This window comes from Aeromonas sp. 75A (assembly GCF_051919425.1).
GTDB lineage: Bacteria > Pseudomonadota > Gammaproteobacteria > Enterobacterales > Aeromonadaceae > Aeromonas > Aeromonas veronii.
Map to the genome: position 1 here is coordinate 3,262,618 of NZ_JBQBES010000002.1, position 57,354 is coordinate 3,319,971.

Below are 57,354 nucleotides of genomic sequence, written 5' to 3' on the forward strand. Positions count from 1 at the left end.
AGTCAGCGCGTCCCTGCTGGAATGGTAATGATGTATCACGCTCAAGAGCGCCTGGTGAATATTCCAGGCTCCGAAATAACAGGACAACGTGGTGGGATTCATAACTCCGTTACTCGTGTCTGCCCTAAACCAACTCATATGATTGGCGGATATGCACATCAGGCTTATGGGTTCAACTATTATGGCACAGTGGGCTCTAACCGTGATGAGTTTGTTGTCGTCCGCCGCATGAATCAGGTTAAATGGCTTGATGACGAAAATAATGACTATACACAGGCTGACAATATGTACAGTAACAAGGCAGGGGAGAAGTAAAAATGAAAATTCGTGCGCAAATTGGAATGGTGCTAAACCTCGATAAATGCATCGGATGTCATACTTGCTCTGTTACTTGTAAGAACGTATGGACAAGTCGCGAGGGAATGGAATACGCCTGGTTTAATAACGTAGAAAGCAAGCCAGGCGTGGGCTATCCAAACGATTGGGAAAATCAGGATAAATGGAAGGGTGGCTGGGTTCGAAATATCAATGGAAAAATCGTTCCAAGAATGGGTAACCGGATTGGCGTTTTAGCCAAGATTTTTAACAACCCTGACATGCCGACTATTGATGACTATTATGAGCCTTTCACCTTTGACTATGAGCATTTACATAATGCTAAACAAGGTGCGCATCAGCCAATAGCACGTCCACGTTCACTGATTACTGGTCAACGTATGGACAAGATCAACAATGGCCCAAACTGGGAAGAAATCTTGGGCGGGGAATTCACTAAGCGTTCACAAGACTACAATTTCAACCACATCCAAAAGGAGATGTATGGACAGTTTGAAAATACGTTCATGATGTATCTCCCTCGGCTTTGTGAGCATTGCTTGAATCCTGCATGTGTGGCTACTTGCCCTAGTGGGGCAATATATAAACGTGAAGAAGATGGCATTGTCCTTATTGACCAAGACAAATGTCGTGGTTGGCGTATGTGTCTTACTGGTTGCCCCTACAAGAAGATTTACTTTAACTGGAAAAGTGGTAAATCTGAAAAATGTATCTTCTGCTACCCCAGAATTGAGTCTGGTCAACCAACCGTCTGCTCTGAAACATGTGTTGGACGAATTAGATATCTGGGAGTAATCCTTTATGATGCAGATCGTATTGAGCAAGCAGCATCAACTGAAAATGACAAGGATTTATACAACAAGCAGTTGGAGATTTTCTTAAATCCACATGATCCTGCTATCATTGAAGAAGCCTTAAAGCAAGGCATCACTCAAAATGTTCTAGATGCTGCTCAGAAGTCACCTGTGTACAAGATGGCGATGGAATGGAAGCTTGCACTCCCATTACACCCAGAGTATCGCACGTTACCGATGGTATGGTATGTACCACCTCTTTCCCCTATCCAATCAGCCAAAGATGCAGGCTATTTAGGTGATGATGGTGTTCTACCAGATATTTCTAGCTTGCGAATTCCTTTACAGTATTTGGCGAATCTGTTGACCGCTGGCGATATAGCACCTGTTAAGAGTGCACTGAATCGTATGTTGGCAATGCGTCATTATAAGCGAGCTGAAACTGTAGATAAAAAGGTGGATACCAGCGCATTAGAGCAGGTTGGTTTAACTGAACACCAAGCGCAGGAAATGTACCGTTATTTGGCTATAGCTAACTATGAAGACCGCTTTGTAGTTCCTTCCAGTCATCGCGAGCTAGCACGAGAAGCATTTCCTGAAGCTAAAGGGTGTGGCTTTAGCTTTGGTGATGGTTGTAAAGGTAGCGACACTAAGTACAACCTGTTTAATAGCCAGAGAATTAATGCCATTAATGTATCTACAAATCCAAGTGAGGATAAAAAATGAAATCTTTAAAGATCATATCAATCCTCCTGGACTACCCAGATATTGATCTGTGGGAAAACAAGGATGAAATCTTTGATTGCATAGCTGAATGTAATGAGCTGACATCGGCACAAAAATCATCAATATGTGATTTTGTAACATATGCGTTTGATCGTTCTCTACTTTCATTCCAAGAAATATATTGTGATATCTTCGACCGTGGCCGTTCCACCTCTCTGCTTCTTTTTGAGCATGTTCATGGTGAGTCGCGTGATCGCGGACAAGCAATGGTAGACCTGCTTAAGCAATATGAAGATGCAGGATTTTCTCTTAACAAAAGAGAATTACCGGATTTTCTTCCTGTTTACTTGGAATACCTTTCAACAAGAAATAACGCTGAAATTATAGAGGGGTTGTGTTTTATCACTCCGATCTTGGGGTTGCTTAAAGAGAGGCTACTCAAAAGAGAAAGCAAATATCATGTTCTATTTGGGGTTCTAATTGATCTATCCATGACAGAGTACGATAGCGCTCTTATAAGCACACAAGTTATGAAAGAGGCTGATGATGCAACACCCGCTGCGTTAGATGCTGTTTGGGAGGAAGAGCAGGTGAAGTTTTTAGGAGGAGAATCATGTCCCAGTTCAATTCAATCGATTCATAGCAACCGATTTAAGAATGCAGTCGTACCACAGTACCTTGAAATTGGTGAGGCAAACAAATGAACTATATTCATAGCTTCTTCTTTGATATATACCCATATATTGCAGTTACCATTTTTCTACTTGGTAGTTGGGTTCGTTACGATTATGGGCAGTACACTTGGCGAGCAGGATCAAGCCAGTTGCTTGATAACTCGAATATGAGGCTGGCATCTGGACTGTTCCACATTGGCATTCTTGGTATCATCTTTGGCCACTTTTTTGGCCTGTTGACACCTCACTGGGTATATGAGTCCTTCTTATCATTGCAAGCAAAGCAACTCATAGCTATGAGTGCTGGCGGTGTCTTTGGTGCAATGACGTTGTACGGTGGTTATCTGCTCTTAAAGCGGCGTCTGACAAACGCCAGGATCAGAGCAACATCATCGACTGCGGACATCTTGATTTTGGTGCTATTAGTATCCCAGGCGGCGCTTGGCCTTCTTACAATTCCATTCTCCGCCTTCCACCTTGACGGCAGCATCATGATGAAGCTCGTCAGTTGGGCACAAGATGTCGTGACATTCCAAACAGGGGCCTCTAATAATTTAGAAGGGGTATCTGTTATCTACAAAATTCATATGGTTTTAGGTATGACTTTGTTTGTTGTCTTTCCATTCTGTCGATTGGTACACGTTTGGAGTGTACCGCTTGAGTATCTAACTAGACGTATCCAGATCGTAAGGTCTCGTCGGTAACATGATTAGGGTAGTAGTCGCAGTGTAAACTGCGACTACTATTTATCAGGTGTAGTATGGTATATCACGTATCAAATAAGCAGTTTGTGACTAAGTTAGTCGAACCTTTCTTTGTTGCAATTTTCTGGCCAACTCTGCTGTTGTTGGCATCTGAAGTTACTGGTTTACCAATAACCGAAGAGTTATATCGCAATACAATTTTATTCTCATTGCTAATATTCATTATTACGGCGGCAATAGATATAAGATACATTTATATCGCAAGAAAAGTAAAATTAGAATTGAGTTTCAGTGGCATTGAGTTTCATTGCCATAAAAAACACCTTTTTTTCTCATGGCGCCAAATATCTTTAATTAAGTTAATTGAAAGCAAGCCTGGCTCTAGAGTGCTACATATACTTCCTGATAACGAAACTATTGACTTAATTCTTTTTGAAGACCACGAAAAAATATATTCACAAGTCATATTTTATTGTAAACAGTTCAATGTGAATTATGACTAGAGTATTCTGACCATTAAGTATGAGCAATTCACTTGCTCATACTTTTAGTAAATAAGGTTTTTATTGGTCAGCATCATAGTTTTCATTCAGTGCTGTAATACGTGCCACTTGGAAAGTATTTTGAAGCGATTGCAATTCTGTTTTATGCTGCTGTGCCAATTGCTGTAAATATTCTCTCCCTTTATCTGTTAGATGCACATCTACTTTGCGCTTGTCATTTTCATTTTTCCGCCGTTCAACGAGATCCAACTCCTCACATCGCGTAAGTAAAGCTACGGTAGCGTGATGACTCATTTGTAACCTTTCCGCTAGTTCACCCACGCTTGCCCAGTTGCGCCCTGGGTATCCTTGAATGTGCAGGAGGGATAAATACTGTAATGGTGTGAGCCCGAGCTCCTTGGCCGCAGTTTCACTGAAGTGAAGAAAACGCTTTAACTGATAGCGAAACTCAGAAAGTGCCTCAAATTGAGCTTTTGTTAACATAGCTTACTCGGTTGTTGACTTCTTAGGTGAAATACAATAAGTTCAATTATATCACATTGTGATATATAATTTGTAGTGTTTCTGTTACAAAGGAGATGGCAATGCATAAGCAAGTTCACCCAAAATCACTTTATTGGGGAAACACCGTAATTCTACTGAGTACCATCGATGATACTGATACAACTAACATTACACCAATATCATCGAGTTGGTCTCTTTCGAATAATATTGTCATCGGCCTCAGTCTAAATTCAAAGGCTATCGAAAACATTGAGAATTGTCCAGAAGTCGTATTGAATGTTGCATCAGACAACCTTTCGGATAGAATTGAATCTATTGCCAAATTGACCGGAAAGGATCCTGTCCCATCTGAAAAGATAGGTTTCAGTTATTGTGGTAATAAATTTGCTCTTGGTGGATTTACAGAGCTGGCGTCCTGTACCGTTAAACCATCTCGTATCCAAGAATGTTTAATTCAGGTCGAGTGTGTAGTTGAACATATAACAAAGCGCAATAATTTTGCTATCGTTGAATTGCGAGCCACTCATGTGCATGCAGATGCATCTTTACTTAAAAAAGATGACGTTATTGACGCGGATTTGTGGAGCCCTCTGATTTATAATTTCAGGAGTTACCACGGAATTACCAGCGCTATTGGTAGAAACTTTAAATTTGATAATTGATTTCGCAGATGCCCTATTTATTAAGGGCATCTTCATGGGACTATGATTTTTAAAGGATGTTTTATGAGTGAATGTTTACGTTCTTTACCATTGGTTTATTCATGCTCTGGTTGTTCAAGTGCAGCGCAGATGGCAAACTATATGGCTATTCAGCTAGATAAACGAGGTGATGCAGAAATGTCCTGCATTGCAGGTGTTGGTGGAAACGTAAAGCATTTAGTCCGTATAGCAAAGTCTGGTAGATCGATCATTGCTATCGATGGATGTCCTTTACAATGTGTCAAAAGTTGTTTGGCTATTCACAATCTCACTCCTACAAATCATGTCTTATTGAATGAGCATGGAGTCAAAAAACTTCAGAAAACAGATTTTGATTCTGATGAAGCGGATAGGCTTGTTTTTGAAATCGCACAGTTATTAACTCTTCTATAAGAGGTTGCTCCTCAAATTTATCGGTATGTATTATTCATACGTGGCTATAGATATGGGGTACCACCTATCCGATTACCCATGATCTTCCCGATATGGTATCAGATGGATTTCCTCTATCGTGTGGTTCAATTCAACCAGCATGCTCTTGATGCCAAAACGATGCTTAAATCGGAAGCATCATTCCGTCAGATGATTTGGTAGAGGCTTGGTTCCAAGCGTATGGCAACTGCTCCGCAGCGAGTTCTGCACATTCCCTATTATCGTGCTTACCCAGTTGAACGCAAGATGCTCCAGTAAATCCAGGTTGCCTCCAGTGACGACACTCAGGCACTCACAGTTGGCTTCCTTGACTGCCCTGAAACGGGATAACTCATCAGATATCACGGCACTCCCGTTAGCAAGATGTCGTTTAGCCCACTTGCCAATGGTCTTAGTTTTGAACCCATCAACCACCGTCATCCACATTTTGATTGGATTTCTTTCCTTCTTCAGGGACACTGCCGCCACAAAGGTGTCTTGCAAACGGTACCACAACCCCGCTTGCCACCACGGCGTTCACTGCCCCAGTAGACATCATCGAGTTGAATGATACCGCTGATGGGATGCTTGTCGTCAGACTCCTTCATCGCTTGCAGCAGCTTGTGCTTGAGCATCCAGGCGAGATCTCCGTCGCTCGTTGGTAGAGACGGCGATGTCCCGGTTCAAACAGCTGATGGTGGGAAGAATCAGTCAACGAAACTACAACGACCAAGTGGGGGAAGTGATGGCGTATGTGAGTGTGATAAACAAACTGACGACCTTGGCCTGCCGGTCAGAAAGCCCAAGTGTAACGGTCACTTGGGGCTGGGGAAGCTACGTTTTTACGACTGATTTGGGAAGCAACGCCGTTCGGAGTGACTGCTAATCATGGGTAATCAGGAATCGTTGTTAGAGTTATAATTTTAGAAAATGGCTCATACCCTTCATGACCGTTATATTTGCCTGCTCCATTGCAGCTAAAGCAGAAAGTGCCCCATCGTAATCGCCACTATGGAAACGAGCTACCGCATTTCTGGCATTGTCATGTACAGCTTGATGTGGTTTTTCCATCTCGCGATAACCTGATGATTTAGAGAAACTGGCTTTACCTTCACCAGCGTAATACCACTGGCCGAGTCGACACTCAGTGTAATCAGGAAGCTGCTCCGCAGTTAGGTTGGATAATCCCATTAATACTTTATACACTTCTAATTTAAGACTGAGTTCTTCCAGATTGGCTAATTCCGCATTGGAAAGCAGCGAAGCTCCTGTAATTGATTGCTCTAAATTTTGCGAAAGCTCCGTTAATTGCGACATGCCATTAGTTGCAGAAAGACTATCTGCACTGTAACGACGAGCATTGATGGCGCCTTGTTCCATAACGTTTTTGGCCTGTTGGGTATCGGACTGGATTTCGCTCACCAACCCAGCAATTTCTGTTGTCGCTTTGCTGGTCCGCTCCGCCAGACTTCTAACCTCATCAGCCACTACAGCAAATCCGCGCCCTTGTTCGCCAGCGCGGGCGGCTTCAATTGCTGCATTTAACGCTAATAAATTTGTTTGATCGGCAATACCTTTTATTAATTGAACAATACCATTGATTTGACTAGCGCGCTCATGTAGCGAGGCCACATTTTCTGAGGCTGCCGTAATTTGTTCAAACATCGTGTGCAGATTGTTAGCCATTTGCTGAAAAGCAAGACGATTTGTTTCTGATTCCCGAGAGGATGAAATAGCAGTTATTTTTTGTTGATTCAGCTGTACAGCTAGGCCCAAAAAAGAATCACCGAGCCCATGTAGTGATTGCCCAAAATTTGCAATATTGGTAAACATTCCAAGGAAAAATCGCTCTCTAGATTGTGTATTCCTTAGCCTTATCTGAATTTCTTGACTTTCTTCGCATGCTATCTTATAGCTGGATTGTAACTGCTCTATCTCTTCTTTTAGCATCTGATTTTCATCAGATAAGATCTGATATTGTTGTTTAAGCTTTAAGCCAAACATAAGTTACCTCGAATAAAATAATGCGCATTTAAAAACATTCACGTTGCCAATTAAACTATGGAACGTAGATAAAATGAAGTGATTTATGCGCGTTCTAAACAATAAAAATGGGTTCCAGCCTATCCAGAAGCCGCCCAGGTAGGGTGATTTTTAATACAGCACGGATTCAAATGTGATAAACATATTAGTTGATTAGATATATATTTTTGTTGACAATATAAGCAAGTGTGTTTATGAGCGATACTGATAGATAAAAAAGATGGATCGTAAACATTACCTACTTTATGAACAATAACTACCACAAGAGACCACAAGAGATTCTTGCTGCCAACCTTAATTCTCGTTTCCGATTAAACCTATTTTTAAGTTCGATATTATGGATGAACATGCATTGAACAAATGCTTTCTCTTATTTTCTCACAAAGTCAACATAACCAAAATACGCGACTACCAAATCCACGGGGATATGCAGATATCCCCGAGAATAATAGATGACTGGTCATTAATTGGTGGTGGCGTTTGCGAATAAAATATTATTTTCCAAATGAATATGTTGCATCAGGTCTTCTCGCAATTGTGTCAGGCCGGTATAGAGTGCACGCCATGTCACGCAAGCGTCTACCGGAGGCGTAATGTCATTGGTCAGGTGCATTATTTCGTCCAAACATTCACCATGCTGTTCATGTTCAATACGCATCATAGCAATTGGGCCTTGTACTGAGTTGTTAAGACCCTTTTTCAGCATAGGGAATAGGATCTGCTCTTCTTTCTGCATGTGACCTTCCAGCTCCCGCAGCATATCAACCAGATGAGCCCCCAGACCTAACGGACAGCCTATTTTATCCGCATGGACATGTTCCACTCGATTTGTAAGGCGGATCAGTTCTGGTAATTGAATTCGATGCTGAGCATGGAAGCGTTCCAGGATAAAATCAATTAGCGCAGAAGGTGTTGCAGTACGCCAATCAATTTCGTGGCTTGGTAACTGTTGTACTTGCTCTAATTCAGTAATAACCAGCGTGGCATCGAGGTTACGGTGAGCGATGGCATCTTTTAACGGTTGTTGACCACCGCAGCAAAAATCTAGTTTAAATTTGTGGAATACTCGTGTTGCACCAGGAATTTCACAAGCAATATTGGCAATAGTTTGTTCGAGTAAGACCATGAAAGCGCTCCTTGATAAATAATAGAGTAATTTTATCTCGATAAGTAAAAGCATAAATCATGCCATATCTAACACATTGAAATATATGGATTATATATTTTTGTGGTGTTTTTTACCATCTCCTGATAGGGTTAAAAAAACCATTTCTGGTAATAAATACCATGTTTGAAACATCATTGTTACTTGATCTCACTACTGAACTACCGCGTTCCGTTCGACAGGAGCGGCTGGTTTCCGCGATTCGAACTAATTTTGGTTGTAGTGCAGTTGGTTTATTGAAATTGGATGGTGATTGCCTTTGTCCTGTGGCAGTGGATGGCTTAGTGCATGAAACATTGGGGCGCCGTTTTGTCGTGGCACAGCACCCTCGTCTGGCCACTATTTTATCCAGTCGTTCAGCAGTGCGATTTGAACCGGAAAGTCTGTTACCTGATCCATATGATGGTTTACTGGACTCACAACGTGGGCTGCCATTACCCGTACATGATTGCATGGGGATCAGCCTCTATCTAGGAGGGCAATTGTGGGGCGCATTAACGCTAGATGCTTTTGAGGGTTTTGTTTTTGACGATGAAGCAGTTGATAAATTAACGCACAGTGCTTCTCTGACTGAAGTGGTGATACGTATGAGCCGTTTAGAAGAAGAGATTCTAGCGTTACGAGTTGGTAATCGAGCATCAGAAGCGTTATTGCTGGGTGAACAAAATACTAGTGATGGTGAAATCATTGGGCAAAGTGCGATTTTGCTGAAGTTATTGCATGAGCTGGATGTGGTAGCAGATTCCGAACTTCCCGTGTTGTTGCTGGGCGAGACTGGTGTAGGAAAAGAGCTATTTGCTCGCCGCTTACACAGTAAATCACCACGACATATTGCACCGCTGATCCATGTCAATTGTGCGGCATTACCAGAGTCACTCGCGGAAAGTGAACTGTTTGGTCATGTTAAAGGTGCATTTTCTGGTGCGATAAGCGATCGCCCCGGTCGATTTGAAGCAGCACATGGCGGTACGCTTTTTCTCGATGAGGTTGGTGAATTACCACTGACTGTGCAGGCTAAATTGCTACGCACGTTACAGAATGGCGAGATCCAACGACTCGGTACAGATCAGCAGCAGAAAGTCGATGTTCGGATCATTGCGGCAACCAATCGACAGTTGCATGAGCAGGTAAGAGAAGGGCAATTCCGGGCTGATTTGTACCATCGGTTGTCGGTTTATCCAGTGCCGATCCCTCCACTGCGGAAGCGTGATAACGATGTGTTATTACTGGCAGGGAATTTTCTAGAGCTAAACCGTGCCCGTCTTGGTTTTCGTAGCCTGCGATTATCACGCGAAGCAGAACAGGCTTTGTTTACTTATGACTGGCCGGGCAATGTACGCGAACTAGAGCATGTGATCAGTCGGGCTGCTTTGCGTGCACTCAGTCGGGGAGCTGTCAGAACAGAAATTGTCACATTGGAACCAGAGCATCTGGCATTGGATGCCAACGCGATTTGTTCGACAAAAACCGAACATATACTGTTGTCACAGGTTTCGCATGATGAACAGACTGTATCGCTAAAGATTGCCGTGGATGGTTATCAGCGTAAGGTTATAAGTCAGACTTTGGATGCCTGTCAGGGCAATTGGGCTAATGTGGCTCGTCGGTTAGTTCTTGACCCAAGTAATTTACATAAACTGGCTAAACGGTTAGGCTTAAAATAACGTTGATACCGTTAAATCTTTTCACGCGGCTTTCCCAGAAACCACTTGGTCAGAGACAGTTTGACATTCTCGAGAATCGTAGATATGACCGTGGCCATCAAGGGCGGGAGTCATCAGGATTCTTGCCATCTCTATCCTATCCACAAATGGTTCTATGTATAAAAACGCATCAGTTTATTCAGTTAAATCGGATTTAGAGATATGACCACTCCCCAGGCGAGCTCATTGGGCTTTAGAGGATGCATAGGAGCAGGCTGACCAACAGGGAAAGGTGTGCAAGGATAACCCCCTACAGCACGTTGAATAGGCTCTGGAATTGAAGCCAAGGTGGGTGCCTCAATGATGGTGGCATCGACCAAGGTGCCTTGAGTCATCATGACGCCTGCTTCGGCCAGCCAGCGATTGATGGTCTTGAACAATTGGCGGGCCAGTTGATGCTGCTCCAGCAGGTGGCGGAAATTCATGATGGTGGTGCGGTCCGGCAAGGCGCTATCCAGGGATAACCGGGCAAACAGACGCATGGAGGCGATTTCGTACAGAGCATCTTCCATCGCGCCATCGCTCAGGTTGTACCAATGCTGCATGCAGTGAATGCGTAGCATGGTTTCCAGCGGATAAGGTCGCCGGCCATTACCAGCCTTGGGATAAAACGGCTCGATGACTTCCACCATGTTTTGCCATGGCAGAATCTGCTCCATGCGGGACAAGAAAATCTCTTTTCTGGTCTGACGGCGCTTACTGCTGAATTCACTGTCGGCGAAGGTGAGCTGATGACTCATGATGAACCCTTTTTCATGGCTCCAGATGACAAACATGATCTCATATCAGGGACTTGTTCGCACCTTCCCTAACAATCGCCGTCTGTCAGCTGAATAGTGGGCAAGTTTTGACGCTATGCCCACAGTGCAGAATTTTTTAAATTGCCGTTAGTCAACGGCAGGATGCCAGTATAATAAAATACTATTATTTTAATATGCCTGCGTACATACAATCCGTTGTTCATCATTTTTTTAGTTTTTAGACAGACCTGTTATCGGTATTTACTATCCAAACTTACCGTTAGTTTTATTTTTTAACAATGATACAGTTTTTGCTCTGTAACCAGGAGGTAGTTTTTTTTCTAGGTCGGATTGTTTAAATCCAATAACCTCAGTTATCAGGTAGGTAATGGGTTTCAATCCCTGGAAAATATTCTTAGCTTCCTCAATGTTTAATTTTGTTTTTTTGTGAGATCTGATAATTTCATCACACAACGGACTTAGCATGTCGACCAGTGTCCCATCCTTACGTATAAGGTGGAAATTTAATGAATTACCATGTTCTGATGTCGAGGGGAGGTGGTTTATTTTTATCGGATCAGCAATAACACCTATGAACTCACCTATACGTCTATTTTGAATAAACCCAAATTCATCGCGATATTTTTCATCATCGGAAACTGATCTTTTTATAACGGGATAACCACCCCAAAACCCTCTGGCATGATTCGCGAGATAGGAATTTTTAACGTCATTTTGTTGCTGTTTAGCCCATTCGGTAAATTTTATCACTTCATCCTGTGTTAGACTTGAAATGAGTGAGTAATCAGAGTTTATATCAACAGTGCCAAGGTGCTCATGTTTGGATTTATATATTGACCTAATGGTTCCGTCCTTGAGTTCTAAATTTTCTTGAATGCTGATTGTTGTACTGAATGTGATTGTTTTTAAATTTGAATTCAATCTTGCTATTGCCATATAACTAACCTCATAATTTATTGTTTTTATTATTTTATCTTTAATAACTCAATGCCATTTGGGATGGTTCTTCCAGTCCAATCATCAATCCATTTGTTAGCGTTGTGAATTGACGTGACTAACTTCTCCTGATTGGATGATGTAATCACAACGATGTTTGGCGCCTGTGTCTCTGCATCCATAACGTACCCATCGGGTAGATTTGGTTCCAATCCGTGATTAACTGACTCAAAACCATTCTTGAATATACGTTTTAATGCAGCCGTTATCGCGGCTAAGAACTCCTCAATCACTGAATCGGAAGGTTTTTCTTTCCATTCACATGAAAAATTCAGTTGTAGCAGGCTATGAGCGTTAAATCGTTTATCCCTGTATATGTATGACTTAACCCTACCTATAATTTTCTTATATTGCTTTTGAGTACAGCGAACCAATGCTATGAAATTTTCTATATAAGTGTCACATTTAGATGTTAGTGATTTTTGGTTATGTTTTCTTTCATTTAAACTAACCTTTGATGCTATAGGGATGGTTTGTTTTAAATGTAAATTTGGCTCTGGTGAAATTTTATTGTATTTTTGAAGTTCAATTTTTATTTTTTGTTCCTCTAAATTGTGAGTACGTAACTCTAAAATTTTATCATCTCTAGTTGGTGAGTATGTAATACCCTGTTCTAGTAGCCTGCCCCAGGCCGCACGGCGGCGTTTAACATGCGTTCCTGAAATCCATATCAGTCCATCAACACTGTACATAATGCCTGTTGGGACACCATTTTTTCTACGCACGGCAACCATCACATTATAGCCCCGCAATTTTTTTACGAGTCCTGAGATGGTGCTCGGTCTACATTCAAACACTCTATCTAAAACAGATCTTATAAGATTTTTTGGATCTTGCTGGGCTGACAATGTTCCTCTACCAATGCCGGTTTTCATGTCTGTGATAGAATATTCAATTCCCCAGTTTTCATCGGGATTTTTTTGTTCAACGAGGCCAAGAATTTTTTCTATATCTCGCACCGCCTGTATGCAACGGTCATAATCGTTGTAGGTATTGACTAGAGTGCGATCTAGTTTTACGCGACATGCAACGATATGGATATGTTGGCAATGAGCGTCATTGTGTATTACAGAGGTCCATTTCGTGTCATTTCCATATCCCATCCGATCCATGAAAATTCGAGCTGACACGAACCAGTGATATGGGCTGAGGCTATCACCAGCAGGTAACGAAATTGAATAATGCGCACATTTCATTTCTCCAGAACCCAAATACAAATTCGCCTGCTGCTCTAGTTCTGTGAGCAGCCCACTGACATTATAATTTTTACCGCTTTCAGTGAGCGCCAACTCTGGGTAGCTGAATACATTTCCGCCAAGATAATTTATCTGTGCTGTGGCCTGTTTTTTATGATCTTTCTTTTTGTTGTTAGGATTTTTAAATGGAGAATTCCTGAATATATAATTTAGTCTCCCAGAAAAACCTGGCGTCAGATCAAAAACCTCACCGATCATGTTTGCCCTCCGCATGTGCTACGCCTGAAATATTTATCAGTAATTTATAGACGGATTGGATTTTCTGGAGGATCAAAACATTTTTGGAGTGATTATTTTTGACTTCATCAGAATGTAAATGGAGTCTACACTCCAAAATGAATTCGTTGATATCTGCCGTCAGCCTATTTAGCTGAGCTAACCAATGGATCAATTCTACATGACGGATAGCTGGTTCCGAGTCTATGTGTTTCTCGTTGAGTGCAATTGCGCGAACGAGTTCGCTAATTTTAGCTACCCCGGATGCATGGCATCGTGCCTGTAATTTCTGATATTCGTCCGCTGTAAACGAAACTCGAACTCGCAGGATGCGTTTGTCCGAGTCTATTTTTGGGGGTCTACCCCATTTTTGCCTTTTTATCATAAACACCTTCTTATAGTTGTTATTAGTGTTTTTGTGCCTATCTGTGATCAATAAGACCAGATAAGTAGCCACCTAAATATAGCTGGTAAGGAAAATTATCCAGAACATAATAATTTAAATGTAATCTGTCATAAATATTGATGTTAAGCCACAAGGAAAAGTCTAAATCAATAATCTTGTTTTAATTATTGCAAATTATAAAAATGATATCAACCCTCCCAATGAAATAATTATTGATTTCTAAAAAATTATTTATGAGTAAATTTCTAGGTTCGTAATTTTAGTTTTTATGATAGCTATATCAATGGCGTGATTGCTCATTTTTTGACCGCAATAAATGGTCGTATTTAAATTGATTTTACCGGTACGGATGGCGAAAACGGTTACAGAGAAATTTTGATCTGATAGCGGGTATTTCTACCACCCTCAGGCATTTTTTCAAGGCAGCCCGGGAATTCAGATAATAAGTGCGACACTCATGGTTAAGCGGTGAGAGGTAGTCAACTGCTGACGGTGGTACGCTTCAGCTCGCCAAAGTAGAAGCAGTATCACCATGAGTTATCAGCAGGTGACTGAAGGGCAACGATACCAGATATCGGCAAAGGATATCCGTTGCCGCCATGGCTCACTCCATTGGTGTTATCGTTCCACTGTCTATCGGGAACTGCGGCGTAACGCCTGCTAAGATAGCTATCAGCCTGGCTGCTGGCCGATCTTTGGCTCGGTGCTTTCTGGCAGATGGATTATCGGTAGCGTGAAATGGAACTCGGCTTGTCCAGCGATGGCGATTGTCAGCTGACAACGGAGTGATCAGTACATCAGTGCCCGCAGTCATCTGCATTATAAGTATCGTGAAATGGAAACCAAGCTGCTGGCTGGCAGCGATTGTCAGTTGACAACGAGGTGATCTGCGCCTCAGTAGTCGCTGGAAACCGCATTATCGGTATCGAGAAATGGAAACCAAGCTGCTGGCTGGCAGCGATTGTCAGCTGACAACGAGGTGATCTGCGCCTCAGTAGCCGCTGCAAACCGCATTATCGGTATCGAGAAATGGAAACCAAGCTGCTGGCTGGCAGCGATTGTCAGCTGACAACGAGGTGATCTGCGCCTCAGTAGCCGCTGGAAACCGCATTATCGGTATCGAGAAATGGAAACCAAGCTGCTGGCTGGCAGCGATTGTCAGCTGACAACGAGGTGATCTGCGCCTCAGTAGCCGCTGGAAACCGCATTATCGGTATCGAGAAATGGAAACCAAGCTGCTGGTTGGCAGCGATTGTCAGCTGACAACGAGGTGATCTGCGCCTCAGTAGCCGCTGGAAACCGCATTATCGGTATCGAGAAATGGAAACCAAGCTGCTGGCTGGCAGCGATTGTCAGCTGACAACGAGGTGATCTGCGCCTCAGTAGCCGCTGGAAACCGCATTATCGGTATCGAGAAATGGAAACCAAGCTGCTGGCTGGCAGCGATTGTCAGTTGACAACGAGGTGATCTGCGCCTCAGTAGCCGCTGGAAACCGCATTATCGGTATCGAGAAATGGAAACCAAGCTGCTGGCTGGCAGCGATTGTCAGCTGACAACGAGGTGATCTGCGCCTCAGTAGCCGCTGGAAACCGCATTATCGGTATCGAGAAATGGAAACCAAGCTGCTGGCTGGAAGCGATTGTCAGCTGACAACGAGGTGATCTGCACCTCAGTAGTCGCTGGAAACCGCATTATCGGTATCGAGAAATGGAAACCAAGCTGCTGGTTGGCAGCGATTGTCAGCTGACAACGAGGTGATCTGCACCTCAGTAGTCGCTGGCGACCCCATTATCGGTATCGTGAAATGAAATCCTGGCTGCTGGCCGATCTTCGGCTCGGTGCTTTCTGGCAGATGGATTATCGGTAGTGTGAGATGGAACTCGTCCTGTCCAGCGATGGCGATTGTCAGCTGACAACGGAGTGATCAGTACATCAATGCCCGCAGGCATTTGCATTATAAGTATCGTGAAATGCTTACAGTACATCAATCTCGGTATCAGCGATTTTTTCAGAATATCTCCCAGGCACAGGGTTGTTGTTTTCAACGGTTTTGTTGTAGTCACAACGAGAGGATTGAGATACCTGCTGGCTTCCTAATCGGCTGTCTGGGCGATGCGTTTGTGAGTTGTGACACCGACGATTTCCTAAATAAGGTCTCCTTTTCCTACAGGCCTCATGAGAGGACTGCCTAGTATCATCGCTACTCTGTGAGGGTCGACGGAGCACCGGATGTAGCGTTTGTGGGCAAACTTCTGGCCGAATGTGACGCATCTCCCTGATGCGTCTGATGACAACGAGTGTGGTTTCGTATGGATCCGCCTGGAGCTGAAACTGTACCAAACCAGCTCAGGGCGGTTTGTATGCAGTGATAAGGTGAGGTGTTTGACGTGTTCGAGTTTATTGCAAATCCAGGGCGGGCCATTGGGTAAGAGCAACAGCCATGCTATGGCTATGGCAGCAATGACGCAGGCGAGACCCCAAGGGCCTTTGCGATCAAATAAACTTTTTCAAGGGTTACCCTAGTCTCCCCACGTTCGATTTTTCCCATATGACCACGGTCTATACCAGCAATTAGCGCTAGTTTTTCCTGTTGCATACCTCGTGCAGACCGCAGTTCTCGTACATTTTTACCGAATGCAGTTGCGAGCATCGCCAGCTCAAACTCGTCAGAATCCATTTTATCTCCTCACTAGAGGATCTATGGTCTACGTTATACGGCGCACTGTACACGGCTGTGATTACACGCATATAATGACACTGCATATAAGCATCATTTCGAGGTGGAAAATGTCTAATCAGCAGATCGTTCTGAGCCAGAATCAAAAAAGTGGCACAGTGACACTAACCTTTCAAGATGCGGATTTCCTAGCCGCAGTAGGAGATTCCTTGAGAGTGGAGTCATTCCTACATGTTACTATCAATCAATCCGTATATGATGAATTTGTTAAGAGCTTGATGGCTTCGTTTGTTGCCGAATTTATGGATTTTAAGGAAAATTGGCCGATACCTCAGGAGCTAAGAAGGTGAACAAGTCTCTGACATAAAATGCTGGTGCTCATATGGAGTCGTTTCTCGGGGCCATTATTAGTTATGCTTGGTATTCCAGCCAGTCTACAGCCCTTGGGTGAATCACATAGGTCGACAGTGGCACAAGTTAGATAGACGGCTCTTATGTTCCGCGAGCGTCACTAGCACGCCCGAGCTTTTTTGCCGAGTACGGTATCTGCCTCCCAATTGCCAAACTGCTTCCGGCTATCGACGATGGCGGGACGTTCATCAACCGAGCGCTCGTCCTAGATGAAGGTGCGCTTGCTGATGCGCCAGATAGGCAGGTAACCCTCCTGGTGGGCATTACGACGTCGCTCTCGATAAAGGGTGGAGCGATGAACGACAATGGCTTGCGCAGTGGCGGACACTGGCACGCCTGCGCAAAGTACGCGGATATCTGGTATCGTTACCCCTCGGCCAACTGCTGATAACTCATGGTGATACTGCTTTTGCTTTGGCGAGTTGAAGAGTACCACAGCGTCAGCTGTTGGTTACTTCCCACCGTTTAACCATGAGTGTCGCACTTTTTATCCGACTTCCCGGTGCTCGGTACTAGCACCCATTGAAAAGCTATTTTTGCTTGTTAGCTGCATAGCTAATGATACTATATTGAACGTTTTTTGGTTTCCGTAGCTGAGTTTCTGTTCAGCTAATTAAAATTGAAAAAAAATAATGTAAATATTATGTTGTTATATTTGATTGCTCTATTATAGTGGATTGAAAATGGAAACTATATCTCCCCAGAAAAGCCAATTTATTATGGAAAGGGGCGCAGGGTCGATAAACTTTGATTACGACCAATTTTTAGTTGAAGACCTTTTGGACGAAAATTCGTTAGCTGGATTTTACGGGCCCAGCGGTTCGAGAAAATCGTTCATTATAATAGATATTGCCTGTCGGATTGCATCAGGAAAGAAGTGGCAGGGTCGGGAGGTAAAACAGGGTGCTGTAATCTATATTGCTGCCGAGGGAAGCAATGGCATGAAAAAACGCATGCACGCCTGGATTAATAAATACAATAATGGGCAAGACCTGGACAATCTGTACCGTATATCACAACCAATATTTGTATCACAGCCACAGGTTGTTACCGATTTGATTTTGGCTACAGAGAATGTTAAAAATGAAACTAATATGCCTGTAAGATTGATCGTTATTGATACGCTTGCACGCAGTTTTATTGGTAATGAAAACTCTGCTGAGGATATGGGGAAATTCATCGCTGGTTGTGATGAAATAAAATACAAAACTGGTGCAACAATTCTCATTGTGCATCACACAGGGAAAGACCTAGGTCAGGGTGCAAGAGGTGCCTATTCATTCAAAGCTGCATTAGACAGTGAGTATTTTATAACTAAGATAGAAGGCAATGGTACTATAACTACTAAATTAGAATGCACTAAAAATAAGGAGGGGAGTGACGGATTAAAAATGGAAATAAATCTACAGATCGAGGCTATAGGGAAAACTACAAAAGGAAAAACCATTGATACCTTGGTTGTCATAGACCATGATAGTCGTTTGGTCGGAGCCCCAAGTACTATACAAGATAAGAACAACCAGCGACCCCGTAAAGATAAAAAAACTAAAGAAATAGTTGATGAAAATTTCTAAAAATAATGGCCACAATATAAAGAATTTCGCTCTGGCTGCTCCTTTTTTAGGGCGAGTACCTAGGTTGTTCATGCCTATGCCAAGTGGTAAGCGTCCAATAAATATTATACTAGATGCTGAAAGTGGTCATGAAAAACTGCGTGTTGAATTGGCGGAAGGGCTTGATAGTTCAGACCAAAGCGTGCTTCTCGTATTAATCGCCCTAGCAGGAATTGATAGTAAAATAATTTCGTCAGCCAATACAGGGCCGAAGTCGAGTCTGTTGTGGAATGATTTGAATGTAAGTTTTGATGCTGAAACTGAACAATGCGCTTTAGTAACTACTACACAGACCGACATTTTAAACATTCTAGGGTGGAATAGATCGGGTCATGAATACAATAGGTTGAAGAAATGCTTAAATAGATTGAAGAATGTAAGTTTACTTATATCTAAGGGGGAGAGACAGTGGCGATCTGGGCTGCTGAGTTATCTAATTAACAACACGTCGGCAATTGGTGGGGAAGATATCGTCTATGTTGTTTTGAACTCCAAAATTGCAAGGGCGCTCGATGGGGGACAGTACGCTAGGATATGTTTGGAGGAGCGTCGTTCGCTTAGCTCAAATATAGCCAAGTTGCTTCATACATGGCTTTCATTCAATATCAATCATGGCTACCACTTATCTCCTTATATAGATACCCTAGTACAGCGGATTTGGGGAGAGCCATGCAAGCCTCACCAATCTAAATCAAAAACAGAGTATGAAAAAAAAGAGATAAGGCGTAAACGTGCTGAGATTGTTACTGCATTGAAGCAGCTCAGCGAGTTGGACGGCTGGAGAGTTCGGTTTAATGACAAGGTTGGCTCTAATAGGCAGGTTGAGGTGAAGCGTTTAAGAGTCATCAATGGGGCTGTAGAAAAGAGTAACCCATGACGTTAAAGCGATGTACGCCGTCAGCGTTAAAGCATGGTACGTGGCTACGTTAATTCATGGTACGAAAATTGATTGTGAAATCTCTTGCAGCCCTTGCCCTACAAGGGCTTCAGCCATTTCGTGTTTCAGCTGTTTAAGAATAACTTAAAGGATAGCCAATCTTATTAAGAAACCATACTTAGTTTCTTTATTGCTCAGTGTTTCACACAGAGCATCATGGATGGCCAGTTCCTTTTTCTGTTGGTTGTAAACTTATAGATGCTAATCTATGCGTTTTAAATTTAGTGGCCATGCACAGAATAAACACCGACCATGAAAATGGTATTATCACCCTTAGCCCCTCATCTTGAGATAAGTGGGTTCACATCATGATGTTCATAAAAAGACCACATCTTCATGGGAATGTCGTGTGCCTTCCAATTTGGGCTGGTGAACAATTAACGATTTCCATAAGTAAAAATTGTAATGCCATCTGTCCATAAAAAAGTCCCAGACCACATCCAAGAATTAATGCGGGTATCAATTTTTTGATAAAATTAAAATGAGGGCGAAGCCCAAAAATTTTAAAGCGAAGCGTCTAATAATACAAATCGAATAACAACGAAGTGGCAAGAGCGTGTGCGAAGCTAACACGCGGGTGTTTAAATTTTAATTTTTCTCAGATATCACTCACTAGCTATGGTAGTGATAGTGTTTTTATTCAATGTTAGAAATCTATCTATTTCCCTTTTTTATTTCTATCCAATTCAGCAGTCCGAATTCGTCTCATAGTTGCATGAGAGTAGTGCTGTTCGATCATTTTTACGCTGTTGCCGACCTGCGCAGCAATGTGTGCAAGCGGCTCTCCCCTAAGTATCTCATTAGTTATATAGGTATGCCTGAACCAATACAATGTTCCTTCAACCTCCATCTCATCAGCGAAAGATCGCCAAATCTCGGCAGGGCGTTTTAGTTCGAATAGGTACTGGGTTGGAGCCTTAGCTTTGGCTTCAGATATTTTTTCAAATCCCTGTATTTTAGCAAGCGGAGACATCACTTCAATTATAACCTGGCTCTCCTGCCCACTCCTTGAAATAATCATCTCACGGCCCTCTTTTATAGTACCCTCCAATTTCCCCTTATGTACTTTTAAGTAATAATCTTTTTCTGTTTTTAGATCATCCCATCTAACACCAAGTGCCTCATTCCCTGTTCTGATACCGGTTAAATAAAGAAACTTGCAATACAAGTTAAAAATCACTCTATCGGTGTTTGTTGGGGATAATGATTGCCATTTAGTTAGTTTATCAAAAATGGTTTTTACTTGATTAGGTTCCCAATAATCTCCTTTTATAATATTTTTAGTTTCTACTTTATTGCTCATGTCAGGGATCGAGCTTATGAGGGCTTGTTCTTTTGCTTCAAGCAAGATCCTTCTCAATACAATATGGATTGAATTGGCAAGTGATTTCCCTGGAGCATCATGAGTCTCACAGTATTTATTCCAAAACAGTCTAACTGATCTATCGTTGATGCTAGCAATCTCCTGCTCACCAAAATATGGAAGGAGGTGATTCTTGATCAAGCTTATGTAATATGTATCTATAGGTTTAGCGCGCTTCAAGTAGTATTGAACGATTTCATTCGCTATTGTTTTAAACGTAATCCCCTTTTTAAGCGCTACACCACTAGATAATTTAATTTTTAACATCAGTGCTATTTGATGTGCTTCGGACGTTGCATCTCGTAAGTCGAGTTTCCGTGTGCTCTGACGATAGTCATGAATGCCATCTGCTGGTTGGTGGACTCTACAGTGCCACCTGGCGCTGCCTTTTTGCTTGAATAGTGTTATGCCCCCGCCTAAGTCATGACGATTTTTGAACGTGCTCTGACTATCAGCCTCGATCCTCTCTGCCAGCATTCTAGCCAAGTCATGTACAGAAAATTTACTCAACACATCGATCAAATCGCTCATGAGAAGCCCCTAATACTCAACGCAGTCTCATACTAGCATTGTGTATAGTTCCATGGATATCAATTTTGAAATTGTTGTAAGTGGCTGAATTTATAGTGGTATGTTGTATTGCGTTCTGATTGCAAATCAGGACGATGCCACCTGATGGCATCGTAGTGGTTGAGTTGCGGTGCAAGAAGCTCTCAGAGAAGAGGCTCAATGCAGCACGACCCGATGACGGCATATCCGGGCCTATCTACAGAAGATGCGCCGGATATTCGGGGTGCGAGATTGTACTCGCCCCTACGTCATCATGCAATTTGGCAGGAAATTGTTGGCTGCGCGAGCCGATAGGATGCCGAAATGAAACCGCAGCTCAGGCCCAACGGGAGAGGGGGGAGGGCATGGCGTAGGCGTAACCTTGTTGATAGTCACAGCCGAGCTGGTCGGCAATCTCGATATGGGGCTGGTTTTCCACCCCTTCGCACACCACCTTCATGCCGAGTCGCTGCAGGTACTCCACCAGTCCGGTCAGCATGCGCAAGGCATGGCTACTCCTGGTTGCTTGCAGCAGCAGGGAGCGATCCAGCTTGATGATCTCGTAGGGGAGCGCCATCACTCGCTGAAAATTGCACTCCTGGGTGCCAAAGTCATCGCAGGCGATATGGGCACCGTGGCTGCGCAGTACCTCGATCAGGGACAGCTCCTTGCGCTCTAGCGGGGCGTACTCCACCACCTCGAACCAGATTGCGATATCCAGCTTGCGGGCCTGCAAGAGGGTGAGTAACAGCAGGTTCTTATATGTTGTGCTCTCAAAAGCGGGGTTGAGGTTTATCGAGAGGGAGCAAGGAGCATGGCGTGCCAGCGCGGTCAGATCACGCCAAATGGCTCTGAGCATAACGATATCCACATGCAGGGACTCCTCATCGCTGAGAGAGGGAAAGTCTATTCCCTGATAGCGCTGCTGGTGGGGTTCCCAGCGTCTGGCCAGCGCCTCAAAGCCGATGATCTGGCGATTCCGGTCAACGATTGGCTGATAAAAGGGCACGGCAATGTCCGCTGTCGTCAGGGATGCCACGTCACCGACCGGAAACTCTTCTTTAAACGCAAACATGTCACTTCCCTGCTGACTGAGATGATTTCGGATAATAGGGGAGGATGTTGAAAGCTGGCTGTAGGAATTGTCTGATTGTTTGCAGAAAAAATACTTTGGCAGTATCAGATTATTCCGATTAAGTCCGCTGTGTGGATTATCTAGACTGGCCTCAATGACGAATCGCCGAGCCAAATATGATCATCTGGCGATCTGCATATATGGAATTCGTATATTTTTCGGAGCCTTCAATGAATGAAGGCACCACTCTCTATCGTTTTTACAGTGTGATAATTATTCATGGATAAGATTTTTACTGTATTGCTGCTTATATTCAGCAGCAATGCCTTGGCATCGCCGGATATTAGCGTTGGCACCTTATATGACTATATGTCGGCAGAAAAAACTACGCTGCTCAAGCGGGTTAGAAATCTTGGTGATGAGACGGCATTTGTCAAAATAACGCTGGCCGAAATTATATATGGTGCTGATGGCGTGCCGAAGGAGCGGGAGTTACCGGAGGAGGGCGTTCGTCAGCTGGTGACAAGTCCATCACGGTTGATTATTCCGGCAGGTGGTATGCAGGCTACCCGTTTTATCTATATGGGAGTGCGGGAGCGAGAACGTTATTTTCGGGTGCGTTTTGTGCCGGTCAAACCACAGGACGATGAAATAACCGAATTACCACCACAGCAACAAATTAGCGCCGGGGTCAGCATCATGACCGGTTTTGGCACCATTCTCTTTGTGGCCCCCAAAGAGACCCGTTATGACACCCGTATTGACCGTAAAAACGGTGTTCTCTATGTGGAGAACCGGGGCAATGCCACCGTTATTCTCGATTATCTGGAACTGTGTGACCAAAAAGAGAGCTCATGCAGTCAACCGGAGAAGATGCATCTGCTGCCCGGCGTTAAAAAGCGGGTCAGTCAAGAGGCAACCCGGACGGTTCGTTTTGAACTGATCGAAGGGAAAAAATCGGTATTCAGGGAGTTCAAGCTCTGATCCCGATATATCACAAGAACGACAATCACACCTGAAGGAGTGGCTATGAAGATGTTATCGCTTTTTCCCGCCCTGTTGCTGGCGAGCGGATCGCTGATGGCGGCCGAGCGCATCGAGCATACGGTGACGGTAACGGCGCAGATCCCGACCGAACACTTTTATGTGCAACCTGTGGGTGACTGGATGAGTACCCCACAGAAACTGACCTTCAACCCCTTTAGCCAAAAGCTGGATCCCTTGGCCAAGCAGCTGGAGATGAAGAGCACCATTGGTCCCATCAAGGGTTATCTGGTTTATCCCGCCACCATGGCCAGCGGCAAGGAGAGTATCGGCTTGACGGTCAAGGTGGCAGGCGTTGCGCTGACCACTACATCCGCCGACTTGCTGAACCAGGCGGATGCCAATACTGGCAAACAGGTAGGGCTGGAGATTATTCCGGCCGCGGCGCCAACCGGTGGCTACAAACCCGGCAACTATCAGGGGATTGTCAGCATGATGTTTGAATCGGAGGCACCGCCTGCTCAAGGCAGCTGACATGAGTATGTGGGGGTCATCAGGCCCCCTTTAATTGATATTCCAGGCATTCAGGTTGCACTTCATGGTTCGTTCTCTTCTTCTCTTGCTCGGGTCGTTGCTCTTTGCCTCACTGGCGGCGGCAGACCCGGCACTGTTGCTGCAACAGGCGCGGCAGTTGCCAGAAGGGTTTGAAGCGCACTTTTTTGGTGTTCCCCTGATGGTGCGGGTGACCGTCGACGGTCGCCTGCTGGGGGATGGGGAAGTGCTGCTTGGGCGGGATAACTCGGTACAGCTGCTTTCACTGGTGGATGTGCAGGAGAGCGAGTTTGACGAGGGGGCGCGTGAACGCTGGCTGACCAGGTTGGGATCGCACCTGCCGCTCGGCGAGTGCAGCCGTGCCTGTCCCGAAGGCATAGTGGGATTGCAATACAGCCTGGAGGAGTCCCAGCTCTCGGTGCTGACTGGTCAGGTGGAACAAGACACTCGTGATCAGCGTTTTTTTGCGTTACCCCAGGAGAGCAAGGGGTTGTTGATCCAGAACCAGCTGAACCTGGTGCAGAGCGGCCAGCGCAACGGCCACTACAACCTGCAGCTGGAGGGCAGCTGGGGGCAGTGGACCCCCTTTATGGAGGGGGATGCCACCTGGCAGGAGGGACAATCGAGTGAAGTCGGCCTGGCTCAGCTTTATGGCGAGCGGCTCCATGAAGCCAATTTTTATCGCTTTGGTTTCTTCTTTCCCTCGGCGCAGGGGTTGGTGCGTCAGCCGAACTACTACAGTGGTGCGACGCCCACCGTGCTTGGGATGATGTGGGGCAGTTCGGATCTGCTGCGCCGGGAGCGCGGGGTGCCCAGTCTGGTGCCGATCCAGGTGGCACCGGCCCGGCCGGGCATGGTGGAGATCTATCGTGATGGCAACCTGATCCAGTCCCAGCCGGTCGTATCCGGTTTGCAGGCACTCGATACCCGCTCGCTGCCCGGCGGTATCTACGAGGTAGAGCTGCGGTTGCTGGAGGATGGTCAGGAGACCCGCCGTTGGCGCGAGATGATCTACAAACCCTCCAACTGGCAGACGCCGGAGGAGCCGTGGCGTTTCAATCTGTTTGCCGGGCGTCAGACCCGCTGGCTGGTACGCCAAGGCGATAGCGATCTGGAGGGGGCCAGTGGCGGCATGGCGGTGAACCACCTGCTGCTTCCCTCGCTGGTGGTGGGGGCGGGTAGCCAGTATGTGGACAGACGCGCCCAGCACTCCCTCTCACTCGATTGGGAGGCGACCAGCCAGCTTCACGGTTTTGCCTCACTTAACCAGAGTGTCGGCATGGGGTGGGGCTACGATCTGCAGGGGATCTACTGGCATGGCAACAGCAGTCTGGTGGCCAGCCATTCGCGCAATCTGCGCAAGCAGGGGGAAGTAAGTGCGGTGTCCAGCCTGTCACTGCAGCAGTCGCTGGAAAAGTGGGGCTCCCTCGGTCTCTATGTTTCTCACCAGTCCGGCCGCGGCAATGGCGTGGATCTCGGATGGCACTACAGTGACAGGTTGTGGGGGCGCTGGGTGACCTGGGGCGTTACCCTGTTCGATCGTCCCGGCAGCGAGAGCACGGCGCAGCAGCGGGATCGCGGCAGCTCCCTCAGTCTGACCATCAACCTGGGCGGACAGGATCGCCAGCTTTCGTTGGGGCTGGGCAGCAATACTTCCCGCTCGGGCGGCGCTCAGCGCAGCGCCTATCTCAATTATCAGCAGGAGGTAGACTGGGGGCCACTGCGTCAGGTCAGCGTGGGCAGTACCCACGACAGCTATGGCACCGGTCTGTCAGGCTATGGCCGTTTTGCATCGCCCTGGCTGGGGGGGGATCTGTTTGCCCAGCACTCGTCCTATAACGAACAGGTGACCGGCGGCGTCAACCTGGAAAGTGTGCTGGCGCTGGGGCAGGAAGGGGAGCTGGCAGTGGGTTCCCGCGAGATGGGCGGTATGGGCAATGAGGCTGCGATGATCCTCGATATCGACACAGATGACGAGGCGGCGCGGATCCGGGTTAGCGACGATCTTGGCAGCGTACAGACCCTAGGACCCGGTCGCCATCTGGTCTCGTTGCCAGCCTTGCAAAGTGGCGCCTTGCAACTGGAGATGGCCGACCACGAGGGGACGCCGCTCACCATCAAGCCCACCGTGCTCCCCTACCACCTTAATCGCGGCGGAGTGGGTTATGGCCAGGTGAACGCCATAAGTACCGTCACTGTGATTGGTCGCCTGCTCGACGAGCAAAATAGGCCGCTGCGTGGTGCCATGGTCAGCAACCCCATAGGGCGGGCATTTACCGAAAACGATGGCTTCTTTGCGCTGGAGGCGAGTCGACGACAGCCACAATTTAGCGTGGAACATAATGGCATTCTCCGTTGCAACAACTCGTCAGGAGTGCAGAGTCGCACGGAGGCATCGGAGATTATTATGTTGGGAGAGTTAATATGTTCACCTGGTGTTACTGTAAAAAATGAAAAGCATTAAAATATTAGTTCTACTGATTATCAGTCACTCTTCTTTGGCTGATGTGATTGATATTACGGCAGACTATAAACCGGAGAGTTATGAAGTGAGTGGTGGGCGTTTTATCAACACCACTCCGTGCGATGTCGGCAATGAGATTTCTTATTGTGATCCCCTGAAGCCGCTAGAGTCATCGGTTATAGTAAAACTCCATGTGTCGATAGGAAAAACAATAAATTCGGCGAAGGGTAAACAGAACTACCTAAGTTACTATCGACTTTCTGGGCCTAAAAAGGTCACGTTGACAAATAGCAACAATGGAGAACGCCATGAATTGTCATTTATTCCAACCAATATAGGTGCCAAGGTAATAAAAATGGAGTATCCAATTGTCAATAATAATAGATGGCCCATGCATACTATTGGTGGTGATTGCTATCAAAGCTTTAGTACTTGGGGGTGGTTCGGGTCTGTAGTAACTGGGCAACTTTTTTTATATTCTATTAATGATTTAGCTCAAAATGGCGCGTCTGAGTGCTATCACAATAGCCAACTTGGTGATGGAACATCATACTCTGTCGATTGGCTGAATTATGGATTTCGTATCAAAGCACCTAATCCATTGACTATGTCAAACGGAAAGTATACTGGTAGTTTAAAAATAATGGTGGGGCGTAATAAGGATATTGACCTGGGTGATGCAACCTATTCTGGGGGAACAGAGCATGAACTTAAATTTACACTGACAGTCCGTCATCAATTGAAAGTTGATTTTCCCAAAGGAGATAGCGATGGCCATAGCCAAGTAACCTTATTGCCACCAGGTGGGTGGAGTAATTGGATTCATAGTGGAAAGCGAGAGCCAAGCATATTGCAGCAAGATCTTCCTTTTCGAATATGGTTTAGTGCCCCATTTACTGTCTCACTTCGTTGCCAATATCAATGGTCTACTAGTGGCGAGTGCGCATTAAAAGATAGCAAGGGGCGAACAGTGCCTTTAAAAACGCACTATGTTAACAGCATAAATGAAATGTTTCTGTTGACTAAAAATAAAACCAGATTTGTACTTCATGTACAGGGAAGTCCGGTTATCAATGCTGCCAGTACGATTCGATTTCAGATTGTGGGTGGGACGGTCGCCGAGATGATGAAATACCCTGGCGCCTCCTTTAAAGGTGATGTTACCCTGATATTTGATGCGGCTATTGATTAATAGAGTCCGCTGCTTTTGGCATAGTCAAAGAGGGCGCTATCGCTGCTAATACCCAGCCGTATCATGGCGCTCTTTTTCTGGGTGCTGATGGTTTTGACACTGCGATGAAGATAGTCGGCAACCTGAGTGACGGACATGCCGCTGGCAAGTAGGCGCACCACTTCGCTCTCCTTTGGTGTAAGCGTGTGGGGTTCGCCTTGAGCAGAGATTCCGGCATTGGCCAGCAGTATTTTTACCGCAGGACCAATATAGCGATGACCGAGCAATATCTGGCGAATGGCATCGGCCAGTTCATTGATAACCGATTTTTTCAGTATCAGACCGTTGACCCCAACCTGAATAAGGGATTGCAAGATGGCGCTGTTCTGGATCTGGGTCAGCACAATAATGGGCAGGTTTGGATAATCCCGACGCAACTGCTGGATCATCACCAGGCCATCACAGCGGATATCTCCCGGCATGCTGAAATCAGTGATCAACAGATCACAATGATGCTGTTGCAATAATTTCAGCAAGTCAGATACCTGATATGCCTCGGCGATCACTTCACAATGGGGTGTTATCTGGTCAATCAGGCTACGGATCCCGGTCAGAATCAAGGGGTGGTCATCGGCAAGAATAATCTTGAAGGACATGGATGAGCCTCTTATAAAACGGTGAATAATATTCAGGCTACCAAAGCTAACATTTCTATACTACCGTGCGCACCCCATTTTTTCAGGTGCATATATCTTTTTATAAATATATGTGAATCGTTATGTCTATATATTGTTCGCTTATGTCATTAATCAAACGATTCATAATTATTGTCGCTGTTTTTTCCTTGACGCCTTCCGTATTTTCGGCGGAGGTACATTCTGTACCAACGATTGAAGTGGGCATATTGGCTGGCGGATGGGGACCATTCCAGCAGTGGGACGGCAAGGTCGCCGCTGGATTCAGTGTTGAATTGATGGAGGAAATAGCCAAAAAGCTTGACTACCGGATTGCCTGGCAGGTCTACCCTGACTGGAAAACCATGTATGCCGATGCCTGCCGTGGCAAGCTGGATATCCTGCTCGATGCATTTAATTCTGAGGTGCGTCAGTGTGTCACCTATAGCCTACCTTACTACACTTCGCCGACCGTGGTGGTGGTTCGCCAGGACAGCCCCCTGTTTCGGGATGTGAGCCGGTTGCAGTCCGCCAGCATTGCTATTGAAAAAGGCTTTCTGACCGAGAAGTTGGTCAAGCTGCACTATCCCAATGTCACACCGCGACTCTTTGTCGATACGCACCGTGCATTGCTGGCGGTTGAGCAAGGTCGGGCAGATGCCTATATCGGCAACCTTCATGTGGCCAATCTGTTTATCGAGCGTCACCCGGCGTTGGCGGTGGTTGCCCAGTCTCCCTTGTTGATGGAAACCCTGCACCTTGGTATTGCCAGCCAGAAACACACTCTTGCTATCCGGCTTGATACGGCGATTCAGGCACTGACGGTCGAGGCGCGCAGTGAACTGGAGAAACGCTGGTTGGGGGAGAGCCTGGAGCCCAACTTTATGGGGCACAGTCATTTTTTACTGCGTCCTGATGAGCGTGGCTGGCTCTCGATGCTGCCACCGCTCAAGCTGGGGCTGATCCCCGGCTGGGTGCCCTTCTCCCATCTCGATGAGGAGGGCAATTCGGTCGGCTTGATAGCGGATTATCTGAAGGTGTTGCAAGAGAAGTTGGGGTTGGCTTACAGCCGAATATCGGTAAAGGATTGGCCTGACCTGCAACAGCAACTGCTGCATCACGAAGTCGACCTAGCAGTATTACCCGCTCGCATTATCGAGCGGCTGGTGGGTTGGCATGCCAGCGAACCCTTCGCATCATTCCCGATGGTGCTGGTGACGGCGCGCGGTAGTATTCCGATCGGGGATCTCTCTGATCTGGCTGGTAAAAAGCTGCTGCTGACCGACAGCATGCTGATCCCCCAGCTGAGGGCAATGGTGCCTGACCTTAAACTGATCACGACCAAGAGTGCCAACGAGGGGCTTGCTCGTGTCGCTGCGGGACAGGGAGATGCCTATATCGGCAATCTGGTGGTGGTCTCCCGTCTTGTCACCGAGCAGTTTGATGACCGACTTCATATTGCCGCGCCCACCCCCTTCAAGGATGAGTTAGCCGTTGCGGTACGTGAGCCTTACGTCCCCTTGCTACCCTTGGTCAACCGGGTGCTTGCCAGCATGAGCGACAAGGAGAAGCGCCAGATACGCAACAGCTGGCTGGCGCTCAATTACAGCGAAGGGATCCCCAGAGCGAAACTGGTGCGTACCCTGCTGCCCGCCGGGGTGGCGATCACGCTCTTTATTCTGGTGTTGTCGGTGGCTTACTGGCGGCTGCGTCAGGAGATAGTACGTCGTCATCAGGTTGAGGCAGCACTCGCCAGAGCCAAGGCCAAGGCGGAGTCTGCCGCCACCCAGAAAGGGGAGTTTCTGGCCACCATGAGCCACGAAATTCGCACGCCTATGAATGGCATTATCGGTATGGCGGAACAGCTCACTTTTACCGAGCTGACCCAGGATCAGCGCCAGATGGTGGAGGTTATCAACCGCGGTGCCCAGGGATTGCATGCGCTGATCGACAACGTGCTCGACTTCGCCAAGCTGGAGGCGGGCAAGATGCAACTCGAAGAGGCTCCATTTCTTGTCCGGGAGCTGCTCGACAACGTGCTGACCATGACGGTGAGCGAAGTACATCGCAAGGGGTTGCGCGTCTATCTCTGGGCCGATGCCGGTGTGGCGGCCCGGGTGAGCGGTGATGCGCTGCGTCTGCGCCAGATCCTCTTCAACTTTGTCAGCAATGCCATCAAATTTACCGAACGGGGCTTTATCGAGATCTCGGTGCAATTGCTGTCGCAGGAGGAGGGGCAACAGCAACTGTGCTTCGGCGTGCGCGACAGTGGCATCGGCATGAGCGCCGAAGCGCTTGGCCGGATCTTCAATGCCTTTGAACAGGCAGAGAGCTCCACCACCCGCAGTTATGGTGGTACCGGCTTGGGCCTGAGTATTTGCCAGACCCTGGCCACCTTGATGGGTGGCGAGATCCGGCTGGAGAGTGCCCCTGGGCTAGGCACTTTCATCACCCTGACGGTTACGTTGCCAGTGCTGGCACAGCGAGAGCCGGATCTCCGTCTCAATGGCGTGCAAGCCCATGTCGATCTCCATGACGATAAGCTGTGCCACACCCTGTTGTTGCATCTTGATGCCTTGGGGGTAACACGAACGTCGGAGTCTGGTGATGCTCAGTTGCGTTTCACAGACCATGAGTTGGCGGGCAACAGGGTCATCCGGGTGCTGCCGCTGGCAACTCCCCTCGGTTATCGTTGTGATGAGGAGGGTTACACCCTCAACAGCAATCCCATGACCTGGCATGCGGTGCGGGAAGTCTGCTATCGCCAGCTTGGCTTGAGCGATGGGATGGCAACGAAAGCGATGCGAAAGAGCGCACCTATGCAGCCCTGTCGGGTATTGTTGGTGGAGGATAATCCCCTCAACCAGTCGCTGGTAATACGCCAGCTCAGGCAACTTGGGATGAACTGCGATGTGGCAGAGCATGGCCAGCAGGCTCTCGAGATGGTCGCGCAGCATCCCTATGAGCTGGTGCTCTGTGACTGTCAGATGCCGGTGATGGATGGTTATGAGTTCACCCGCAGGATACGGGCTGCAGAGAAAGGCGAGCGGCAGCTGATCATCGCCATGACGGCCAATGTGTTGCCAGAGCAGGCTCAGCGCTGTTTTGCCGCGGGCATGGACGATCTGTTGGGCAAACCGGTGCTGCTGGATACTCTGCGCCAGATGTTGCTGAAGTGGCAGATCTTACCCGCGCCAACCTTGATTGATATTGCAGCTATGGAGGCATTTTTTGGTCATGGTGACAAGTTACGGCAGATGTTTCCGCTTTTTCGCCAGGAGCTTGAACAGTCGATGGCGCAGGCGCCACTTGATGACAATGCATTGGCCAATTGGGTGCATCGTCAGGCGGGGACCATCAGCATGATGATGGCACCGGAATTGGCGGAACAGGCATGGCGATTGGAAGAAAAAATCCGTCAGTTTGGATCGCCAGCTTGTACCGATGAGCTGACACGCTTTCGTGCCCAATTACAGCAAATTATCGATGAACTGACGTTATTGAGCGAGAAAGGACACTCAGTTATCGAGGGAGAGCTGGAGTAAGGGGAACTGTTCGCTCATAAAATTGCGGGGGCTGTGGCCATTGCCTGCGGTGGCCAGCCACTCCCAATCCAGTTTTGGCGAGCCCGCTTTGAAGCGCTGATAGGCAACGCCCTGATGAATGGTCAGAAAGAGGGTCGTGGGGAGTCCCAGCTTGTTGCTGTAGCGCACCATCAGATCACCCTGATAGTCGTTGCTGATTCTGACTTTGAGCGCCTGCAATGTCAGACCGGTGGCGTGACCATGCTCGTCCCAGACTTCAAACATGATGTGAACACTCTGATGTCGATGATGCCACGATGAGCAAGATGGGATGCAATTGCAACTGTCAGATCTGACAAGGTCGGAAAAATGTGATGAGAATGGCAGAAAGCGAAAACCCGGCGCGAGGCCGGGTTTTCTTGAATGATGGTGGAGGGAGAAGGATTCGAACCTTCGAAGGCAGAGCCGTCAGATTTACAGTCTGATCCCTTTGGCCGCTCGGGAACCCCTCCACAGGGGCAAAGCAAATTGTATTCAGCCATTGCAATCAGGGAAATGGTGGAGGGAGAAGGATTCGAACCTTCGAAGGCAGAGCCGTCAGATTTACAGTCTGATCCCTTTGGCCGCTCGGGAACCCCTCCACGGGGAATTTCCTGATTGTCACTACTTTGCACTTGAATGGTGGAGGGAGAAGGATTCGAACCTTCGAAGGCAGAGCCGTCAGATTTACAGTCTGATCCCTTTGGCCGCTCGGGAACCCCTCCCCAAGTGCGAGGCGCATACTATCAGATCCAGAGGCTTTGTGAACCCCTTGATGAGGCATCTGGCAGTAAAAAATGACTGTTCGTCGATTTTTTGATACATCCAGCTCAAAATTCAAGCTTATCAGCAAGTTGTGCGCTGCTTTTCTGCACAAAACAGCATCCGTGCAAGCTGGCGAGCGCGCTGAAGACAGGCAGATAGCAGAAGACCGCCAGTGTCGGCGGTCTTCCCGGGCATCACATCTAGCGCTGGAACGGGTAGACCGAACCCAGTTTCAGGATCTGGGTCAGCTCGTCCAGCGCGCTGTGGGACTCCTGCACCAGTGCCGGATCCCGCAGGTCATCGAGGGTCAGGCGGTCACGGTAGTGGCGATCTACCCAGCCATCGAGGCGGGCAAACTGGTTGTCGTTGATAAGGCAAGCCGGATTGACCGCGGCGAGTTCCTGATCGTTCATGGCAACCCGCAGTCGCAGGCAGGCGGGGCCGCCACCATTGCGCATGCTCTGTTTCACATCCATATAATGGACCGCCTTGATCGGGGTACCCTGCGTCAGCAGTTTGCCGAGATAGGCAGAGACCGCCGGATTGTCGCGGCACTCGGTGGGGGCGATGATGGCTATCTCGCCGCTCGGCAAGGTGATGATCTGGGTGTTGAACAGGTAGGATTTCACCGCATCCAGCACGGATACCTCGGCGGTTGGCACTTCGATAAAGTGCAGCTCCCCTTCGCCAAACTTGCCGCGGATTTCGGTCAGCACCGCTTCGGTGTTGAGGAACGCTTGTTGGTGGAAGAAGAGCACGTTCTGGTTGCCCACCGCGATCACGTCGTTATGGAACACCCCCTGATCGATCACCTCCGGGTTTTGCTGAATAAACACCACGCTCTCCTCGCCAAGGCCATGCAGGCGGGCGATGGCTTGGCTTGCCTCCAGAGTCTGGCGGGCCGGATAGCGCTTCGGCGCCGGGCGGGAGTAGTCAAAGGCACTGCGGCCATAGACGAACAGCTCGACACCCGCCTCGCCATAGGCGCGGCAGAGGCGGGTATGGTTAGCTGCCCCCTCGTCGCCGAAGTGGTCATTTTCCGGTAGATGGAGGTGGTGGCTGAAGTGGCGATCATGGTTGAACACGGCGCGCAGGATACGGCCTGTAACGTCCGGCTCCAGGGAGCGGTGAAACTTGTTGGTCAGGTTGGCGGGGGTGAAGTGAATGCGGCCATCCTGGGTATCGGCACTGGGAGAGACGGTGGCGGCGTTGGCGGTCCACATGCTGGAGGCCGAATAGCAGGCAGCCAGTATGGCGGGAGCCTGTTTGGCGGCCTGCTCCAGCACCCTGGCATCGTTGCCGGTGAAGCCGAGGCGGCGCAGGGTGGCGAGGTCGGGACGCTCTTGTGGCGCCAGTACCCCCTGGGTCATGCCAAGCTCGGTCAGCGCCTTCATCTTGCGCAGCCCCTGTTTGGCGGCCTCTTTCGGATTGGAAGCCTCCTGGGCATTGCTCTGGGAGGCAACGTTGCCGTAGGAGAGGCCAGCATAGTTATGAGTCGGGCCGACCAGACCGTCGAAATTGACCTCGAAGTGCTTCATTGAGTACATCCTTTCGATTTTTATGATGGGTAGCGGTTCCTTCCGCGCACAATGCGTCGGGGTTGGGCCATTATAAAGAGATTTTATGTTTTTGTAACAAGCCGGTAACCAGCAGACGTTTTTATGTCGTTTCAGATATAAAAAGAGGGGCGGTATGGCAGAAAATTGAAAAAGCGGTTGCGTCCGGCCTGTTGCCTTCGCATTAATAAATAAAGAAGCAATAAAAGAAGCCGTGTGGTTCGGGCTGGTCAGGCAAATTTGCTCACAAGATTGCTTTTTCGCGCCAAATCTCTTATACAGCCCCACAAAACCGCACACCAACCCCGTCGGGTGCAATGAGGATAATAGTTACAGCATGGGCAAATCACTGGTCATAGTGGAGTCTCCGGCCAAGGCCAAGACGATCAACAAATATCTGGGCAAGGACTACGTGGTGAAATCCAGCGTGGGTCATGTTCGCGATCTGCCCACCAGCGGCAGCGCCAGCACCGAGCCCAAGAAACCTGTCATTCGCGGCATCAAGTTGAGCGAATCCGAGAAGGCTGCCAAGGATCGCAAGGCCCTGTTTGCCCGGATGGGTATCAATCCGACCGCTGGCTGGCAGGCCAACTACCAGATTTTGCCCGGCAAGGAGAAGGTGGTCAGCGAGTTGCAAAGTCTGGCCGAGAAAGCCGACACCATCTATCTCGCAACCGACTTGGATAGAGAAGGAGAAGCGATCGCCTGGCACCTGCGCGAGATCATCGGTGGCGATGACAGCCGCTACAAGCGCGTGGTGTTCAACGAGATCACCAAGAGCGCCATCAAGGAGGCGTTCGCCCAGCCGTCCGAACTCAATATTGACCGCGTTAATGCCCAGCAGGCTCGTCGTTTCCTCGACCGAGTGGTGGGTTACATGGTCTCCCCGCTGCTGTGGAAAAAGCTGGCCCGCGGTCTCTCCGCCGGTCGGGTGCAGTCTGTTGCGGTGCGTCTCATCGTCGATAAAGAGCGCGAAATCAAGGCGTTCGTTCCGGTCGAGTTCTGGGATCTCAATGCCGACCTGCTGACCGCCGACAAGAGCGATCTGCGGATGGAAGTGGTCAGCCGCAACGGGGCCGACTTCAAGCCGGTGACCCAGGCCGAGACCTTTGCCGCTGTCGCAGCCCTGGAAGGGGTCGACTACAAGGTGGTGAACCGGGAAGACAAGCCGACCGGCTCCAAGCCATCCGCGCCGTTTATCACCTCCACCCTGCAGCAGGCGGCCTCTACCCGTCTGAGCTTCGGGGTCAAGAAGACCATGATGATGGCCCAGCGTCTCTATGAAGCGGGTTACATCACCTATATGCGTACCGACTCCACCAACCTCAGCAAAGAGGCGGTTGAAGCGGTGCGTGAATATATCGGCGAGCAGTATGGCGCGGCCTATCTGCCAGCCGAGCCGAATCTGTATGGCGCCAAGGCCAATGCTCAGGAAGCGCACGAGGCGATCCGTCCCTCCAACGTACAGGTGACAGCCGAGATGCTGGAAGGGATGGAGCCGGATGCCATGCGTCTTTACGATCTCATCTGGCGTCAGTTTGTTGCTTGCCAGATGACCCCGGCTCAGTACGACTCCTCCACCCTGACTGTCAAGGCGGGCGAGTTCGAGCTCAAGGCCCGTGGTCGTACCCTGCGCTTCGCCGGTTGGACCAAGGCCCTGCCGCCGATGGGTCGCAAGGGCGAAGATAGTCAGCTGCCGGCGGTGACCGTGGGCGAGGTGCTGAAGCTGATCAAGCTGGATCCGCGCCAGCACTTCACCAAGCCGCCTGCCCGTTTCACTGAAGCTGCGCTGGTGCGCGAGCTGGAAAAACGCGGCATCGGCCGTCCGTCTACCTACGCCTCCATCATCTCCACTATCGTCGATCGCGGCTATGTGCGGGTCGAGAGCCGCCGTTTCTTCGCCGAGAAGATGGGCGAGATCGTCACCGATCGTTTGGTGGAGAACTTCGTTGAGCTGATGAACTACGAGTTCACCGCCAAGATGGAAGACAAGCTCGATGGCATCGCCGAAGGGAGCCTGGAGTGGAAGAAGGTGCTGGACGCCTTCTACGCCGAGTTTACCCAGGAGCTGGAGAAGGCTGACAAGGCGCCCGAAGAGGGCGGCATGCGTGCCAACCAGATGGTGATGACCGACATCGACTGCCCGGATTGCGGCCGCAAGATGGGTATTCGTACCGCCACCACCGGCGTGTTCCTTGGTTGCTCCGGCTATGCTTTGCCGCCGAAAGAGCGCTGCAAGAAGACCATCAACCTGGTCTCTGCCGACGAGTTTGTCTCCGCCACTGACGGTGAAGAGGCGGAAACCGAAGCGCTGCGCGCCAAGCACCGCTGCGGTGTCTGTGGCACTGCGATGGATGCCTACATCATCGATGACAGCCGCAAGCTGCACGTCTGTGGTCGCAACCCGGACTGCGATGGCTACGAGATCGAGAAGGGCCAGTTCAAGCTCAAGGGCTACGAAGGGCCGAGCATCGAGTGCGACCGTTGCGGAGCCGAGATGCAGCTCAAGAACGGCCGTTTCGGCAAGTACATGGGCTGCACCAACGAGACCTGCAAGAACACCCGCAAGATCCTGAAAAACGGCGACATCGCGCCGCCGAAGGAGGATCCGGTGCCGCTGCCGGAGCTCAAGTGCACCCAGTCCGATGCCCACTTTGTACTGCGTGACGGTGCTGCCGGTCTGTTCCTGGCGGCCAGCAACTTCCCCAAATCCCGCGAGACCCGCGCGCCGCTGGTGGAAGAGCTCAAGCGCTTCAAGGATCGCATCTCCGCCAAGCACAAGTATCTGGCCGGTGCCCCGCTCACCGATCCGGACGGCAACCCCGCCATCGTGCGCTTCAGTCGCAAGACCAAGGAGCAGTACGTGATGAGCGAGGTCAACGGCAAGGCGACCGGTTGGACCGCTCACTACGACAACGGTACCTGGCAAGAGAGTTTGCCAAAGGCTAAAAAAGCCTGATGAAAAGAGGCTCCGACAAGGGGCCTCTTTGCTTATGGATAGCGGTATACTGAGACAGCTGCAAGGAGTGCAGCTGTCGTCAATCGCGAAGTAGACAAGGAGGTTGAGATGGAGATTAACGAGATCCGGCCAGGCATGAGCTGCATGACCCGGGAAGGGGCGGCCTATGTGCTGGAGGTTGACCGGCAGAGCCTGCTGGTGCTGCTGCAGCGAGCGGATGAGACCATACCGGTGCAGGTGCGCAGCGACGAGATCCTGGCGCCGCTGGAGTGATCCGGCTGTGCTCTCCTCAAAACGGCAGTAGAAAAAGCAGCTCGGCCAGATCGGGCTGCCATTGCCACTCCTTCATTCTGACCCGCCCCCCGATCACCACGACCCCCTCCTGCTGCAGGCGTCCCGTCTGTTCGGCAAAGCCTGGCGATCCTTTCGGTAACGAGATAGTGCCCGCAGCGCCCAGCACCCGATGCCACGGCAGTACCTTGTCGGTTTCCCGCAGCACCTTGCCCACCAGTCTTGCCCGTCCGGGCAGCCCCGCCAGATCGGCCACCTGACCGTAACTGACCACCCGGCCTGCCGGGATCAGGGCGATGATCGCTTCGATACGGGCAGCTTTGTTCAATGGGGATGGACTTGATTCAATGCTCATAGACCCAATTCGTCAAAAACAACAGAAGCGCCATTGTGGCGCTTCTGTCATGGAGCTGGCAATGATTCAGCCGAAGGTCTGGCTAAGCCCCTTCAGTTGCTTGGCCCGTTCCAGCAGAGCCTGACTGGAGTGATCGACATCCAGCATCTTCTGACTGTTGGCGTGGGAGTACTCGGAGATCTGGTGGATGCTGCGGCTGATCTCCTCCACTACTGCTTGTTGCTGCTCAGCAGCGGTGGCGATCTGGGTGGAGTGTTCGGTGACCAGCTCTATCTCTGCCAGCACGGTATGGAGGCTGCTGGCGCCCTGGCGGGTCATCTCGGCACATGCGCGGGTCTGTTGCAGGTTCTCCTGCATCATCCCCTTCCAGCGTCCCAGAGTGTGCTGGATCTGCTTGATGCTGCCCTGGATCTGCTCGGTCGCCTTGTGGGTGCGGGTCGATAGAGTACGCACCTCGTCTGCGACTACCGCAAAACCACGGCCCTGCTCCCCGGCGCGAGCCGCTTCGATAGCGGCGTTGAGGGCCAGCAGGTTAGTCTGCTCGGCGATGCCCTGGATCTCGCCCATCACACTGCCAATCCGTTCGGATTCGTTGGCGAGCTCTACCGCCGAGTTGAACGCCAGCTCTGCCTGTTTGGCGAGCTGTTTGATCTGTTGCTCGGTCTGGTTCAACTGCTGGTTGGTTTGTTCACAACGATTGCGAGCTTCGTTGACCTGACCGTTGGAGTCCTGAATGTTGCGGGCGATCTCGTGAGCTGTGTTGGCCATCTGAGTCATAGCTGTAGCCATCTGCTGGGTCTGGGCATCTTGCTCGTTGATATCGAGACAGGCCTGATGAGAGGCCTGCTTCAGATTGATGGCCAGGGTTTGCAGAGGTGCTGTGGCATCGTTGATCCGCCCCAACACGGTTCGGATGCGGGCCTGCAGCATCTTGATATGAAAATCGGCAATGGCGCCGGGGTTGTCACCGGAGTAGACCAGCCGGGTCAGACTGTCATATTCACGGCCCAGTCGCTGCAGATAGTGGGGCAGGGCAAAGAGCTCGCGCCAGTAGGCTCCGCCAATAAGCAACAGGGGCAGCAGCATCAGCAGGACGGTCATGGCCCCTTGGCTGGCGAAGGTCCAGCCCATCAGGCCGAGCAGCAGCAGAGTCATGGCTGAAGTGCGCACTCTGGCAAGAGAGGGAAGGTTGCTGCTGTTGCCGCGCTCGGCCTTGAGCAGGGCTTGGTAGGTCTGAGCGGCGATGCGCTTGAATTGGGGCTCGGGCTTGCAGCGTACCGACTGGTAGCCGCTGATCCTGTTGCCTTCGTAGATGGGGGTGACGTAGGCATCTACCCAGTAGTAACGACCATCCTTGCAGCGATTTTTGACGATGCCGCGCCAGGGTTTGCCCTCCTTGAGGCGGGCCCAGAGATCGGCGAAGGCGGCCTTGGGCATGTCGGGGTGGCGTACCAGATTGTGGTTGTGTCCCACCAGTTCATCGACCTGGTAGCCTGCGATGTCGCAGAAGGCCGGGTTGGCGTAGGTGATCACCCCGCGCAGGTCAGTGGTGGAGACCAGTTGTACGTCGGCAGGAAACTCCACTTCGCTATCCAGGGTATGGACATCTCTGCGGGCCATAGGAATACGCTCCGATGTTCTTGTTGATAATGTTGTCGTTGTTATTGTGGCAGATCTGGAGGTGGCCGCAGGCTCGCGCCAGCAGGAGGCAGACCAGCTTCATTGGGGGCTGGATTTTGCCAATAATGGCGGATGAATGGTAGGGGGAAGTTGATGTTTTGTTGGCTAATCGTAAAAAAGGCGGCCGATTGGCCGCCAAAGTAGAGACAACATTACCTCTGTGGCATCCGGTAGCGCACCTGCAACTGATCGAGGATCTGCAGCTGACCCGGCAGGCGGGCGGCGAAGTGATCCCAGCCCTTGTGGGCGGGATCGCTCCAGGCCACCTCGGCCGTGGCCAGCATACGCGGGAACAACATGTAGTCGAGACGATCACGGCTGGTGATCAATTCTGACCACAAGGGGCTCAGCACCCCGAGGATGTTATCGTTGGCATGGAAATCGGCTGGGGCAGGGTCACACGCGTAGATCTGCTCCAGATTGAGGGTCCCCGCCCAGTAGAGGCCGGGTTCATGAATATCGGCGCTCCAGGCGAGATCGAGATAGAGGAACTGGGCGGGCGCCATCACCACCGGATAACCGGCTGCGGCTGCGTCCAGCCCCGCCTGAAAGCTGGTCCAGGCACAGATGGCCGCTTTGCGGCTCACCTTGTCGCCATGCAGGATCTCCTCCCAGCCGATCATCTGTTTGCCTCTGGCGGCCAGATAGCGCTGACAGTGGCGCAGCAGATGGCCCTGCAGCTCGCGGCAGTCGGCGTAGCCCTGTTCGACCATCAGCTGCTGGCAAGCGGGACTGTCGGTCCAGACCCCGGTCGGCACCTCGTCACCCCCCATGTGGATCTGCGGGCCGGGAAAGAGCTCGCATACCTCGTCCAGCACCGCCTCCAGAAAGCGGTAGGTGCCGGGCAGGGCGGGGTTGAGCACGTTGTCATCGAAATGCTGGACCGAGCGGTAGCGGGAGTGATCCGCCGTTTCGATCAGCAACTCGGGCAGCGCCTTGATGGCGGCGTGGCAGTGGCCCGGAATGTCGATCTCGGGAATGACGGTGATGCCGAGCTCACTGGCATAGCTCACCAGCTCCTTCACCTCGCTCTGGGTGTAGTAGCCGCCATAGGGTTCGGCGCCGCCGCTGAGCTGGGGGCCGATCGCCAGATCGTGGCCACGCCAGGCACCCACGTCGGTCAGCTCCGGAAAGGCCTTGATCTCGAGTCGCCACCCCTCGTCATCGGTCAGGTGCCAGTGGAAGCGGTTGAACTTATAGAGGCTCATCAGCTTGAGCAGGCGCTTGATGGTGGCCGGTGTGTGGAAGTGGCGGGCGCAGTCGAGAAAAATGCCGCGAAAGCCAAAGCGCGGGGCATCCTCCAGCGTGACGCAGGGCAGGCTCTCTCCATGTTGCAGATACCACTGGGCTAGCGTCACCAGCCCATGGCGCCAGCCCGCTTCGTCGGCGGCGGCAATCACCACCTCCTGCGGCGTGATGGTGAGTTGATAGGCTTCGGGGGCCAGTTTGTCCTCGGTCAGCCGGATTTCAGCGTCGTGATCCTGCTCCAGTGCCAGTGACGTCAGCTCGTTGAAGTGGGCCAGCAGCTGCGGCACATCGCGGGGGGCGCTGACATGAGCCCGCTCGGCCAGCCGGAAGTTCCCCTCCAGCAGTACCAGATGGGCCGGTTGTGGCACTATGCCGGGCTGGGGCTCGACATCCGGCAGGTCGGAGCGGGTTACCGGCGGGTTCTCCAGCCCGAGATCTTGAGCGGCCAGCGTCACCGGTAGCAGCTGGGCACCCGTGGTCGCCTCCGGCAAGCTGAGGAAAAAGCCCTGCGGCATGTCGGAGAGCTTCTTGATGGGGGTCTGGCGGCAGCAAAAGCGCAGCTCGCAGCTGCCAGCGTTCGGGACAATCACCTTGTAGCTGCCGCTCTGGCGCTCCAGCTCGCCCCCTTGCAAGGAGTCGGGGTCGATATGGCGAGCCAGACAGAAGTGCAGCTTCCACTTGGTATCCGGCATGCGGGAGAGGGTGAAGGTGAACCAGACATCCTCGCCGTCACGTCGGGCTACCTGGGTGTGGATCAGGGGTGTAGACATGGAAAATCCTCTGATTGGGCAAACAGGATGGCGCCATCGAGCGCATCTGCCTGGGGGGGGATCAGGTTGAGCTGGCCGAGACGGGGAGCGAGGCGGGTGCCAATCCCCCCCAGCAGGGCGATCTGTCTGGCACCTAGCTGGGTCATCCCCTCCAGCAGGATCCGCAGCTGTTCGCAGGTTTCGTCCAGCAGCTGATTGGCGAGCTCGTCACCATCGCTGGCGGCGTCGAATACCCAGGGGGCAAAGTGGCCATAGTCCGCCGGAATGGCGCGGGTGGCCCAACGTACCACTTCGGCCTGATCCCGCTTGAAGCGGTCCATCAGGCGGATGGCGAGGGTGCTGGGGGGCAGAATGCCGTCGTGGCAGAGCAGGGATTGCTGGATGGCGCGCAGCCCCAGCCAGGCGCCGCTACCTATGTCTGAAATGGGGAAGCCGCGGCCGGAGCAGGTGCGGATCTGCCCATCCTGATAGACCAGCCCCACCGAGCCGGTACCGGCGATCAGAATGGCTCCCTCACGGCCGCCAAAGGCGCCGAGGCAGGCACCGAAGGCATCGGAGGTGAGCCTGACGCTGGCGAAGGGGAAGGGCATCTCGAGCAGGGCGTGATAGCAGTCGGCCAGCTCGGCGGAGGCGAGCGCCAGCCCGACCCCCATCTGCTGTTCACACTCGATAGCGATCCCGGCGGCAAGGCGGGCACTGGCGATGGCGGCCAGCACATTGGCGTGGGCATGGGGGATGCCCAGCTCCAGATTGGAGCCGGCCGCGCGCCCCTCTCCGAGCAGCTTGCCCGCCCGATCCCGAATGCGGGCGCGGGTGTGGGTGCCCCCGCCATCGACGCCGACCCAGAACTCAATCATGGCGACCTCCCTGCTCATTTCGAGCACTCAGGGCGCTCTGCCAGCTGATGGCAAGGGCAAACCAGGCTGCGTGGGGGATCCACTGCTCGCCCCAGCGCCAGTTCTGATCCAGCCGATCCTGATACTCCTCCGGAATAAAGGCCACGTCGTTTTCGTCATCAAACCCGGCGGTGATGCCGTTGCAGATCCCCCCCTGCGCATTGGGATACCCAGCGGTATAGGCGGGGTTGTTGATGCCGTGGCCCGCCAGCATGCAGGCGTTGAAGGGGTTTTGCCCGAGGATCCAGTCGAGCTGGCGCTGGCCATAAGTGAGCAGCGGCTGGCTCTGGCGGGGGAAGTGGCGGGCGCCAGCAAAGGCCATGGTCGCCAGAGACGCGAGGCGGGCGTTCTCCCCCTGCCACCAGTAACCGGATTCGTTGTTGTGGGGCATAAAGAAGCTGACGCGCGGCGCTTCATCCACCCCTTTGACATATTGGCGGGCGAGGGAGAAGGGGTTGCCCGCGCGGGCGCAGAGCGCCAGCTCGGCGGCCAGCGCCTGCTCCACTACGGTTTGTGCTTGGGCCTTGTGCTCCTGCTCCGGCTCTACGCCCAGATATTCCAGCAGCGCCAGCACCGGCAGACCCGCCTCAGCGGCGTGGTAGTAGGGGCGCGAGCCATCCTCGTTGGCCGACCAGTAGTGACCCAGCTCCGAATGAGGGCGCTGGCGGGCACAGAGCTTGCTGGCGCGGGCTCTCGCCTCATTCAGCCACTCGGCGCCGAAGGTGCGGGTCAGCTCCACCGCCGCCAGCAGGGCGCAGTAGTCGTCGATGATGTTCTCGACCCCGTCATCGAGGTAGGCAAGGTTGTGTTCGCACAGATGCAGGTAGCCGCGTTTGGCTGCCTCGGCGTAGCGGCTGGCATCGAAGTCGCCACTGACGCTCTCGCGGGCGGCGCGGGCCAGTGCGGCGATGGCCATGCCGCCCCCTTGGCGAAAACCCGCCTGCCAGTTGGCGGACTTGAGCCCCTGCTGGGTGGCATAGGCGCACAGCTCGCGCTGGGCAGGATCCTTGCTCCACTTGTCGAACAGGGTCATGAAGAAGAAGCCCGACTCATCCTGCATCCGGCAGAGGAAATCGGCGCCGTGCAGCGCCTCGTCATTGAGCCGCTTGCAGAGGTTCACCCCGTCGATATCGCGGCGCGGGGCCAGCAGTTCCCGGCACTTGAGCAGAGCCCACACCACCATGGGGGTCTGCTGGGGGTTGAGGTAGTTGGCGTAGGATAGGTGGCTCAGGTACTTGCTCATGTCGCCGCTGGCATCGAACCAGCCGCCGTGCACATCTTTGTGCTGGTCGGTGCCAAACAGGCGGGCGTTGCGGTCGGCCCGATCGAAGGTGCCGCTGGCGCGCTGGCCCTTGAAGTAGTGGATGACATCGGAGAGACAGCGGCTGGCCAGCAGATCCTGGCCGATGGCAAAACGGGTGGAGCGGACAATGCCTTGGGCAGTGATCGCCTCCAGCCGATAGTGGCCGGGCTCCTTGAAGGCGGAGAAGTCGGCACGCCAGTAAGCGCGGCCTTGCCAGCCAGAGACGCTGCCAGCCGGTTGCAGCGGGGTTTCAAACAGGATCTGGCCATCATCAAGGCGTTGCAGCCTGACATAGCCGCCTAGATCAGGGGCGGGGGAGGTTTGCAACAGGGCGACCTTGTGTCCGTCGCACTCGTAGCCCACCTGATTGATCAAGAGTTCCATCAAGGTATTACTCCTGTGGTTCACCGCCGGGCGGTGAGGCACATCACGGGGCTGTGGCCGCCCCGTATCGAGGCATGGCCGGACAGGGTTGTCCGGCCGGTCTAAGGCTCACCCTCACTCGTAGAGGTAGCAGCGCACGAAGTGGTTGTCGGCAAGCTTGGTGATGGGGGGCTGCGCCTCCTTGCAGCGGGGCATCGCCTGATTGCAGCGCCCGGCAAAGGGGCAACCGCAGGATTCCGGCGTCCAGAGCGGGATCTCCCCCTTGCGGCCTCCCTCCAACTCGGCGTGGATGCTCTTCTCAGGGTCGGGCACCGCCGAGATAAGCAGCTGGGTGTAGGGGTGCTGCGGGTGGTGCAGGATTTCGTCCACCTCGCCCCACTCCACCATGTGCCCCACATACATCACCGCCAGATCTTCCGCCACATAGCGAGCGGTGGCGATGTCGTGGGTGATGTAGAGCATGGAGACACCGAGCTCGTTCTTCATCTGTTCCATCAGGTTGAGGATGCCGATGCGAATGGAGACGTCGAGCATGGAAGTCGGTTCGTCCGCCAGTACCACTTCCGCCTCCACCGCCAGATTGCGGGCGATGTTGACCCGCTGGCGCTGGCCGCCGGAGAGCTGGTGCGGATACTTGGCCGCGGTCGCCTTGGCAGGAGTCAGGCCGACCTTCTCCAGCAGGGCGTAGACCATGTCGGGCAGCTCTTTCTTGTCGATCACCTTGCTGTGCAGCAGCAGGGGGCGGGCGATGTGGTGATAGATGGTGTGGGTCGGGTTGAGCGAACCGAACGGATCTTGCCACACCATCTGCACGCTCTGGCGATAGTCCAGCAGGGCGGTGCCCTTGTTGAACTCCTCCAGATCGTGGCCGCGATAGAGAATGCGCCCGGCACTGAGCTTGTACATCTTGGCGATGATCTTGGCGATGGTGCTCTTGCCGGAGCCCGACTCCCCGACCACCGCCAGGGCGCGGCCCCGGTGCAGGTTGAAGGTGATGTCGGAGAGCGCCCGCATCTTGCCACTCTTGATGGCATTGGAGTTGATGGGGAAGTCCTTGTAGAGGTGCTGGACTTCGATGATGGGTGCATCGGTTTTGGCGATTTGCATGACAGACATCCTTAACAGCCAGCGGCCTTGTCCAGATAGATCACGGAATCTTGTTGCAGTCCCTGCTCCTCATAGAGGTGGCAGGCGGTCTGTTGCCCGGGGCGGATCTCGGCCAATCTGGTGTACTCCTGACGGCAGCGATCGTGCACCTTGCCGCAGCGGGCCTGAAAGCGGCAGCCGACCGGCACCTCCAGCAGGTTGAGCGGGGTGCCCGGGATCCCCTCCAGCACCTTCTTCGGCCCGTGCAGGGGCGGGAAGGAGTTGCCGAGCCCTCTGGTATAGGGGTGCAGCGGCGAGGTCAGGATCGCCTTGGAGGGGGCGACCTCCACCAGTTCACCGGCATACATGATGCCGATGCGATCGCAGAACTCCACCATCAGGGAGAGGTCGTGGGTGATGAACAGAATGGAGAAGTTGAACTTCTCTTTCAGGGCATAGACCTTCTGCAGGATCTCCCGCTGCACCACCACATCGAGCGCCGTGGTCGGTTCATCCATGATCAGGAGCTCGGGGTTGAGCGCCATGGCGATGGCGATCACCAGCCGCTGGCGCATGCCGCCGGAAAACTGGTGCGGGTAGTCCTTGAGCCGGCTCGGGTGGATATCGACTATGGTGAGCAGCTCCTGGGCGCGCTTGATCGCCTCGTAACGGGTCATGCCGGGGTTGTGGGCCAGCAGCACGTCGCAGAACTGCTCCTCCATCCGCAGCACAGGGTTCAGGGCGTTCATGGCGGACTGGAACACCACCGACACCTGTTGCCAGCGATAGGAGCGCAGCCGCTCGTCGTTGTAATGGAGGATGTTCTCCCCCTTGAACAGGATCTCGCCACCGCTGATGTAGGCGGGCGGCTTGTGCAGCCGGGCCACCGAGAAGGCGACGGTGGATTTGCCGCAGCCCGACTCACCGGCGAGACCGAAGATCTCGCCCTGTCTGATATCGAAGCTCACCGAGTTGACGGCGCGCACGTCGCCATTTTCGGTGATGTAGTCGACGCAAAGATTGCGTACTGACAGCAGGGGATGCTTGTTCATGCTGTCTTCTCCTGTGCGGCAGAGAGTGGTGTTGCGACCGGGGTGGCAAGTTTCTTCCAGCGGTTGAGCCCTTTGTGGGAGCGCAGCTGCGGGTTGGCAATCTCGTCGATGGCGAAGTTGAGCAGAGCCAAACCGGCACCCAGGGTGGCGATGGCGAAGCAGGGGGCCAGGATCTCCCACCAGGCGCCGACCAGAATGGCACTGGAGGTCTGGGCGTTGTAGAGCATGATGCCCCAGCTCACCACGGTCGGGTCGCCAAGCCCCAGGAACTCCAGGGTCGCTTCGGTGACGATGGCGTAGATGATGGAGCCGATGAAGCTCACCCCGATGATGGAGATGAGGTTGGGCAGGATCTCCACCAGAATGATGCGCCAGGCTGGCTCGCCCAGCACTTCGGCGGCGATGACGAACTCCTTCTCGCGCAGGGCCAGGGTCTGGGCGCGGATGACCCGCGCGCCATAGGCCCACGAGGTCAACCCTATTATCACGGCAATCACCGCCGGTGACGCCTCCCCGATAAAGCTCGCCAGCACCAGTAGCAAGGGGAGGTTGGGGATCACCAGCACCACGTTCATCAGGAAGGTGAGGCACTCATCCACCAGACCCCCGAAGTAACCGGCGGTGATGCCGATGGCGACGGCCAGGGTGCAGACCAGCAGGCCTGCGCTGAAGCCCACCAGCAGCGAGATACGGGCACCGTTGGTGAACTGGGCCCAGATATCGTGGCCCATGCGGGTGGATCCCATCACGAACTCGGCACTGGGCGGCTGGTGCGGGCGAGCCACCCGTTTGGTCGGCTCGTTGCTGGCCAGAATGGGGGCAAAGATGGCCATCAGTACGAAGGCAACCACGATGGCGAGGCCACAGGCAGCCTTCTTGTTGCCCAGCAGGATTTTTAGAATGGTCGGCATACGCATCTTATTTGCCTCCTGTACGCAGACGGGGATCCAGGAAGACGTAGAGCACGTCGGCCAGGAAGTTGAAGCTGAGCATGGTGATGGTCATGATGAGCAGCTGCCCCTGAATGAGCGGGTAGTCGCGGGCCAGAATGCCCTGATAGAGGGTCAGGCCCAGGCCGGGATAGTTGAAGATAACCTCGGTGATGAGAGATCCACCGATAACGAAACCGAGCGCCATGGAGAGGGCGGTGACGCTGGGCAGAATGGCGTTGCGGGCGCCGTAGTTGAAGATCACCCGGTTGCTGGAGAGCCCCTTGGCCTTGGCCATGGTGATGTAATCCTCGCCCAGCAGGTTGATCATGTTGTTGCGCATGGTGATAAGAAAGCCCCCCACCTGTACCACGGCCAGGGTCAGCACCGGCATGATGGCGTGGGTCATGATGCTCTTGATGTGCTCCCAGCCCCAGTCAGCCTTGATCTCCGGGCTGTAGGCGTAGCCGATTGGCAGCCACTCGAGGCTGACCCCGAACAGGAACAGGGCGAGCAGGGAGACCACCACCGGCGGAATAGCCTGCATCACCAGGGTGAGCGGGGAGAGAATGCTGTCCATCCGGCCGCCGCGATACCAGGCGGCGAAGATGCCGACGATGGAACCGAGGGAGAAGCTCAGGATGGTGGAGGTGCCGACCAGAAACAGGGTCCAGCCGATGGCACGGCCCAGCACGTCAGAGACCTGCTGCGGGTAGAAGCGCACCGAGGTGCCGAGATCCCAGGTGAAGACACTCTTCACATAGGTGAGAAACTGGGTGCCGATGGGGCCGTCGACGAAGCCGAAGGTGGCTTTGAGGGCTTCCAGGGCGGCGGGTTCCATCATGGCGCCAGCGCGGGCAAACATCACGGAGACAGGATCCCCTGGCATGGCACGGGGTAACAGGAAGTTGATGGTGGCGGCTACCAGAAAGGCAACCAGATAGAAGGAAAAGCGTCTCAGTATGAATCCCATGATGGTACCTTTTACTGCAAGTCTGCCCCGCGTCGGGTATAGCTACCCCAACCCCCGGCAAAGTCGGGCAAGAAGGGGATTAACGGGGAAGATGGCCCCCCGCAGGGGGCCGGGATTGTTTAGCTGTTTGGCTTGAGGGACAACACGTGCAGCAGACGCTCAGGGGTGTCCGGGTGGAGCTGAGGTTTGGCTACCGGGTTATCAGCACTGAACCAGCCGTTGAAGCGCTTGGTGCTGTACTCATACCAGGTCGGGTTGTTGAAGACCGGAATGATGGTCTGGTTGGCACCAACACGATCCTGGATGGCGAACATGATCTCCTTCTGCTTGGCCGCATCGGCGGTCTGGGTGAAGTCATCGATCAGCTTGTCGAGCTCGGGGTCCTTGTAACGGGGCGCGGCGAAGCGGTTGCCACGGTCGCCCATGTTGCGGGAGTGGAACGCAGTCTCGAAGTACTTGTGCGGGTTGGCACCGGCAAAGTAACCCTGCAGGGCGACATCAAAGTCACCGGTGATCAGGTTCTCGGTCCAGACGGTTGCTTCCGGGGTGGCGGTCTTGGCGTTCAGGCCCAGCGCCTGCAGCCCTTCTACACCAATCTGAACTGTGTTGACCCAGTCGGTCCAGCCATTCGGTACCAGTACCTTGAACTCGATCTTTTTGCAGCTCGGGGTGTCGAGGAACTTGTCGCCGTCACAATCCTTGTAGCCTGCCTCTTTCAGCAGGGCCTTGGCCCCTTCCAGATCGAACTTGTTGTACTTGCCGTACTTCTTGTCCACTTCCGGGTTGTTCCAGGAGTCAAAGGCTTTGCCCAGACCTGACGGGTACTCGTTGACGGTGGGGTAGCCGTAGCCCGCGATATCCACCATGGACTGGCGGTCCATCGCCATGGAGAAGGCGCGGCGGAAGTTGATGTCGTTGAAGGCTTCGTTATTGCCCGGGTTCTTGGTCTGGAAGTTGACGTTGAACGCCACGGTACCAGAGGCCGGGAACCAGTATTTGTTGTTCTTCGGATCGTTGCCGACGTAGAGGCGCTCGATATCCGGTACGAAGGAGCCGAACCAGTCGATGTCACCCTTCATGACAGCAGCCAGCACCTGGTCGTTGGTGGCCATCTGCGGCATACGCAGACAGTCGATGGCGAGGTTGGCGTTATCCCAGTAGTGCGGGTTGCGGCACTGGGTGTAGAGCTGGGCAGAGAAGTTGTCCACTTCGGTGAAGGGGCCAGTACCAACCGGCTTGTCGTTGGTGAAGGCAACCGGATCTTTCACCGATTTCCACTGATGCTCCGGCACTATGGGTACCAGCACCAGATCATTCACCACGTTGGTGTTGACCTCGGTCAGGTCGAATTTGACCTTGTTGGGGGCCAGCTTCTCGACGCTCTTGATCTGGGTCCAGATTGAGCGCTCATCCAGCGCCTTGTTGGCCTTGACCAGATTGAAGGAGAAGATGATGTCATCGGCATCAAAGGCTTCGCCGTCAGACCACTTCACGCCGTCACGCAGATCGAAGGTGACGGATTTCAGGTCATCGCTGAACGCATAGTTGGTGGCCAGACGATAGACGGGTTTGCCCCCTTGCATATCGTTGAAGATCACCAGCGGCTCATAGATGAAGTGACGGGTGGTGTGCAGCAAGCCCGCTTGCAGGAAGGGGTTGAAGTTCTTGACCCAGGCGGTTTCCTGCTGTGCGACCATGGTCAGCACGGTTTTGTTTTCTGCGGCCATGGCGTTACCGGCGGCACCGGCAAGCATCATGGTTCCCAGCATTACAGCGGTAGAGATTTTGGATACTTTGGCAAGCATATGTTTTCCTTTCTTATTTTTTGGCATTCCCGAGGGTTCGCCTTGTTTTGTGTGAGCACCGGTTTCGCATGCTGATGAAATCGGCCCTCTGTGTTGGTCAGGTGTCTAACCTTTGTCGTTCTGTTTTCCAACGCCCTAAGCAAACCAGAATTAACAGGAAAACAACAACTATTGATTTCGTTGTTTTCGTAAAAATTGACGGTGTTACGTCAATCTCGTCAAAATGCTTTTTTATCTGTTTAAAATCATTGATTTGCGTTATTTGCTCTCGCGTAAAAAGTGGCTGTGAAAATGGCGTATATGACAAATTTGTGAATTGGATCTGCTCTCGGTTTCGGGGTCGGGCGGGGCTTTGTTTTGCATAAAAAGAAACCAGATTGCCAATTGTGATCCGGCGCCCGTTTAGGGCGCCGTGTCACGGCTTGCGGTTGGCGAGTTGACGCAGGGTCTGGGCGCTGTGCTGCAACTGCTGGCGCTGGTGGTCATTGAGCGGGCAGTGGCCCAGCACATACTCGGTGGTGGCCACCACTGTCTTCCAGCGTGGCGACTTGGGCAGGGTGTCCAGACTCAGGTATTTGTCGAGGGTACGGGTCTGCGGGCTGGATCTGTCCATATAGACCCGCCACAGCTTGCTCTTCTCCGCCAGCACGATTTTGCCCTTGCCGGTCCCCTGCTGCCAGGCATCCAGGGTGAGCTGCATGGTCTCTACCAGCGCACGGCGCAGCGGCTCGTCATCCTGCTGGCGAATAAGGTCGTCGGCCAGCGAACGGAACTCGCCACCCAGGCGGCTCAGCTCGCCCAGCAGCTGTTCATCTTCGATGATGGCTTGCCGCGAGAGGTTCTTGAGGGCGTTCTCCAGCGCCATTACCCGGTTCTCATCCTGACGCAGCTCGGTACTCAGAGTGAGGGCGAAAGCGGCCTGTCCTCCGAGCGCGATGGGCAGGGCACGGGCGTTGAGCACATCTTTTTGCCCGGCCACCAGAAACTCCAGATTGTGTTCCCGCTCGCTGGCAAGGTCGGGCCACTGCTGTTGCAGCGGGGTGGCGAGCCACTCATTGAGGGGCTGCCCCTCCATGGCTTCCGGCTCCTGCCCCAGCAGGCGTGCCATCACCCGGGAGGCAAACAGCACTGTGCCCTGCTCGTCGATAAAGATCATGGGGTCGGCCCCTTCGCCGAGCAGGGCCAGCAGGCGCTGCTGATCCTGATGCAGTCGATCCTGCAGGGTGAGGCGATGTTCGATCTCCTGCTTCAATAGCCGGTTCTCTACCAGCGAGGCGCGTCCGGCTTTGGCTTCCAGCAGTGCCTTGACCCGGGCAAACAGCTCCTCCTTGCAGAAGGGTTTGACCAGATAGTCGTTGGCTCCGGCCCCGAAGCCCTCCTCGATATCCTTGGGCTGGTTGAGGGCGGTGAGCAGCAGCACCGGCAGCATATCTTTTGGGTGTTGCTGGCGCAGGCGGCGGCAGACGTCAAAACCGGAGAGGGTCGGCATCATCACATCGAGCAGGATGAGGTCCACCTGCTCCTCGGCCAGCTTGGCCAGCGCATCGTGGCCGTCACTGCTGGGCAGGATGCGGTAGCCGCAGGGCTGCAGCAGATGGCGCAGGATGTGCAGGTTGATGGGCTCGTCATCCACCACCAGAATGAGCGGAGCATCCTCGGGGGGAGGGGGCAGATCGTCGCTCTCCCAGTCCGGCAGGATCAGCGGTTGCTGGCGCACCAGCTGATGCTCGATCTGGCGGCTGTCGAGAGTCAGATTGGCCGCTTTGCCGGTGGCAAGGGGCAGGGTAAAGGCGAAGGTAGAGCCGACGCTCGGCTCGCTCTCGACAAACAGCTCGCCCCCCATCAGGTGCACCAGCTGGCGGGTGATGGAGAGGCCAAGGCCGGCCCCCTGCTTGCTTACCTCCGGGCTCATCTGCACAAGCGGCTCGAAGATATGCTCCAGATGATCGGGGGCGATGCCGATGCCGGTGTCGGTGACCTTGATGCGCAGGAAGTTGTTCTCGACGATGGCACTGAGCACCACCTTGCCCTGCGGCGTGTACTTGATGGCATTGCCCACCAGGTTGTAGAGCACCTGTTCGAGCCGCTGCTCGTCGGCCAGCACCGGCGGCAGTTCGGCCGGGCTGATATCCACCAGAGTGAGGGGTTTGGCCTGCACCAGATGCTGGCAGAGATCCAGTACCAGCCGGATCACCCCTTTTGATGAGACGGGTTGGGAGTGGATCTCCAGCTGGCCGTAGCGCATCTGATGGTAGTCCAGCAGATCATCTACCAGACGGGCCAGGCCATCGGCGCTCTTGATGATGAGGCCGAGCTGCTTTTGCTGCCCTTCGGTCAAATCCTGCTGGCTGGCGAGCATCGACTCGGCCATCCCCTTGATACCGTGAATAGGGGTGCGCAGCTCGTGGGAGGTGTTGGCCAGCAGTTCATCCTTGAGCTTGTCCGCCTGCTGCAGGCTGAGGTTCTGCTTGTGGGTCAGCTTGACCTGCTGTTGCAGCTCCTGGGTCTGCTGCTCGATCAGTTCGATCTTGTCCTTCACCGAACGCTGCATATGGCGAAACGCCTCGGCCAGCCGGTCGATATCATCGCCGGTGCGCTCGATGGCGATGGGGTGATCCAGCGCGCCGTCGGCCACCTGCTCGGCCGCTTCGGTCAGGGAGCGCAGCGGCGCCGTGATGGAGTGGGAGAGCCAGCGGGAGAAGAGGATCAGCAGCAGTACCGAACCCGCGCCCAGCACAATTACCAGAGTTTCCAGCTGGCGGATCGGGGCATAGGCTTCCCGGGTGGAGATCTCGGCGATAAAGGCCCACTCGGTATCGAACACCTTCACCTGGGTGTAGGCGGCCAGTACCTCGTCATCCTGATAGGAGTGGAACAGCCCGACGCCCTGCTCGCCGGAGAGCGTCTTGGTGATGAGGGGGGTTTGCAGCGGCCGGAAGTTGGGGCTGAAGCTGTTCTCGACGCTGAACTCCGGCGCCAGCCAGGCATCGGCGCGCATCCGCTTGTCAGGGCCGATCAGGATGGTCTCGCCGGTCTCGCCCAGCCCCTCCCGCTCCGCCATGATCTGGTTGAGCTTGTCCGGCAACAGCTCGAAAATCACCACCCCGCGCACATAGTCGTACTGCATCACGGGCGCCGCCATGTAGGCGACCACCTGCCCGGTCAGCTCGTTGCGGCCAAAATCGGTGAATTCGAAGATCTGCTGCGGCTTCTGGCCGCCATCAAGACGGCGTTTGATCTTGGCGAAGGTCTGGCCCAAGCCACTGCCCTGATAAGGTCCTGAGAGCAGATTGGTGGCAAAGTTAGGGTGCTTGGTGACCGAATAGACCACATCACCGTTGAGGTCCACCAGAAAGATGTCGCTGTAGTTGGACTTGCGCACCATGTCGGCATAGCCGCGATGAAAGCGCTGGTGCACCCGGCCATACATCTCGTCGGCGAGGATCAGCGCCGTGATGGAGGGTTCGATCTCCACCTGACTGTCCGGTTTGCGCAGTTGATCCCAGGAGCCGGGCAGATAGCGGGCTTGAGCGCGGCTGCGGGCCTCCTGCGGTGTGGTGCCCAATTTCTCGAAGGCGCCGGTAAAGCCATAGAAACGGCCGATACTGTTGCCGGCAAAATCCTGCTGGGAGAAGTTGATGATCTGCTCTTTGAGGTTGTTGAAGTAATCCTCGAGCTGACTCTTCTTGATATTACGAACGGAGACCAGATGGTTGGAGGTCTGGGTGGTGAGATCCTTGCCGTGGCTGTATAGGAAGAAGAGGGTGATGACCAAAAAGGGCACCATGCCCAACATGAAAAAAGCCAGCATTAACTGCGGCCTGAGCCCACGAAGCGTGAAGATCCATTTCATCTTGTGATTTTCAATTGAGAATCCGGTTATTAAGCCGCTCAAGTCTCGAACGAAAGCGTAATCATTTCAACGACTTTATCCCAAATTCGCTTGGTGGGTCACAGCTAGCTGGAGAAAAATGCAGCAAGGCGTTTAAACCCTGAGCAAACAGTCTGCATCAGGGCTTAAATTGCGAAAAAGGGGTTGTGCTGGCGCTCGTGGTACGTATAATGCGCCTCGTTGTCAGGCAACTGGCACGAAAGCAGTAACGCGGGAATAGCTCAGTTGGTAGAGCACGACCTTGCCAAGGTCGGGGTCGCGAGTTCGAGTCTCGTTTCCCGCTCCAATTTTCCATCGCACCAACGATGGAGCTCACTTTCAAGACAATCAGTCTTGTCAGCATGGCGCGTTAGCAAAGCGGTTATGCAGCGGATTGCAAATCCGTTTAGTCCGGTTCGACTCCGGAACGTGCCTCCATATTATCTCTCTTTTCCCTGATTTATCACTCTTCGAGCCGTGAAGCTTGGTCAGTATCCTTGCTGTACCAGTAACTGCTCGCAGCCAGCCTGTTTCCACTCGCGCTCGAGATAGTGGCTCACATCCGCCATGTTTTGCCCCCGATATTGAAACTGCACCTCGGCACTGTGCTGGTTGAGATCCGCAATCCGTTGCTTCAGTGTGCCGCATTGCCACAGGCTGACGGTGGGCACACCCCGTTCGGCCAGCACGATGGCATCTTCCCGATTCAGTTGCCACTCCTCCAGTTGTGCCCGTGTCAGGGCAACCATCAGCACCAGCAGTGCCACTTCCGGCAGTTTCATGCGTGTCTCCCTACTGCATGTTTTTCCCCTGATAACTGTGGCAAAGCGCACGATTTTCGCAAGTTTGTTAACTGTAGGTTAATGACGTAACCCGTTTTCAGTGTTTCCCGTTTTTCACCATTTTTTTATAAAAAAATGCGTTGGTGATGTAGTAATCCTACATGGAGTGGGGTAATCTTTGCTCAGTGGTCTTACCAGTAAGGAGTTACATCATGTTTCATCCCTTTTCCCTGACTCAGATTATTCTTCGTCGCATTTATGTATTGCTGGTGGGCATTCTGGCTTTCCCCGTGATGCTGTTTCGCAGCGATCGTGCTCGCTTCTACAGCTATCTGCACCGGATCTGGAACAAAACCAGCACCAAACCGGTGTGGCTCAAAATGAGCGAGCGTGGCGAGCGGATCTTCTACTAAACCCCATTCGCACCATGTGCAAAAAGAGACAGCCAAAGCTGTCTCTTTTTTTATCTGCTTGCCGCAACTCCTGGCCCCCATTTGTTTGTTTTTTGTTTCTTGCAAGTTGCATCCAGCCCTGCCTGTTGGCGGGGATTTTTTATGTCTGACGCATCTCTTTTGATGGAAGCAGTGAAGAAGATTAACGGGGTGAAAGCACCATATGGCACTTTTCTCGTTCATTAATGGGTGGTCGTCGAGAAATTCTCAACGATGAAATAGCTGTTTAAAATCAATTGATTGAGTGCTTTTCTTTGGGTTTTTTAACTCTTTTTGTGTTTTTTTTGCAAGGGAATATCCCATTTGCCGGTTCTATTGCAGGTACCCGGTTGCGACAAATCGGGGATATCAGCAACATCCAACGACATCAAAAGGAACATGAACATGAATGTTAAAAAAAGCACTGCTATCGCTTCCGCCATGACCGGTTTGCTGGCGCTGGGCGCCCAATTTATCGCGGCACCAGCAATGGCTGCCGATGAAAAGGAGAAGTGCTACGGCGTGGTCAAGGCCAGCAAAAATGACTGTGCGACCAAGAGCAGCTCCTGCGCCGGTACTTCCAAGGAAGATGCTCAGGGTGATGCCTTTGTGGTGATGCCCAAAGGGCTGTGCGAGAAGCTGGTCGGCGGTTCGCTGCAACCCAAGTAAGAGACATCGGGCAGGGGATAGCCAACGGGCCGCCCCCTGCATCTTCTCTGATTGGTGAAAGTGAGTCTTGCGATGAACCCTTTGATTGGTATCGGATTACGCTCTCCCCATTACGACGAGATCCGGCAAACCCTGCCGGCAGTCGGTTGGCTGGAGGTGCACAGTGAAAATTACTTCGAACGGCACAGTCACGGTTTTCAGGTGCTCGCCGAACTGGCGCAGCACTACCCCGTCAGTCTTCACGGCGTTGGCATGTCCCTCGGTTCTGCCGACTCGCTCGATCCGCACCATCTGCAGCAGTTGTCGACACTGGCCGCGGCGATCAAACCGATACGGATCTCCGAACATCTCAGCTGGGGCAGCATTGGCGGGCGTTATTTCAACGATCTGCTACCGGTGCCCTATACTCGCGCCTCTCTACGCAACATGAGCGACAAGATCCAGCAGGTACAACAGACTCTGGGTTGCCGCATGCTGATTGAAAATCCCTCCTCCTATCTGCAACTGCCTGGGGAGATGAGCGAGTGGGAATTTCTGGCCGAGCTGCAGCAGCGCAGCGAGTGCGGCATCCTGCTCGACCTCAACAATCTCTATGTCAGTGCCTTCAATCACGGTTTCTCTTGCGATGAGTATCTGGCGGCGATCGATCTCGCCACCGTCGGGGAGATCCATCTGGCCGGTTATACCGAGAAGCAGCTGCCGGAAGGCTCCCTCTATATCGATACCCACAGCGCCCCTGTGGTGGCGCCGGTCTGGGAACTCTATCGCCAGATCTGCCGCAAGCAGGCCATTCCCACCCTGATTGAGTGGGACCTCGAGATCCCGCTGCTGCCGGTCTTGCTGGCAGAGGCGGCGCAGGCCAGTGCCATTCTGGATGAGGCGCGTGCCATGAGTGCACCACGGGAGGTGGCCCATGGCTGAACTGACACAGCTGCAACAGCATTTTGCCGAGGGTCTGCTGGGGGCGCCTGACGCCATTTCCCCTCACATCAGCTCCCGGCTCTTTTCTGCCGAATCTGTGCTGCAGGTCTATCGCAACCACTTCATCCTGAGCCTTGGCGAGGTGCTGGCGAGCAGTTATCCCGCCGTCAAGGCTATGGTCGGGGATGACTTTTTTGCAGCGACGGCACGTGGTTTCGTATTGGCCGAGCCGCTCAGGGAAGGGAGCGTCATGCACTATGGCGCCGGATTTGGCCAATGGTTGGCCCGCTTGCCAACTACAACCGGACTGCCCTGGCTGGAGGAGCTGGCTCAGTTCGAATGGCAGCTTGAGCGTGCCAGTCTGCTGCCGCTGGAATCACGCAGCTGGCCAGCCGAGCGTCTGGCCGCATTATCGCCGCAACAATGGGAGCGGCTGCGACTCTTGCCAGCCACGGATCTGCTGCTGGTTGCCAGCGATTATCCGGTGCTGGCCCTGTGGCAGATGGCGCTGCACTGTGGTGAAGCGGTGGAGGTGCTTGATGCCCCCGTCTGGCTGGCATTGAAGAAACAGCCGGATTGCCGGGTTGCCCCCTTGCCCCTGACGGCGGGTGAGTGGGCGCTGCTACAGGGTTGTCTCGTTGGTACGGCGCTGGTCGATCTGCTGGCGGTCGACCCTGCGGCCAGTGAACATCTCA

46 protein-coding genes, 5 tRNA genes and 5 pseudogenes (2 of these 56 cut by a window edge) are annotated in these 57,354 nt (G+C 52.3%); 25 read left to right on the forward strand and 31 right to left on the reverse strand.

Annotated features, from left to right (window positions below):
• From ACTG2T_RS15290 to ACTG2T_RS15310, 5 genes are all read left to right on the forward strand, one after another.
• Positions 1 to 315 carry the end of a nitrate reductase subunit alpha gene (locus tag ACTG2T_RS15290; protein WP_042024866.1) on the forward strand. The gene continues 3,450 nt to the left of window position 1, outside the view, so 315 of the gene's 3,765 nt are visible here — the last part of the coding sequence; its start codon lies beyond the left edge, outside the window; the stop codon is at positions 313 to 315.
• A 2-nt stretch (positions 316 to 317) separates the two neighbouring features.
• Positions 318 to 1,856, forward strand: coding sequence for a nitrate reductase subunit beta (gene narH / locus ACTG2T_RS15295; RefSeq protein WP_042084597.1), 1,539 nt, complete (start codon positions 318 to 320; stop codon positions 1,854 to 1,856).
• A complete protein-coding gene (gene narJ, locus ACTG2T_RS15300) occupies positions 1,853 to 2,560 on the forward strand; it encodes a nitrate reductase molybdenum cofactor assembly chaperone (protein WP_042024867.1) in 708 nt (235 codons plus the stop codon). The genes narH and narJ overlap by 4 nt, the downstream gene beginning before the upstream one ends.
• Positions 2,557 to 3,234, forward strand: a complete 678-nt coding sequence (gene narI, locus ACTG2T_RS15305; protein WP_127006651.1) for a respiratory nitrate reductase subunit gamma — start codon at positions 2,557 to 2,559, stop codon at positions 3,232 to 3,234. Before narJ ends, narI begins: the two co-directional genes overlap by 4 nt.
• A gap of 86 nt (positions 3,235 to 3,320) precedes the next feature.
• The gene (locus ACTG2T_RS15310) at positions 3,321 to 3,737 is read left to right on the forward strand and encodes a hypothetical protein (protein ID WP_127908189.1); all 417 of its coding nucleotides are present in this window, start codon (positions 3,321 to 3,323) and stop codon (positions 3,735 to 3,737) included.
• A gap of 60 nt (positions 3,738 to 3,797) precedes the next feature.
• Here the strand turns inward: ACTG2T_RS15310 and ACTG2T_RS15315 are convergent, their stop codons facing one another.
• Positions 3,798 to 4,220, reverse strand: a complete 423-nt coding sequence (locus ACTG2T_RS15315) for a MarR family winged helix-turn-helix transcriptional regulator (protein ID WP_050555279.1) — start codon at positions 4,218 to 4,220, stop codon at positions 3,798 to 3,800.
• A gap of 101 nt (positions 4,221 to 4,321) precedes the next feature.
• On the opposite strand from ACTG2T_RS15315, the gene ACTG2T_RS15320 reads away from it, so the two are divergent.
• Together ACTG2T_RS15320 and ACTG2T_RS15325 are read left to right on the forward strand one after the other, a co-directional pair.
• Positions 4,322 to 4,903, forward strand: a complete 582-nt coding sequence (locus tag ACTG2T_RS15320; protein ID WP_160320685.1) for a flavin reductase family protein — start codon at positions 4,322 to 4,324, stop codon at positions 4,901 to 4,903.
• Between the two features lie 63 nt (positions 4,904 to 4,966).
• Positions 4,967 to 5,335 (forward strand): putative zinc-binding protein, encoded by a 369-nt coding sequence (locus ACTG2T_RS15325; RefSeq protein ID WP_050555278.1) that lies wholly within the window; start codon positions 4,967 to 4,969, stop codon positions 5,333 to 5,335.
• 72 nt (positions 5,336 to 5,407) lie between these two features.
• Here ACTG2T_RS15325 and ACTG2T_RS15330 read toward each other — a convergent pair.
• Positions 5,408 to 6,000 (reverse strand): annotated as a pseudogene (locus ACTG2T_RS15330) (IS1595 family transposase); the annotation flags it as partial.
• A 2-nt stretch (positions 6,001 to 6,002) separates the two neighbouring features.
• Between ACTG2T_RS15330 and ACTG2T_RS15335 the strand changes: the two are divergent.
• A pseudogene (locus ACTG2T_RS15335) lies at positions 6,003 to 6,205 on the forward strand (hypothetical protein); the annotation flags it as partial.
• 63 nt (positions 6,206 to 6,268) lie between these two features.
• On the opposite strand, the gene ACTG2T_RS15340 reads toward ACTG2T_RS15335, so the two are convergent.
• From ACTG2T_RS15340 to ytfE, 3 genes and pseudogenes are all read right to left on the reverse strand, one after another.
• Positions 6,269 to 6,670 (reverse strand): CZB domain-containing protein, encoded by a 402-nt coding sequence (locus tag ACTG2T_RS15340; protein ID WP_371317204.1) that lies wholly within the window; start codon positions 6,668 to 6,670, stop codon positions 6,269 to 6,271.
• Positions 6,671 to 7,357 (reverse strand): annotated as a pseudogene (locus ACTG2T_RS15345) (methyl-accepting chemotaxis protein); the annotation flags it as partial.
• Between the two features lie 502 nt (positions 7,358 to 7,859).
• Positions 7,860 to 8,522 (reverse strand): iron-sulfur cluster repair protein YtfE, encoded by a 663-nt coding sequence (ytfE, locus tag ACTG2T_RS15350; protein ID WP_017408664.1) that lies wholly within the window; start codon positions 8,520 to 8,522, stop codon positions 7,860 to 7,862.
• A 161-nt stretch (positions 8,523 to 8,683) separates the two neighbouring features.
• Between ytfE and norR the strand changes: the two genes are divergently transcribed.
• Positions 8,684 to 10,225: a nitric oxide reductase transcriptional regulator NorR gene (gene norR / locus ACTG2T_RS15355; RefSeq protein ID WP_042655827.1), complete on the forward strand. Its 1,542-nt coding sequence runs from the start codon at positions 8,684 to 8,686 to the stop codon at positions 10,223 to 10,225.
• 326 nt (positions 10,226 to 10,551) lie between these two features.
• Here the strand turns inward: norR and ACTG2T_RS15360 are convergent.
• The 5 genes and pseudogenes from ACTG2T_RS15360 to ACTG2T_RS15380 form a co-directional block, all read right to left on the reverse strand.
• Positions 10,552 to 11,004 (reverse strand): annotated as a pseudogene (locus tag ACTG2T_RS15360) (IS5-like element IS5B family transposase); the annotation flags it as partial.
• A gap of 264 nt (positions 11,005 to 11,268) precedes the next feature.
• Positions 11,269 to 11,961 (reverse strand): hypothetical protein, encoded by a 693-nt coding sequence (locus tag ACTG2T_RS15365; protein WP_152985410.1) that lies wholly within the window; start codon positions 11,959 to 11,961, stop codon positions 11,269 to 11,271.
• 29 nt (positions 11,962 to 11,990) lie between these two features.
• Positions 11,991 to 13,475: a relaxase/mobilization nuclease domain-containing protein gene (locus ACTG2T_RS15370; RefSeq protein ID WP_157666808.1), complete on the reverse strand. Its 1,485-nt coding sequence runs from the start codon at positions 13,473 to 13,475 to the stop codon at positions 11,991 to 11,993.
• Positions 13,465 to 13,878, reverse strand: coding sequence for a plasmid mobilization protein (locus ACTG2T_RS15375; RefSeq protein WP_376897455.1), 414 nt, complete (start codon positions 13,876 to 13,878; stop codon positions 13,465 to 13,467). The genes ACTG2T_RS15370 and ACTG2T_RS15375 overlap by 11 nt, the downstream gene beginning before the upstream one ends.
• 2,471 nt (positions 13,879 to 16,349) lie before the next feature.
• On the reverse strand, positions 16,350 to 16,577 hold the full coding sequence (locus ACTG2T_RS15380; protein WP_081043428.1) for a helix-turn-helix domain-containing protein: 228 nt from the start codon (positions 16,575 to 16,577) through the stop codon (positions 16,350 to 16,352).
• Positions 16,578 to 16,687: 110 nt separating this feature from the next.
• On the opposite strand from ACTG2T_RS15380, the gene ACTG2T_RS15385 reads away from it, so the two are divergent.
• Positions 16,688 to 16,927: a hypothetical protein gene (locus tag ACTG2T_RS15385; RefSeq protein ID WP_058055950.1), complete on the forward strand. Its 240-nt coding sequence runs from the start codon at positions 16,688 to 16,690 to the stop codon at positions 16,925 to 16,927.
• Positions 16,928 to 17,059: 132 nt separating this feature from the next.
• Here the strand turns inward: ACTG2T_RS15385 and ACTG2T_RS15390 are convergent.
• Positions 17,060 to 17,345, reverse strand: a pseudogene (locus tag ACTG2T_RS15390) (hypothetical protein); the annotation flags it as partial.
• Between the two features lie 326 nt (positions 17,346 to 17,671).
• Here ACTG2T_RS15390 and ACTG2T_RS15395 point away from each other — a divergent pair.
• Complete coding sequence (locus ACTG2T_RS15395; protein ID WP_005303807.1) at positions 17,672 to 18,562, forward strand: AAA family ATPase; 891 nt, start codon at positions 17,672 to 17,674, stop codon at positions 18,560 to 18,562.
• Positions 18,549 to 19,478: a replication protein C, IncQ-type gene (gene repC, locus ACTG2T_RS15400; protein WP_081043429.1), complete on the forward strand. Its 930-nt coding sequence runs from the start codon at positions 18,549 to 18,551 to the stop codon at positions 19,476 to 19,478. Before ACTG2T_RS15395 ends, repC begins: the two co-directional genes overlap by 14 nt.
• A gap of 718 nt (positions 19,479 to 20,196) precedes the next feature.
• Here repC and ACTG2T_RS15405 read toward each other — a convergent pair.
• Together ACTG2T_RS15405 and ACTG2T_RS15410 are read right to left on the reverse strand one after the other, a co-directional pair.
• Positions 20,197 to 21,432, reverse strand: a complete 1,236-nt coding sequence (locus tag ACTG2T_RS15405) for a site-specific integrase (RefSeq protein WP_236290577.1) — start codon at positions 21,430 to 21,432, stop codon at positions 20,197 to 20,199.
• A gap of 355 nt (positions 21,433 to 21,787) precedes the next feature.
• The gene (locus ACTG2T_RS15410) at positions 21,788 to 22,525 is read right to left on the reverse strand and encodes an EAL domain-containing protein (RefSeq protein ID WP_330125755.1); all 738 of its coding nucleotides are present in this window, start codon (positions 22,523 to 22,525) and stop codon (positions 21,788 to 21,790) included.
• A gap of 279 nt (positions 22,526 to 22,804) precedes the next feature.
• On the opposite strand from ACTG2T_RS15410, the gene ACTG2T_RS15415 reads away from it, so the two are divergent.
• The 4 genes from ACTG2T_RS15415 (at position 22,805) to ACTG2T_RS15430 (ending at position 27,717) form a co-directional block, all read left to right on the forward strand.
• On the forward strand, positions 22,805 to 23,509 hold the full coding sequence (locus ACTG2T_RS15415) for a hypothetical protein (protein ID WP_330125754.1): 705 nt from the start codon (positions 22,805 to 22,807) through the stop codon (positions 23,507 to 23,509).
• Between the two features lie 45 nt (positions 23,510 to 23,554).
• Positions 23,555 to 24,043, forward strand: a complete 489-nt coding sequence (locus tag ACTG2T_RS15420; protein ID WP_042082566.1) for a CS1 type fimbrial major subunit — start codon at positions 23,555 to 23,557, stop codon at positions 24,041 to 24,043.
• A gap of 64 nt (positions 24,044 to 24,107) precedes the next feature.
• A complete protein-coding gene (locus ACTG2T_RS15425) occupies positions 24,108 to 26,525 on the forward strand; it encodes a TcfC E-set like domain-containing protein (protein WP_330125753.1) in 2,418 nt (805 codons plus the stop codon).
• On the forward strand, positions 26,512 to 27,717 hold the full coding sequence (locus tag ACTG2T_RS15430; protein ID WP_330125752.1) for a hypothetical protein: 1,206 nt from the start codon (positions 26,512 to 26,514) through the stop codon (positions 27,715 to 27,717). The genes ACTG2T_RS15425 and ACTG2T_RS15430 overlap by 14 nt, the downstream gene beginning before the upstream one ends.
• On the opposite strand, the gene ACTG2T_RS15435 is transcribed toward ACTG2T_RS15430, so the two are convergent.
• Positions 27,714 to 28,352 carry a response regulator gene (locus ACTG2T_RS15435; protein WP_330125751.1) on the reverse strand — a complete coding sequence of 213 codons (639 nt, stop codon included), beginning with the start codon at positions 28,350 to 28,352 and terminating at the stop codon, positions 27,714 to 27,716. The two genes, ACTG2T_RS15430 and ACTG2T_RS15435, sit on opposite strands and share 4 nt — an antisense overlap.
• Positions 28,353 to 28,474: 122 nt before the next feature.
• On the opposite strand from ACTG2T_RS15435, the gene ACTG2T_RS15440 reads away from it, so the two are divergent.
• Positions 28,475 to 31,915: an ATP-binding protein gene (locus ACTG2T_RS15440; RefSeq protein ID WP_330125750.1), complete on the forward strand. Its 3,441-nt coding sequence runs from the start codon at positions 28,475 to 28,477 to the stop codon at positions 31,913 to 31,915.
• On the opposite strand, the gene ACTG2T_RS15445 is transcribed toward ACTG2T_RS15440, so the two are convergent.
• The 5 genes from ACTG2T_RS15445 to astB form a co-directional block, all read right to left on the reverse strand.
• Positions 31,889 to 32,179 carry a hypothetical protein gene (locus ACTG2T_RS15445; protein WP_042082561.1) on the reverse strand — a complete coding sequence of 97 codons (291 nt, stop codon included), beginning with the start codon at positions 32,177 to 32,179 and terminating at the stop codon, positions 31,889 to 31,891. The two genes, ACTG2T_RS15440 and ACTG2T_RS15445, sit on opposite strands and share 27 nt — an antisense overlap.
• A gap of 142 nt (positions 32,180 to 32,321) precedes the next feature.
• Positions 32,322 to 32,406 (reverse strand) — tRNA-Tyr (locus ACTG2T_RS15450).
• Positions 32,407 to 32,450: 44 nt separating this feature from the next.
• Positions 32,451 to 32,535: transfer RNA gene (locus ACTG2T_RS15455), tRNA-Tyr, on the reverse strand.
• A gap of 38 nt (positions 32,536 to 32,573) precedes the next feature.
• Positions 32,574 to 32,658: transfer RNA gene (locus ACTG2T_RS15460), tRNA-Tyr, on the reverse strand.
• A 240-nt stretch (positions 32,659 to 32,898) separates the two neighbouring features.
• Positions 32,899 to 34,236, reverse strand: a complete 1,338-nt coding sequence (gene astB / locus ACTG2T_RS15465; protein ID WP_330125744.1) for an N-succinylarginine dihydrolase — start codon at positions 34,234 to 34,236, stop codon at positions 32,899 to 32,901.
• Positions 34,237 to 34,591: 355 nt separating this feature from the next.
• Between astB and topA the strand changes: the two genes are divergently transcribed.
• Together topA and ACTG2T_RS15475 are read left to right on the forward strand one after the other, a co-directional pair.
• Complete coding sequence (gene topA, locus ACTG2T_RS15470) at positions 34,592 to 37,213, forward strand: type I DNA topoisomerase (protein ID WP_100653220.1); 2,622 nt, start codon at positions 34,592 to 34,594, stop codon at positions 37,211 to 37,213.
• Positions 37,214 to 37,321: 108 nt separating this feature from the next.
• Entirely contained in the window at positions 37,322 to 37,486 is a 165-nt protein-coding gene (locus tag ACTG2T_RS15475; RefSeq protein WP_005334891.1) for a hypothetical protein, read from the forward strand.
• Between the two features lie 16 nt (positions 37,487 to 37,502).
• Here the strand turns inward: ACTG2T_RS15475 and ACTG2T_RS15480 are convergent, their stop codons facing one another.
• The 11 genes from ACTG2T_RS15480 to ACTG2T_RS15530 all read right to left on the reverse strand — a co-directional run bounded on the left by ACTG2T_RS15480 (position 37,503) and on the right by ACTG2T_RS15530 (position 53,838).
• Positions 37,503 to 37,859, reverse strand: coding sequence for an MGMT family protein (locus ACTG2T_RS15480; RefSeq protein ID WP_005362155.1), 357 nt, complete (start codon positions 37,857 to 37,859; stop codon positions 37,503 to 37,505).
• Positions 37,860 to 37,925: 66 nt separating this feature from the next.
• On the reverse strand, positions 37,926 to 39,479 hold the full coding sequence (locus ACTG2T_RS15485) for a methyl-accepting chemotaxis protein (protein ID WP_330125745.1): 1,554 nt from the start codon (positions 39,477 to 39,479) through the stop codon (positions 37,926 to 37,928).
• A gap of 212 nt (positions 39,480 to 39,691) precedes the next feature.
• The gene (locus tag ACTG2T_RS15490) at positions 39,692 to 41,557 is read right to left on the reverse strand and encodes a beta-N-acetylhexosaminidase (RefSeq protein ID WP_330125747.1); all 1,866 of its coding nucleotides are present in this window, start codon (positions 41,555 to 41,557) and stop codon (positions 39,692 to 39,694) included.
• The gene (locus tag ACTG2T_RS15495) at positions 41,542 to 42,414 is read right to left on the reverse strand and encodes a BadF/BadG/BcrA/BcrD ATPase family protein (RefSeq protein WP_330125748.1); all 873 of its coding nucleotides are present in this window, start codon (positions 42,412 to 42,414) and stop codon (positions 41,542 to 41,544) included. The genes ACTG2T_RS15490 and ACTG2T_RS15495 overlap by 16 nt, the downstream gene beginning before the upstream one ends.
• Positions 42,407 to 44,140 carry a glycoside hydrolase family 9 protein gene (locus ACTG2T_RS15500; protein ID WP_330125749.1) on the reverse strand — a complete coding sequence of 578 codons (1,734 nt, stop codon included), beginning with the start codon at positions 44,138 to 44,140 and terminating at the stop codon, positions 42,407 to 42,409. Before ACTG2T_RS15500 ends, ACTG2T_RS15495 begins: the two co-directional genes overlap by 8 nt.
• Positions 44,141 to 44,254: 114 nt before the next feature.
• Entirely contained in the window at positions 44,255 to 45,247 is a 993-nt protein-coding gene (locus ACTG2T_RS15505; RefSeq protein WP_042054505.1) for an ABC transporter ATP-binding protein, read from the reverse strand.
• A gap of 11 nt (positions 45,248 to 45,258) precedes the next feature.
• Entirely contained in the window at positions 45,259 to 46,278 is a 1,020-nt protein-coding gene (locus ACTG2T_RS15510; protein ID WP_088868715.1) for an ABC transporter ATP-binding protein, read from the reverse strand.
• Positions 46,275 to 47,195, reverse strand: a complete 921-nt coding sequence (locus ACTG2T_RS15515) for an ABC transporter permease (protein WP_201994502.1) — start codon at positions 47,193 to 47,195, stop codon at positions 46,275 to 46,277. The genes ACTG2T_RS15510 and ACTG2T_RS15515 overlap by 4 nt, the downstream gene beginning before the upstream one ends.
• Before the next feature lies 1 nt (position 47,196).
• Positions 47,197 to 48,180 carry an ABC transporter permease gene (locus ACTG2T_RS15520; RefSeq protein ID WP_005334871.1) on the reverse strand — a complete coding sequence of 328 codons (984 nt, stop codon included), beginning with the start codon at positions 48,178 to 48,180 and terminating at the stop codon, positions 47,197 to 47,199.
• Between the two features lie 119 nt (positions 48,181 to 48,299).
• Complete coding sequence (locus tag ACTG2T_RS15525) at positions 48,300 to 49,985, reverse strand: ABC transporter substrate-binding protein (RefSeq protein WP_005362139.1); 1,686 nt, start codon at positions 49,983 to 49,985, stop codon at positions 48,300 to 48,302.
• 415 nt (positions 49,986 to 50,400) lie between these two features.
• A complete protein-coding gene (locus tag ACTG2T_RS15530; protein ID WP_183042136.1) occupies positions 50,401 to 53,838 on the reverse strand; it encodes an ATP-binding protein in 3,438 nt (1,145 codons plus the stop codon).
• Positions 53,839 to 54,087: 249 nt separating this feature from the next.
• On the opposite strand from ACTG2T_RS15530, the gene ACTG2T_RS15535 reads away from it, so the two are divergent.
• Together ACTG2T_RS15535 and ACTG2T_RS15540 are read left to right on the forward strand one after the other, a co-directional pair.
• Positions 54,088 to 54,163: transfer RNA gene (locus ACTG2T_RS15535), tRNA-Gly, on the forward strand.
• 57 nt (positions 54,164 to 54,220) lie between these two features.
• Positions 54,221 to 54,294 (forward strand) — tRNA-Cys (locus ACTG2T_RS15540).
• A 50-nt stretch (positions 54,295 to 54,344) separates the two neighbouring features.
• On the opposite strand, the gene ACTG2T_RS15545 is transcribed toward ACTG2T_RS15540, so the two are convergent.
• Positions 54,345 to 54,638, reverse strand: coding sequence for a hypothetical protein (locus ACTG2T_RS15545; RefSeq protein WP_005347702.1), 294 nt, complete (start codon positions 54,636 to 54,638; stop codon positions 54,345 to 54,347).
• Between the two features lie 212 nt (positions 54,639 to 54,850).
• On the opposite strand from ACTG2T_RS15545, the gene ACTG2T_RS15550 reads away from it, so the two are divergent.
• The 4 genes from ACTG2T_RS15550 to ACTG2T_RS15565 form a co-directional block, all read left to right on the forward strand.
• Entirely contained in the window at positions 54,851 to 55,051 is a 201-nt protein-coding gene (locus ACTG2T_RS15550) for a YbfA family protein (RefSeq protein ID WP_005334863.1), read from the forward strand.
• Positions 55,052 to 55,474: 423 nt separating this feature from the next.
• Complete coding sequence (locus ACTG2T_RS15555) at positions 55,475 to 55,738, forward strand: BufA1 family periplasmic bufferin-type metallophore (protein ID WP_330125027.1); 264 nt, start codon at positions 55,475 to 55,477, stop codon at positions 55,736 to 55,738.
• Positions 55,739 to 55,810: 72 nt separating this feature from the next.
• Entirely contained in the window at positions 55,811 to 56,659 is an 849-nt protein-coding gene (gene bufB / locus ACTG2T_RS15560) for an MNIO family bufferin maturase (protein ID WP_330125028.1), read from the forward strand.
• Positions 56,652 to 57,354, forward strand: the 5' portion of a protein-coding gene (locus ACTG2T_RS15565; RefSeq protein ID WP_330125029.1) for a DNA-binding domain-containing protein. The gene runs 50 nt beyond the window's last position; only the first 703 of its 753 coding nucleotides appear in the window; it begins with the start codon at positions 56,652 to 56,654; its stop codon lies off the right edge, out of view. Before bufB ends, ACTG2T_RS15565 begins: the two co-directional genes overlap by 8 nt.

Bases quoted from the DNA above. Each gene is read 5' to 3' on its own strand.
- ACTG2T_RS15555 (WP_330125027.1), top strand. From the start codon at position 55,475: ATGAATGTTAAAAAAAGCACTGCTATCGCTTCCGCCATGACCGGTTTG.
- bufB (WP_330125028.1), top strand. From the start codon at position 55,811: ATGAACCCTTTGATTGGTATCGGATTACGCTCTCCCCATTACGACGAG.
- ACTG2T_RS15435 (WP_330125751.1), bottom strand. From the start codon at position 28,352: ATGTCCTTCAAGATTATTCTTGCCGATGACCACCCCTTGATTCTGACC.
- ACTG2T_RS15485 (WP_330125745.1), bottom strand. From the start codon at position 39,479: ATGGCCCGCAGAGATGTCCATACCCTGGATAGCGAAGTGGAGTTTCCT.
- narJ (WP_042024867.1), top strand. From the start codon at position 1,853: ATGAAATCTTTAAAGATCATATCAATCCTCCTGGACTACCCAGATATT.
- ytfE (WP_017408664.1), bottom strand. From the start codon at position 8,522: ATGGTCTTACTCGAACAAACTATTGCCAATATTGCTTGTGAAATTCCT.
- ACTG2T_RS15375 (WP_376897455.1), bottom strand. From the start codon at position 13,878: ATGATAAAAAGGCAAAAATGGGGTAGACCCCCAAAAATAGACTCGGAC.
- ACTG2T_RS15515 (WP_201994502.1), bottom strand. From the start codon at position 47,195: ATGCGTATGCCGACCATTCTAAAAATCCTGCTGGGCAACAAGAAGGCT.
- repC (WP_081043429.1), top strand. From the start codon at position 18,549: ATGAAAATTTCTAAAAATAATGGCCACAATATAAAGAATTTCGCTCTG.
- narH (WP_042084597.1), top strand. From the start codon at position 318: ATGAAAATTCGTGCGCAAATTGGAATGGTGCTAAACCTCGATAAATGC.
- ACTG2T_RS15315 (WP_050555279.1), bottom strand. From the start codon at position 4,220: ATGTTAACAAAAGCTCAATTTGAGGCACTTTCTGAGTTTCGCTATCAG.
- ACTG2T_RS15495 (WP_330125748.1), bottom strand. From the start codon at position 42,414: ATGATTGAGTTCTGGGTCGGCGTCGATGGCGGGGGCACCCACACCCGC.
- ACTG2T_RS15365 (WP_152985410.1), bottom strand. From the start codon at position 11,961: ATGGCAATAGCAAGATTGAATTCAAATTTAAAAACAATCACATTCAGT.
- ACTG2T_RS15550 (WP_005334863.1), top strand. From the start codon at position 54,851: ATGTTTCATCCCTTTTCCCTGACTCAGATTATTCTTCGTCGCATTTAT.
- ACTG2T_RS15440 (WP_330125750.1), top strand. From the start codon at position 28,475: ATGTCTATATATTGTTCGCTTATGTCATTAATCAAACGATTCATAATT.
- ACTG2T_RS15505 (WP_042054505.1), bottom strand. From the start codon at position 45,247: ATGCAAATCGCCAAAACCGATGCACCCATCATCGAAGTCCAGCACCTC.
- astB (WP_330125744.1), bottom strand. From the start codon at position 34,236: ATGAAGCACTTCGAGGTCAATTTCGACGGTCTGGTCGGCCCGACTCAT.
- ACTG2T_RS15510 (WP_088868715.1), bottom strand. From the start codon at position 46,278: ATGAACAAGCATCCCCTGCTGTCAGTACGCAATCTTTGCGTCGACTAC.
- ACTG2T_RS15500 (WP_330125749.1), bottom strand. From the start codon at position 44,140: ATGGAACTCTTGATCAATCAGGTGGGCTACGAGTGCGACGGACACAAG.
- norR (WP_042655827.1), top strand. From the start codon at position 8,684: ATGTTTGAAACATCATTGTTACTTGATCTCACTACTGAACTACCGCGT.
- ACTG2T_RS15525 (WP_005362139.1), bottom strand. From the start codon at position 49,985: ATGCTTGCCAAAGTATCCAAAATCTCTACCGCTGTAATGCTGGGAACC.
- ACTG2T_RS15415 (WP_330125754.1), top strand. From the start codon at position 22,805: ATGGATAAGATTTTTACTGTATTGCTGCTTATATTCAGCAGCAATGCC.
- ACTG2T_RS15445 (WP_042082561.1), bottom strand. From the start codon at position 32,179: ATGTTTGAAGTCTGGGACGAGCATGGTCACGCCACCGGTCTGACATTG.
- ACTG2T_RS15425 (WP_330125753.1), top strand. From the start codon at position 24,108: ATGGTTCGTTCTCTTCTTCTCTTGCTCGGGTCGTTGCTCTTTGCCTCA.
- ACTG2T_RS15370 (WP_157666808.1), bottom strand. From the start codon at position 13,475: ATGATCGGTGAGGTTTTTGATCTGACGCCAGGTTTTTCTGGGAGACTA.
- narI (WP_127006651.1), top strand. From the start codon at position 2,557: ATGAACTATATTCATAGCTTCTTCTTTGATATATACCCATATATTGCA.
- ACTG2T_RS15380 (WP_081043428.1), bottom strand. From the start codon at position 16,577: ATGGATTCTGACGAGTTTGAGCTGGCGATGCTCGCAACTGCATTCGGT.
- ACTG2T_RS15420 (WP_042082566.1), top strand. From the start codon at position 23,555: ATGAAGATGTTATCGCTTTTTCCCGCCCTGTTGCTGGCGAGCGGATCG.
- ACTG2T_RS15490 (WP_330125747.1), bottom strand. From the start codon at position 41,557: ATGTCTACACCCCTGATCCACACCCAGGTAGCCCGACGTGACGGCGAG.
- ACTG2T_RS15320 (WP_160320685.1), top strand. From the start codon at position 4,322: ATGCATAAGCAAGTTCACCCAAAATCACTTTATTGGGGAAACACCGTA.
- ACTG2T_RS15530 (WP_183042136.1), bottom strand. From the start codon at position 53,838: ATGAAATGGATCTTCACGCTTCGTGGGCTCAGGCCGCAGTTAATGCTG.
- ACTG2T_RS15520 (WP_005334871.1), bottom strand. From the start codon at position 48,180: ATGGGATTCATACTGAGACGCTTTTCCTTCTATCTGGTTGCCTTTCTG.
- ACTG2T_RS15430 (WP_330125752.1), top strand. From the start codon at position 26,512: ATGAAAAGCATTAAAATATTAGTTCTACTGATTATCAGTCACTCTTCT.
- ACTG2T_RS15545 (WP_005347702.1), bottom strand. From the start codon at position 54,638: ATGAAACTGCCGGAAGTGGCACTGCTGGTGCTGATGGTTGCCCTGACA.
- ACTG2T_RS15385 (WP_058055950.1), top strand. From the start codon at position 16,688: ATGTCTAATCAGCAGATCGTTCTGAGCCAGAATCAAAAAAGTGGCACA.
- ACTG2T_RS15325 (WP_050555278.1), top strand. From the start codon at position 4,967: ATGAGTGAATGTTTACGTTCTTTACCATTGGTTTATTCATGCTCTGGT.
- ACTG2T_RS15340 (WP_371317204.1), bottom strand. From the start codon at position 6,670: ATGTCGCAATTAACGGAGCTTTCGCAAAATTTAGAGCAATCAATTACA.
- ACTG2T_RS15475 (WP_005334891.1), top strand. From the start codon at position 37,322: ATGGAGATTAACGAGATCCGGCCAGGCATGAGCTGCATGACCCGGGAA.
- ACTG2T_RS15395 (WP_005303807.1), top strand. From the start codon at position 17,672: ATGGAAACTATATCTCCCCAGAAAAGCCAATTTATTATGGAAAGGGGC.
- ACTG2T_RS15405 (WP_236290577.1), bottom strand. From the start codon at position 21,432: ATGAGCGATTTGATCGATGTGTTGAGTAAATTTTCTGTACATGACTTG.
- ACTG2T_RS15480 (WP_005362155.1), bottom strand. From the start codon at position 37,859: ATGAGCATTGAATCAAGTCCATCCCCATTGAACAAAGCTGCCCGTATC.
- topA (WP_100653220.1), top strand. From the start codon at position 34,592: ATGGGCAAATCACTGGTCATAGTGGAGTCTCCGGCCAAGGCCAAGACG.
- ACTG2T_RS15410 (WP_330125755.1), bottom strand. From the start codon at position 22,525: ATGTTTGCGTTTAAAGAAGAGTTTCCGGTCGGTGACGTGGCATCCCTG.